Source organism: Micromonospora sp. NPDC005305, from assembly GCF_040607315.1.
In the GTDB taxonomy this organism is placed as follows: domain Bacteria; phylum Actinomycetota; class Actinomycetes; order Mycobacteriales; family Micromonosporaceae; genus Micromonospora.
Genome location: NZ_JBEXGL010000005.1, coordinates 115159 through 170340, shown reverse-complemented (window position 1 = coordinate 170340; position 55182 = coordinate 115159). Strand labels below are relative to the sequence as shown.

Sequence of the window (55182 nt, the reverse complement as noted above, 5' to 3'; positions counted from 1 at the left end):
CCTGACGGTCGTCCCACCGTCACCGGCGCTCGCCGCCACCACCTTCGCCCCCGACGACTACTGCCTCGGCCAGTGCGCCGACATCCTGCCGCCCGGCGAGAACGGCAACGCCACCCTCGCCGCGATCCTCGCCCACCAGGCGCTCGGCACCCGCCCCGCGCACTCCAGCGACCAGCTCGACGAGTACGCGAACCTGGTCTACGGCTACGCCGGGCTCACCGACGAGCAGATCGCCCAGTTCTACAACGACGCCTCGTTCGGCGTGCCCGACGCGCAGGTGGAGAGCACCGTGCGGCCCCGCGCGGACGTCACCATCGTGCGCGACAAGGCGACCGGCGTCCCGCACGTCACCGGCACCACCCGCTCGGGCACCATGTTCGGCGCCGGCTACGCCGGGGCCCAGGACCGGCTCTGGGTGATGGACCTGCTGCGGCACGCCGGCCGCGGCACGCTCACCTCCTTCGCCGGCGGCGCACCGGGCAACCGGGAGCTGGAGCAGAGCATCTGGGCCAACTCGCCCTACACCGAGGCGGACCTGCAGGCCCAGGTCGACGCGCTGCGCCAGAAGGGCGCCCGCGGCCAGCAGCTCTACGACGACGTCACCGACTACATCGCGGGCGTCAACGCCTACATCGACCGGTCCATCAGCGCCGACAACTACCCCGGCGAGTACGTGCTGGCCGGCGCCGGCAAACCGAAGCACTTCGCCATGACCGACCTGATCGCCACGGCCGGCGTCATCGGCGGCCTGTTCGGCGGGGGCGGCGGCTCGGAGATCCAGTCCGCCCTGGTCCGGGTGGCCGCCCGGGCGAAGTTCGGCGCCGCCGAGGGCGACCGGGTCTGGCAGGCGTTCCGGTCCCAGAACGACCCGGAGACCGTGCTCACCCTCCACGACGGGCAGAGCTTCCCGTACGGCGCCACCCCGGCCGGCGCGACCGGCGCCGTGCTCCCCGACGCCGGCAGCGTCGTCGCCGAGCCGCTCGCCTACGACCAGACCGGCGGGGCCGCAGCCGCCCGGGCCGGCGCCGGCAGCGCCAGCACCCAGGGGCTGCTCAGCGGCCTCGCCGGGCTGCGGTCGCGCGGCATGTCCAACGCCGTGGTGGTCTCCGGCCGGCACACCACCACCGGCAACCCGGTCGCCGTGTTCGGCCCGCAGACCGGCTACTTCGCGCCGCAACTGCTCATGCTCCAGGAACTTCAGGGGCCGGGGGTCAGCGCCCGCGGCGCCGCCTTCGCCGGGCTGAACCTGTACGTGCTGCTCGGCCGGGGCCAGGACTACGCGTGGAGCGCCACCTCCGCCAGCCAGGACCTCACCGACACGTACGCGGTGCCACTGTGCACCACCGACGGCAGCGCCCCGACGCTCGCGTCGACCCGCTACCTGTGGCACGGGCAGTGCGTGGCCATGGAGATCATCGAACACCGCAACTCCTGGTCGCCCACGCTGGCCGACTCCACCCCCGCCGGCTCCTACACCCTGCGCGCGCTGCGCACGAGGTACGGGCTGGTCGCCTACCGGGGGCTGGTGAACGGGCAGCCCACCGCCTTCACCAAGCTGCGCTCGACCTACCGGCACGAGGCCGACTCGGCGATCGGCTTCCAGGCGTACAACGACCCGGCCGCGATGGGCTCGGCGGCCGCGTTCCAGCAGTCCGCCGCGAACGTCGGCTACGCGTTCAACTGGTTCTACGTCAACTCGACCGAGGCGGCCTACTTCAACTCCGGATCCAACCCGGTCCGGCCGTCGACGGCCGACCCCAACCTGCCCACCCGCGCCGAGGCGGCTCATGAGTGGGTCGGCTGGAACGCGGACACCAACACCGCCACCTACACGCCGGCCGCCGCCCATCCGCAGTCGGTGAACCAGGACTACTACGTCAGCTGGAACAACAAGCAGGCCCGGGACTTCGGCGCCGCCGACGGCAACTTCAGCTTCGGGGCGGTGCACCGGGCCCAGCTCCTGGACGGACCGGTGCGCGCCGCGATCGCGCAGCGCAAGCTGGGCCGGGCCGACGTCGTGCGGATCATGGCCGACGCCGCGGTCACCGACCTGCGGGGCCAGCAGGTCCTCGGTGACCTGCTCCGGGTGCTCGGCAGCGCGCCGGTCACCGACCCGGCGCTGGCCGACGCGGTGAGCAAGCTGCGGGCCTGGCAGCAGGCCGGCGCCCGCCGGGTGGAGACCGCCGCCGGCTCGAAGGTCTACCAGCACGCCGACGCCATCCGGATCTTCGACGCCTGGTGGCCGCTGCTGGCCGCCGCGGAGTTCCGGCCCGGCCTCGGCCCCGACCTCTACGCCGCGCTGGTCGACGCCATCGAGGTCAACGAGGCGCCGTCGGGCGGCCAGAACGGCGGCCGCGACGGCAGCGCCGTGTGGGCGCTGCAAGGGCAGCCGCACAAGGGCTCCTCCTTCCAGTACGGCTGGTGGGGTTACGTCGACAAGGACATCCGCACCGTGCTCGGGGACCCGGTGGCCGGCGGGCTGGGCCGGCCGTACTGCGGCAACGGCAACCTCGGGGCCTGCCGGCAGAGCCTGCTCGACACCCTCGCGCAGGCCGCCGCCGTGCCGGCCGCCACGGTCTACCCGGGCGACAAGTCGTGCGGGGCGGGCGACCAGTGGTGCGCCGACGCCATCGCGCAGTCCGGACTCGGCGGCATCACCCACCCGGTGATCGCCTGGCAGAACCGCCCCACCTACCAGCAGGTCGTCTCGTTCCCGGCGCGCCGCGGCGACGACGTCACCAACCTGGCCCAGGGGCGCGCCGCGACCGCGTCGAGCACCCAGTTCCTCACCAGCCACACCCCGGACAAGGCGGTCGACGGCAGCCTGGGCAGCCGCTGGGCCAGCAGCTACACCGACAACCAGTGGATCCGGGTCGACCTGGGCTCGGCCCGCACCGTGGGCCGGGTGGTGCTGCGCTGGGAGGCGGCCTACGGCAGCGCGTACCGGATCGAGGTGTCCGCGGACGGCGGCACCTGGCAGCCGGTGTTCAGCACCACCGCCGGCAACGGCGGGACGGACAACGTGACCCTCGCCCCGGTCACCGCCCGCTACGTGCGGGTGTACGGGGTCAAGCGGGCCACCTCGTACGGCTTCTCCCTCTACGAGTTCGAGGTCTACGGCCGGTGACACCGGGCGGCCGGCCGGCGGGACGCGCACCCGCCGGCCGGCCACCGGCATACGATCATGGGATGAGCGGCGGCACCGTACCGATCGGCCCGGCTCTGGTCGTCGCGCTCACCGCGCTCACCCTGGCCGGCGCCGCCGTGCTGCGGCTCACCGGGCTCGGCCGGGCCCGGACCGTGCTCACCGCGGCGGCCCGGGCCACCGTCCAGCTCGGCGCCGTCTCGGTGGTCATCGTCGCGGTGCTCCGCGCCTGGTGGAGCACTGCCGCGTTCGTGCTGCTCATGTACGTCGTCGCGGCCTTCACCGCACGACGGCGGATCGGCGCCGACGGGCCGGCCCGGGTCGCGCCGCTGGCCATCGCGGCCGGGGTGGTGCCCAGCCTGGCCGTGCTCCTGGCGAGCCGGGCCCTGCCGGCGACCCCGCTGGTGGTGCTGCCCACCGCCGGCATCCTGATCGGCGGGGCCATGACCGCCACCAGCCTGGCGGGCCGGCGCACGCTCGACGAGCTGCGCACCCGGCACGGCGAGTACGAGGCCGGCCTGGCCCTGGGGCTTCTCCCCCGCGACGCCGCGCTGGAGATCTGCCGCCCGGCCGCCGGGCAGGCCCTCGTCCCGGCGCTCGACCAGACCCGCACGGTCGGGCTGGTCACCCTGCCCGGCGCGTTCGTCGGGGTGCTGCTCGGCGGCGCCGGGCCGGTCCGCGCCGGAGCCACCCAGCTGCTCATCCTGCTCACCCTGCTGGCCGTGGAGGCGGTGGCCATCGCGGTGGCCGTCGAGCTGCTGGTCCGCGACCGCGCCCGCACCGCGCCCTGACCCGAAGGGCGTAGCGGGGGCGCGAACGGGTAACGGCGGTCGGATGACCTGGGTCCGCAACCTGCGCGTCCGGCCCGACCTGCTCTACGTGGCGAGCGGGTGGAGCACCCTGGTCACCGACGTCCGCGGCCGGATCGCCGGGGCGGACCCGCAGGGCTTCTTCGCCCGCAACACCCGCGTGCTCAGCCGGGAGCGGATCACCGTGGACGGCCGGGAGCCGGTGCCGTTCGCCACCGCCAACGTGCGGGGGCACGCCCAGCTCTCCTACGCCGAGCTGGGCGACGGGGAGGTGCTGCCGTCGCGGGCCGCGTACCTGACCGTCGAGCGGTTCGTCGGCCCCGGGCTGCGCAGCCGGTTCACCGTGGTCAGCTACGCCGCCCGGCCGCTGCGGTTCCGGCTCGGGGTGACGGTCGAGGCGGACTTCGCCGACACCAGCGAGGCCGAGGCGGGCCGCCGGCTCCAGGTAGCCGAGGTGGCGGCCGGGTGGGACCCGGACCCGGCCGAGCTGCTCCTCACCTACCGGCACGAGGGCCTGGACCGGGCGGTGGCGGTCCGGCTGCGCGCCGACGCCCCGGTGGCGTACGCCGACGGCGGGTTCACCGTCGAGCTGGCCGTGCCGGCGGGCGGCAGCGCCGGCGCCGACCTGCTCGTCGAGCCGGTCTTCGACGGGACCCGGCTGCCCGCGCCCCCGGCCACCTTCACCGAGCCTGACGACCCGGCCGCCCGCGCCCGGGCGCGGCTGGACGCCGAGCTGGCCCGGCTGTCCAGCAGCAACTTCGACGTCACCGCGGCCTGGCGGTGCGCCGTGCGCGACCTGGCCGTGCTGCCGCTCGGCGAGCCGGCCGGCCCGACGGCGCCGATCGCCGGTCTCCCCATCTACCAGGAGATCTTCGGCCGGGACACGATGACCGCCTCCTGGCAGGCGCTGCTGGCCGGCCCCACCATGCTGGCCGACAGCCTCCGGCTCAACGCCGCGCACCTGGGCCGGCGGCTGGACGACTGGCGGGACGAGGAACCCGGCAAGCCGCTGCACGAGGCCCGGCAGGGGCCGGTCTCCCTGCTCGGGCTGAACCCCTTCACCGGCTACTACGGCGACTGGTCCACGGCGCCGGACTTCCTGGTGTTCCTCGGCCAGTACCTGGCCTGGACCGGCGACCTGGACACGGTGCGGGAGCTGCTGCCCACGGCGGGCCGGGCGCTGGAGTGGATCGACCGGTACGGCGACCCGGACGGCGACGGCTTCCTCGACTACCACTGCCGCTCCCCCGGCGGGCTGAAGAACCAGGGCTGGAAGGACTCCGATACGGCGATCGTCGACGAGCGGGGCGAGGTGGTGCCGAACCCCATTGCCAGCAGCGAGCTGCAGGGCTACTGGTACGCCGCCCTCCGGCACGCCGCCGTCGTGTTCACCGTCACCGGGCACCCGGCCCGGGGCGCCGCCCTGCTGGCCCGGGCCCGGGCGCTGCGCCGGCGGTTCCACCGGGCGTACTGGCTGCCCGACCGGGGCTGCTACGCGATGGCGCTGGCGCCGGACAAGGGGCCGGTCCGCTCGACCAACTCCAACGACGGTCACCTGCTCGCCACGGGCATCGTGCCCACCCGGGTCGCGGAGCGGGTGGCCGACCGGCTGCTGGCCCCGGACATGTTCAGCGGCTGGGGGGTGCGGACCCTGTCGGCGGAGCACCCGGCCTACAACCCGTTCAGCTACCACCGGGGCAGCGTCTGGCCGGTGGAGGCGGGCACCATCGGTGTGGGGCTGGCCCGGTACGGCTGCTGGCCGCACCTGCACCGGCTGGCCGAGGGCATGTTCGGCGCCGCGGCGCTCTTCGCCGAGCACCGGCTGCCGGAGGTGCTCAGCGGCCTGCCCCGGGACGCGGCCCACCCGCACCCGGGCGTCTACCCGAACTCGTGCTCCCCGCAGGCCTGGTCGGCCAGTGCCGTGGTCGCCCTGGTCCAGGCCCTGCTGGCGCTGCGCCCGGCCGCGCCGCTGCGCGCGGTCCTCGTCGACCCGCACCTGCCCGAGTGGCTGCCCGACCTGCGGCTGGAGGGCGTACGGGTGGGCGGCGCGACGGTCGACCTGACGGTGCGGCGGCGGCGCGGCGGGCGTACCTCGGTGCGGGTGCGGGGCGACCGGCTCGCCGTGATCCGCCGCCCGCCCCGGCAGGCGATCACCCTCGCCCGGCGGGAGGTGTAGTCCGCGCCGGGCGGGGAAACCGGGCGCGCCTGGGGGCGAGAAGGAAGGACCGGCATGGAGAGTCGCGCGAAGTCGATGGGGCATGCAATCCACCCCATCCTGATCGTGTTTCCGCTCGGACTGCTCGCCACCTCGGTGATCTTCGACATCCTGTACCTGATCACCGACCGGACGGGCTTCCAGGTCTCCGCCGCGTACACCATCGCCGCCGGCGTGATCGGCGGCCTGGTCGCGGCGGTGTTCGGCCTGATCGACTGGCGGGCCATCCCGGCCGGCACCCGCGCCAAGCGGGTCGGCGCGACGCACGGCCTCGGCAACGTGGTCGTGCTGGTGCTGTTCGCGGTGAGCTGGCTGCTGCGCCGGGGCGCGGAGAACTGGGAACCGAACGCCGGTGCGCTGGTCTGCAGCTTCGCCGGCATCGTGCTGGCCGGGTTCACCGGCTGGCTGGGCGGCGAACTGGTCGAGCGGCTGGGGATGAGCGTGAGTGACGAGGCCGGCGTGAACGCGCCGAGTTCGCTGTCCCGCCGGCCCCGCGCCCGCGGCGCCTGACCCGCCGCGCGGGCCGGGTGTAGCCGCCGTCGCGCCGGGGAACCCGCCCCGGCCGGGCGGCCGACGGGCGCCGCCGGGCGCCGGAGGAGGGGCGAGCGGATGCAGGCGATCACTCTCGACCGGGACGGGGCGGCGCCGACCGCCCGGGACGACCTGGCGCGGCCCAGTCCCGGCCCGGACGAGGTGCTGGTGCGGGTGCGGGCGTCCTCGGTCAACGGCTTCGACCGCAAGGCGGCGGACGGGGCGCTGCGCGGGGCCATGGACTACCGGTACCCGGTGGTGCTCGGCAAGGACTTCGCCGGCGAGGTCGAGGCGATCGGGGGCACCAGCGACTTTCGGGTCGGCGACCCGGTGTTCGGGGTGCTCATGCGCCCCTACCTGGGCGACGGCACGTGGGCCGAGTACGTGACGGCCGGCGGTCCGGACGGAATCGCCCGCGTACCCGACGGCATCGAGCTCTCCACGGCGGGCGTGCTCGGGCTGGCCGGCGCCACCGCCCTCGACACGCTCGACGCGCTGGCCGTCCGGCCCGGCGACACCGTGCTGGTGGCCGGGGCGACCGGCGGCGTGGGCGCACTGGCCGTGCAGTACGCCCGGCTGGCCGGCGCCCGCGTCGTCGCCACGGCCCGCCCCGGGCCGGCCACCGACTTCGTCCGGGACCTGGGCGCCGCCGAGGTGGTCGACTACACCGGCGACCTGACCGGGCAGGTGCGTGCCCTCGCCCCGGACGGCGTCTCGGCGGTGGTGCATCTGGCCGGCGAGGGCGCGCCGCTGGCGGGGCTGCTCGCCGCGGACGGGCGGCTGGCCTCCACCGTCGGCTTCGGCCCCGACCAGCACCCGGCGGCCGTCTCGATCCTCGGCAACCCGGAGCGGAGGACGCTCGACCGGATCGCCGACGACGTGCTGGCCGGTCGCGTCCGGGTGCCGGTGGCGCGCCGCTACGAGCTGGACGAGGCGCCCCGGGCCCTGACGGAGTTCAGCGGCGCCCTGGGCAAACTGGCGATCAGCATGCCCTGACCGGCCCGCCGTTCGAACATCCGTGCGAATATGGTGCCGTGTCGAGCGAGGCCACCATCCTGCACGCCGACCTGGACGCGTTCTACGCCTCCGTCGAGCAGCGTGACGACCCCCGGCTGCGCGGCCGGCCGGTGATCGTCGGCGGCGGCGTGGTCCTCGCCGCCAGCTACGAGGCCAAGGCGCGCGGGGTGCGCAGCGCGATGGGCGGCCGGCAGGCCCGGCGGCTCTGCCCCGACGCCGTCGTGGTGCCGCCCCGGATGGCGGCCTACACGGCGGCCAGCCGGGCGGTGTTCGAGGTCTTCCGGCGCACCACCCCGCTGGTCGAGGGGCTCAGCATCGACGAGGCGTTCCTCGACGTGGGCGGGCTGCGCCGGCTGGTCGGCCCGCCCGCCGGGATCGCCGCCGAGCTGCGCCGGGAGGTACGCCGGGAGGTCGGCCTGCCGATCACCGTCGGAGTGGCCCGCACCAAGTTCCTCGCCAAGGTGGCCAGCGGGGTGGCCAAGCCGGACGGGCTGCTGGTCGTCGCCCCCGAGGGCGAGCTGGCCTTCCTGCACCCGCTGCCGGTGGAGCGGCTCTGGGGCGTCGGCCCGGTCACCGCCGCGAAGCTGCGCGAGCGGGGCCTGCGCACCGTCGGGCAGGTGGCCCGCCTCGACGAGGCGACCCTGGTGTCGCTGCTCGGCGCGGGCGCCGGCCGGCACCTGCACGCCCTCGCCCACAACCGCGACCCGCGCGCCGTGCAGGTCGGCCGACGGCGCTCCTCGATGGGCGCGCAGCACGCGCTGGGCCGGGAGCCGCACTCCCCCGCCGAACTGGACGCCGTGCTGGCCGGGCTGGTCGACCGGGTCACCGGCCGGCTGCGGGCGGCCCGCCGCACCGGCCGCACGGTCACCCTGCGGCTGCGGTTCGCCGACTACACCCGGGCCACCCGCGCGCACACGCTGGACAAGCCGACCGCGCAGACCGGGCCGCTGCGGGCCACCGCCCGGTCGCTGCTCCGGGCCGCGCTGCCGGAGATCGAGACCCGGGGCGTCACCCTCATCGGCGTCGCCGTCGGCAACCTGGACGACGGGCACGTGCAGCTCACCCTGCCGTTCACCCGCGACCCGGGGCCGGCGCTGGACGCCGCCGTCGACGCGGTGCGGGACCGGTTCGGGTCCCGCGCGCTGACCCGCGGGGTGCTGCTCGGCCGCGAGCCCGGTTTCGAGATGCCCATGCTGCCCGACTGACGGTACGGTCCACCGATGTCCATGTTCCGCACCCCGCAGGTGATCCTGTTCAGCGAGGACGTGCCCCGGGCCGCCGCCTTCTACGCCGGGCTGGGCTTCACCGAGACCTTCCGGGTGCCCGCCGAGGGCACCCCGATCCACGTCGACCTGATGCTGGACGGCTACCGGATCGGCATCGCCTCGGTGGCGTCCACCCGCGACGACCACGGGCTCGACCCGGTGCCGAGCGGGCAGCGGGCCGCCGTGATCCTCTGGACCGACGACACCGCGGCCGCGTACGCGACGCTGACCGCCGCGGGCGCGCCGGCGCTCGCCGCCCCGCACGTCTGGCTGGACCGGCTGCTCATCGCCTGGACGGCCGACCCGGACGGCAACCCGGTCCAACTCGTCCAGCACCTGCCCGCCGACGCCACGTGAGCGCGCGGAGGGCCGACACCTTCGCCGTCCGCAACGCCGACGGACAGGTGCGCCTGTTCGCGCGCCGCCTCCTCCCTCGGTAGGAGGCGGCGCCTCCGACCTGTGGCCGGCATCGGGGCCTCCGGTCGGGCGCGACCGGATCGCCGGCCCACGAGCATCTACAGGCATGACTACCGTGCTGAACCGGGCGGCCCGCTGGCACCGCCCCCTCATGCTCTTCGTCGCGGCGATGGCGGGGCTCACCGTCGTCGCGGCCGTCGGCGTCCTGGCCGACCCGCGGGTGCTCACCGGCGCGCCGATCTGGCTCAAGCCGCTGAAGTTCGCCGTCTCGTTCGTGCTCTACGGCGCCACCCTCGCCTGGATGCTCACCCTGCTGCCGCGCCGCAGCCGGCTCGCCGAGTGGGCGGCCACCCTCATCGTCGCGATGGCTGTGGTGGAGATGGCGATCATCGTCACGCAGGTGCTGCGCGGCACCACCAGCCACTTCAACGGCACCTCCCCGCTGAACGGGGCGCTGTTCTCGGCCATGGGCGCGGCGATCATGGTGCTCTTCGTCGCCCAGTTGGTGATCGGGATCGTGGCGCTGATCGGACGCGCGGCGGACCGGGTCGCCGGCTACGCCGTCCGGCTGGGCCTCGGCCTGTCCCTGCTCGGCATGCTGGTCGCCGTCCCGATGGTGACCCGCACGCCCGATTCCACGGCCGAGGAGATCAGCGGGGCGCACAGCGTCGGCGTGGCCGACGGCGGGCCTGGGCTGCCGCTGGTCGGCTGGAGCACCACCGGCGGTGACCTGCGGATCGGGCACTTCGTCGGGCTGCACGCCCTCCAGGCGCTGCCGCTGCTGGCCCTGCTGCTCAACCGCTTCCTGGCCACCCGGCTGGACGAGCCGACCCGGGCCCGCCTGGTGCTCGTCGCCGGCGCGGCGTACGGCGCGGCCACGCTGCTGCTCACCTGGCAGGCGCTGCGCGGTCAGCCCCTGCTGCGCCCGGACGCGCTCACCCTGGCCGTCGCGGCGGCCCTGGTGGCCGTGACGGCGACCGCCGCCGGTGCGGTCCTGGTCCGCGGGCAGCGCCGCCCAGACGTGGTGGTGGCCGCGTGACCGGGACGCTGTTCACCCTGACGTTCGCGGTCGCCGCGCCGTTCTGGGCGCTGATGATCCTGGCCCCGCGCTGGTCGTGGACGGCCCGGATCGTCGGCTCGCCGCTGATCGTGCTTCCCGTCCTGCTGATCTACGCGATCCTGGTCCTCCCGGCACTCGGCCGGGTGCTGCCGGTGGTCACCGCACCGACCCTGGCCGGCGTCCGGGACCTGATGGGCACCGTGGACGGCGCGGCGGCGGCCTGGGCCCACATGATCGGGTTCGACCTGTTCGTCGGCCGCTGGATGTGGCGGGACGGCCGGGAGCGCGGCATGCCGGCGCTGCTCATGGCGCCGGTGCTGGTCCTGACCATCCTGCTCGGACCGCTCGGCCTGGCCGTCCACCTGGGACTGCGCGCCGGATGGCGCCGGCCGGCCGGGACCCCGCCTCCCGGCCGGGGCCGGCCGGCCGTCACCCCGGTCGCCGGCCGCACCGCCTAGGCTGGCGTCGTGGGCTGGGTGGGTCGCCTCTTCGACGCGAGGGACACCCTCGCGCGGATGCTGCTGCTGGACCTCAGCGGCCTCGGCTACCTGGTGTTCGGCGCGCAGGGACACCACGCGCCGACGACCACGCAGTGGGCGCTGGCGTTGGTCGCGTTCGCCGCCGCACTGCTGTTCCACCGCCGGCCGCTGGTGAACCTCGTGGCGCAGGCTGTGCTGCTGGCGGTCGCGTTCGCGCTGGTCGACGACACGACGATCAACCAGGTTGGCGCCAGCTGGGCGCTGCTGGAGCTGACCATGCGGGCCGAGCGGTCCCGCACCATCTGGCTGGCCGCCGGGCTGCTGGTCGCCGTCGACCTGACCGACTCGATCGGTGACCCGGTGCCTCGGCTGCTGTCCGGCGTCTTCGGGCTGACCGTCGAGGTCGGCATGCCGCTGCTGCTCGGCCTGGTCATCCGCACCACCCGGGAGCTGGCCCGGCAGGCCGAGGAGCGGGCCGCCGCCGAGCAACGGCGGCGGGAGTCGGAGAGCCGGGCCGCCCGCGCCGACGAGCGCAGCGCCATCGCCCGGGAACTGCACGACGTGGTGGCGCACCACGTCGCGTCGATGGTGCTGCGGGTGGGCGTGGCCCGGCACGTGCTGCCGGACCTGGACCCGCGGGTGGGCGAGGTGTTCGACGACGTGCACGGCACCGGGTCGGCGGCGTTGAACGACCTGCGCCGCCTGGTGGCGGTCCTGCGCGACCCCGACGGGGTACGCGACGCCGCGCTGACCGCGATCGAGCCGTCAGCGGTCCCGGCGGCGCTGGACGCGGCGGTGGACCGGGCCCGCCAGGCGGGCGTCACCGTGGAGGCCGACGTCGACCCGGCGGTCGGGGCACTGGACGCCGTGCGGGGCCAGGCGGTCCTGCGCCTGACCCAGGAGGCACTGACCAACGTGGCCAAACACGCCGGCACGGCCGCGCGGGCCCGGCTCACCGTGGCGGTGGTCGACGGAGCCGTCCACTGGGAGGTGTCCGACGACGGGCGGGGGCCGGCGCCCGCGGCGGCGCCGGCCGGCGGCGGCCACGGCCTCATCGGGATGCGGGAACGGGTCGAGGTGCTCGGCGGGCGGCTGGAAGCCGGCCCCACCGGCGCCGGCTGGCGGGTCCGCACCGTGCTGCCGGCCGGGGCACCCGCAGCGGAGGGGCCGCCCCGCTCCCCGGCCCGCCCCCCGGATCCGGCGGCGCCCCGCCCACGGCCCGCCGGGCCGCACGCGCCGGAGCCGGCGTGATCCGCGTCCTGCTGGTCGACGACCAGCACCTCATCCGCGCCGGCCTGCGCATGCTCTGCGACGCCCAGCCCGACCTGGAGGTGGTCGGCGAGGCCGACAACGGCCGCGAGGCGGTCACCCTCGCCGCGCGGCTGCTGCCCGACGTGGTGGTGATGGACCTGCGGATGCCCGGCGTCGACGGCATCACGGCGACCAGCCGGATCCTCGCCGAGCGCCCCGCCACCCGGGTGCTGGTGCTCACCACGTTCGGCGACGACGACCACCTCTATCCCGCGCTGACCGCCGGCGCCTGCGGCTTCCTGCTCAAGGACGCGCCCCCCGCCGACCTGCTCGACGGCGTGCGCCGGGCGGCGGCCGGGGACAGCCCGTTCAGCCCGGAGGTCCTGCGGCGGCTGGTCCAGCGGGCGGTGCACGCGCGCGCCGAGGCGCCCCGACCGGTGCACGGCCTGACCGCCCGCGAGCGGGACGTGCTGGACCTGGTGGCCGAGGGCCTGTCCAACACCGAGATCGCCGACCGGCTGCACATCGGCGTCACCACGGTCAAGACCCACATCACCAGCCTCATGACCAAGACGGACAGCCCCAACCGGGTGCGTCTGGCGCTGTGGACCCGCGGCGCCTGAGCGCCGGCCGCGCTCACTCCTCGATGGCGCCGCCCACGGCGCGCAGGTGCTCCCGGAAGGTCAGCGCCGGGTTCTCCACCCGGCCCGCCAGGTACGCCCCGAACCCGACCTGCGCGCGTAGCGGCTCACCGGCCCGGATCCGGTCGGCCTGCCGCCGCTCGGTGTCCCGGATGGACTCGGCCAGGTCGAACACCTCGCCGGCCCGGGCGGCCGGCACGAACAGCACCCCGTCCTCGTCGGCCAGGGCCACGTCGCCCGGGTCGACCGTCCACGGCCCGACCCGCGCCGACGCCAGCGCCTCGACCGGCCGCGGGTCCAGCCGCTGCGGCCCGGTGGGGGTGGCGCCCAGGCTGAACACCGGCAGCCCGACCGCCCGGATGTCGCCGGTGTCCCGGTGCAGGCCCCAGACCACCAGGCCGGAGAGGCCGGCGGCCTGCGCCTCCAGCACCACGAGGTCGCCGACGCACGCCTCGTCGGTGCGCCCGTCGTTGTCGACCACCAGGACGTCGCCGGGGGCCGCCCGGTCGATCGCCTCGAGGAAGATGTCGACGCTGCCGACGTGCCGGGCCGGCAGCACCCGGCCGGCCAGCCGGCCGCCGGCCAGCACGGGACGGACGCCGGCCGGGGCGCAGCGCACCGGGACGGCGGCCCGCAGGCAGGCGTCGGCCACGTGGGCGGTGGTCAGGGCGGCGAACCGCCGGGACAGCTCTGCGCGGTCGATGCTCATGGGCCGACGCTAGCCAGCGGGCGCGGCCGCGGGAGGGGCCAGTTCCCGGCCCGTGGCTCCGGTTCGCCGGCGGCCACCGGGAGGTTCAGCTCGGGCGGGGTGTGCGCGTCGGCGGGCGGAACGGGTCGGGGCGGGCCCGCCTGCGCCGGGCCATCCGGGTCCGCCGCCGCGCCCGCGGGGTGTGCGGAACCGCCCGGGACAGGTGTGCCCGCGGCGGAGGGCGCGTTTCCGCCTCGCCCGCGCCGGCCGCCGTGCGCACCATCCGGTTGGCGTCGTCCGGGCCGCACCCGGTGGCCCGCAGCAGCTCGCTGTCGGCCGTGCGCAGGTCGGTGACCACGCCGTCGCCGAAGGAGCGGACCCCCTGCGCCCAGGCCCGGCCGGCCAGCTCGGCGCTCTCCCGGACCAGCCGGCGGGTGCCGGTCAGGTCCTCGCCGTCCCGGCACTCGCGGCGCATCGTGCGGACGGCCTCGCCGAGGCGGGTCACGGCGTCGGCCAGGGTGGGCGGGATCGGCTCGCCGTACTGCAGGGCCGTGGCGGAGCGGCGGGCCACCGAGCGGGCGTACAGGATCACCCGCTCCAGGTGTTGCGCGGCGGCCGCCTACCGGTGGAACCGGGCGCGCCGGCGCCAGCGGACCGGCGCCAGGGTGACCACCTCCTCGGCCCCGCTGAGCGCGTCGTTGAGCCGCCCCACGTCGGCGTCGAGCCCCCGCATCCGCTCCAGCGAGCGGGTGGCCGCGTCGGCGTCCCGGGTGGTCAGCGCCCGGGCGACGGCGTCGAGTTCCGTGGTGAGCGCGGTGACGATCGGCTCGGTCGCCCGGTCCAGGACCCGCAGCGGGTTGACCGGCAGCAGCAGCGCCACCACGCCGAGGCCGACCACCCCGCCGACCAGCGCGTCGAAGATCCGGGGTAGCTCCAGGCCTGGTTCGACGGGGGCGAGGGTGGCGATCAGCACGGCCGTACCGCCGGCCTGGCCGACCAGGGCACCCCCGCGCCCGGCGACCAGCAGCGCGGTCGCGATGGCCAGGGTCACCACCAGGCCGGTCTGCCAGGACCCGGAGCCGAGCAGGTCGCGCAGCACGTCGCCGACCACGATGCCGAGCCCCACCCCGACCAGCAGCTCGAAGGTGCGCCGGGCCCGCTGGCCGATGGCGGTGGCAATGGTGCCGACGGCGGCGGCCGGTGCGAAGACGTGCGCGCCGGGCCCGAGCAGGCGCTGGGCGAGCAGCGCGGCGAGCGCCGCGGCCAGCCCGGCCTGGACGGCGATCACGACCGTCACCTCCAGCAGCCGCAGCCGCAGCCGGCCCGCCGCGCGGCCCTCGGCGCGGACGTGGGCCAGCTTCCGCCCGGCTCGCTCGGCGGCCTGGTCGAGAGGCGAGCGGACGGTGTCGGGGCGCTCGTCGGCCATGGCGGCGGTTACCCGGCGCGGCGCGGGCGAATCGTCCGGTTGCGGAGGGCAGGGGCTCCGATCAGCGCCGGAAGGTCCGGTCGAGCAGGTCGAACAGGGCGGCCCAGTGCCGCTCGGTGGCCGCCTCGTCGTACATCGGGGTGTCGGACTGGGTGTAGCCGTGGCGGGCCCCGGCGTAGACCTCCGAACGGTAGGTGACGCCGGCCGCGTCCAGGGCCTTCTCCAGGGTGGCGATCTGCTCGGCGGTCATCGACGGGTCCTGGTCGGCGTGGCCGAAGTACAGCTCGCCGGTCACCGCGCCGACACCCAGGTGCGGGCTGTCCGGGGCGTCGGTCACCACACGCCCGGCGTGGAAGGCGGCGACCGCGGCGATCCGGTCCGGGTGCGCCTCGGCGGCCCGCAGGGCGTTGGTGCCGCCCATGCAGTAGCCGGTGAGGGCCGCGGCGCCGGGCGCGACGCCGGGCTGCGCGGCGAGGAAGTCCAGGTAGGCGGAGGTGTCCCGGGCGATGACGTCCGGGGTCAACGCGCCGATCATCGGGGAGATCTTCTCGAACAGCTCGCCGCGCCGGTTCTCGTCGTGCAGGCCGGAGAGGTCGACCAGCGGGGCGCGGCCGAAGCGGTGGAACAGGTTCGGCACCAGCACGACGTACCCGCGCGCGGCGATCGTCCCGGCCATCTCGGCCATCCTCGGCCGGAGCCCGAACGCGTCCATGAAGACCAGCACCGCCGGGAAGGGTCCGTCCCCGTCGGGTCGGGCGAGAAGGGCGTCCGCCACCCCGTCGCCGGTCGGCACGTCCACAGTCGTCGTCTGCACTCTCCGGACCTCCCTGCGCTGCGCGTTCCGCGGTGCACGCTACCCCCGCCCCCGGGGCCCGGCACGGCGAGCCCTTCCGCCGGATGCGGCGGAAGGGCATCCTGGGTGGATGGGAGAGGTGCTACCGATGCCCGGTTTCGGGGACCTGTTCACCGACCTGCGCGGCGAGGACCGGACGCTGCGGGTCAGCTACCACGCGGACCGGGGCGCCGTGGTGCTGTCGCTGTGGAGCGGCACGGTGTGCCGCGGCTCGTTCCGGATGCCCGCCGCCGACGTGGACCGGCTGGTCGCGCTGCTCACCGCCGTTCGCGGCGCCGGCGACGGGAGCGACCCGGCCGGGCCGGGAACGGCCGCCGTCGAGGGCACGGCCCCGGTCCCGGAGCCGTCCGTCGAGCGCACGGGCGACATCTCGGGTACGGCCCGGCGCGTGGCCCTGCCGACCCAGCCGGCACCCCGGGTCGCCTGACCGGGCAGAAACCGGACGAACGCGCAGACTTTTCCTCTTCCGCGAACTACCTTCCGGGTAGGACTTTCGGAAGGGAGGGACGATGATTCCCGTCTCGTCACACACCAGGCGCCACCGCCATCCCGCCGCGTTGGGGACGGCCCTCCTGGTCGCCGCCGGCCTGGCCGGCGTGGCCGGTCCGGCCGCTGCCGCCCCGGCGGCCCCGGCCCACGCCTCGGCCGCCTCGGCCGCCCCCGCCCCGGCCGTCACGCTCGCCGCCGCCAGCCGGCCGATGCTGCGGCAGGGCTCCCGGGGCGCGGCGGTCACCACACTGCAGAAGCGGCTCACCGCGCTGCACTACGACGTGGGCGGGGTGGACGGCATCTTCGGGCCGTCCACGCACCACGCGGTCGTCGCCTTCCAGAAGCTCAACGGCCTGGTCCGCGACGGCATCGTCGGGCCGCGCACCTGGGCGGCGCTCGACCGTCCGGTCGTCCCGAAGCCGAAGTACACCCACCCCGGCTACTCGCTGGAGGCCAACCTCACCCGCCAGGTGGTCTACCTGGCCAGGAACGGGGTGGTGGTCCGCATCCTGGACGCCTCCAGCGGCAAGGCCAGCACCCCCACGCCGACCGGCAACTGGACGGTGCAGCGGCGCATCAACGGCTGGCGGCAGAGCGATCTCGGCCTGCTGTGGCGGCCGAACTACTTCTACCGGGGCTATGCGGTGCACGGCGCGACCTCCGTGCCCACCCACCCGGCCAGCCACGGCTGCGTCCGGGTGCCCGTCCCGGCGATGGACCGGCTCTGGGCCACCATCGGCGTCGGCACCCCGGTGCACGTCTACCGCTGACGGTCCATGGCGGCCCCGGCGCGCCGGGGCCGCCGGACCGTTTGCGGGGGCGGAGCGCGGGAAGACGGCTTCTCCCAGCCGAGAGGGAGGCGTCGAGGTGGACCAGGACGAGTTCATCGGCGCGGTGGCGAAGCGCTGCGGCATGTCGTCGGAGCAGGCCACGGCCGTCACGAGGGCCACGTTGACCACACTGGCGGAACGGATCGACGGCGGGGAGGCCAGGGACCTGGCCGACCGGCTCCCCGAGGCGCTGCGGGCGTACGCCTTCGGCGGCAGCGAGACCGGCGAACGGTTCGGGCTCGACATCTTCGTGGAGCGGGTCAGCGAGCGCGCCGACGTCGACGTCGACCGGGCGAAGGACGGGGTGACCGCCGTGTTCGACGTGCTCCGCGACGCCGTGGACCCGGCCGGCTACGCGCAGGCGGTCGCCCAGCTTCCCACCGAGTACGGCGAGGTGGCCGACCAGACCGCGCCGTTCGTGCAGCGCAGCCGGTGACGGGCGGGGTACCGCGATGAGCATCGGCGACGAGGATCCGCTGCGCCGGCCACCGGAGGCCGACGCACAGGAGCAGCGGCAGGACGAGACGGTGGTCGGCCCGCCGGACACGATCGCGGACGCGGTGCCGGAGGCGACCGAGGCGGACCTGGCCGAGCAGGGCGTGCTGACGCCGCCGAGCGACGACACCGGCCTGCCCGACGCGGTGCGCGCCGACGTGACGCCGGCCGACGCGGTGGAGCAGAACCAGGAGATCCCGACCCCGGACGAGGACCGCCGGGACTGAGCGCTCAGCGGTCCGGGCTGTCCGCCGCGGCCATGAGGCGCAGCGCGTTCGGGTCGAGGCCGATGCGCACCGGCGTCTGGCCGTAGGGCTCGCCGTCGACCTCGATCCGCGCCGGCCGGTCGGTCTCCAGCCAGAGCTGGCGGACCGCCAGGAACGGCTCGTCGCCGAGGGTGCGGCGGTGCCCGGCCGCCGCGTTGCGCGCCGTCTCGCGCAGCAGCCCGCGCCGGGTCGGCCCACCCACCGGGTACGCGACCAGCAGCCGGTCGTCGGCGTTGGCGTCCGCGGTGATCGGCCGGCCGGCGTGGAAGCCGCCGTTGGCCACGTACACCTGGTGGGTGTCGAAGCCGTGCTCCCGCCCCTCGGCGCGCACGGTGACCCGCAGCGGCCGGTGCCGGGCCAGCAGCCCCAGCGCGGTCAGCGGGTACGCGAGCCGGCCGACCACCCGCTTCAGCCGGGGCGGCGCGGTCAGCATGATGTCGGCCGACAGCCCGATCCCGACGTGGTTGGTGAACCGGGTGTCGCCGATGAGCCCCAGGTCGACGTCGATGACCTTGCCGCCGGTGAGCAGCCCGACGGCGGCGTCGAGGTCGAGCGGGACGCCGACGGTGCGGGCGAAGTTGTTGGTGGTGCCCAGCGGCAGGAGACCCAGCGCCATGTCGCGGTGGGCGAGCAGCCGGGCGGCCGCGCCGATGGTCCCGTCGCCGCCACCGGCGACCAGCAGGTCCGGCCCCAGGTCGGCGGCCTCGGCGAGCACCCGGTCCAGCTCACCGGGCCGGTCCACCGGGTACGTGCCGAGCAGGGTGAAGCCCGCCGCGCGCAGTCGGGAGTGGACGGTCTCGTAGAGCCGGCGCCCCCGGCGGGAGTGCGCGTTGACGACCAGCGCCGCCCGCCGCCGCTCCCGGATCGCCGCCCCCAGCTCCTGCTTGGTCCGCACGGTTCCCGACCCTATCCGCCGATCCGCCGCGCTGGCGGCAGCCGGCGGGTCACGACGTAGGGAAACACCCGATTACCGGCGGTCACCGTCGCCCTAGCGTCGACCCCATGGCACGTCACGCGCTTCCGCCGGCCCGTACCGGCACCCGATCCCGCACCGCCCGCGCCGCCCGGCTCGGGCTGCTGCCCCTGCTCCTGCTGGCCCTGCTCGGGCCGGCCGCCTGCGACGACGCGGGCGACACCCCGACGGCCGGACCGGCCGGCGTGGACGCCGGCGCCGGGGACGACACCACCGGCGGGGACGACGCCGCCGACCCGGCGGGCAGTGTCCGGCCGCCGTGCCCGTTCACCGCGGCCCAGGTGTCCGACCTGCTCGGACAGCCCATGCGGGACGAGGGCAACTGCCTGTTCGGCGACGGCAAGGGGGTGGCCAGCCTCACCGTCACCACGGCCTCCGCGACGGCCGGCCGGGCGACCTTCGACTACCAGCACGAGCAGGCCGGCAAGCGGTACGGGCGGGTGGTCGACCTGGACCGCGGCGACCAGTCGTACCTGGCCGCCAAGGACGTCACCGGTGAGGCGGTGCTGATCAGCGACAAGGGCGCGTACACGCTGACCCTGAGCAGCTTCGGCACCGACGTGGCCCGCTACGAGCAGACGCTGCGCCGCCTGCTCGACGCGATCCCGGCGTGAGGGGGCTTCCGGTGCGTACCCGTCTCCTGCCGGCGCTCGCCCTCGCGGCGGCCCTTCTCGCGCTGCCCGCCGGTTGCGGCGGCGTCGACGACCCGCCGGCAGCCGCCGGCCCGCCGGTCGCCGTGGCGCCGGCGGAGCCCACGCCCGAGGCGACCGGGGCGGCCCCGTCCGCCGCGCTGCCGGACGCCTGCGCCCTGGTGACCCGGGCCGACGCGCAGCGGCTGGCCGGGACGGCCGTGGACGCCGCGGTGCCGGTGCGGGAGTCCTGCACCTACACCGCCCCGGTGACCGGCCCGACCGCCCAGGTCGAGGTGTACGTGGGCGACGGCGCGAAGAAGTACCTCGACATCGAGCGCGAGCTGGGGCACGAGGCGCAGCCGCTGGCCGGGGTGGCCGACGAGGGGCACCTCACCGCGGAGGCGTTCTTCCTCCGGAAGGGCGAGGTCTGGGTGGCGGTGCGGCTCATGCGGCTCAACGACCCGCAGGAGAACCGCGAGCCGCTGCGGAGCCTGGCCCGCACCGTCGCCGGGCGGATGTGAGCCGGCCGGTGCCCGCCCGCCGGTTGCTCGCCGCCGCGGTCGCGGTGCTGCTCGCGCTGACCGGGTGCGGCAGCCTCCGGGCCGGCGGCGGCCCGGCCGGGCCGGGTGGCGAGGCGGAGCTGCGCTACGGGGCCGCGCCCGCGCCCGGCCCCGGGGTCACCCTGCAACCCGACGTGGTGATCGTGGGCGGGGGCGGCCGGTCGGTGCGTTCGGTCAGCGCCGACGGGCTCACCTGGCGGCTGGACGCCGCGGCCCGCAACGCCGACCGGCTCGCCCCCGGGAAGGTCATGTTCGTCACCGGGCGGGGCGTGGGCCGGGTGCTGGACGTGGCCGGGTCCGGCGGGGACCTGCTGGTGACCATCGGGCCGGTGGACATCACCGAGGTCGTCCGGGACGGCACCTTCGCGTCTCCCCACCTGGCCCTCGACGACCCGGTCGTCTACCCGGCCGGCGAGCCGTCGTGGGCCGAGGAGCCGCCGGCGCCGCGGCGCACCCTCGGCCGCAGCCGCCCGCTGCTGGCGCCGAGCGCCCCGGGCACGCAGCCGGCGCCGCAGCGCGGCGGCCGGGGCGCCGCGAAGGCGCACGGCTACCAGCTCTACACCACCTGCTGCACCGACGGCGTCGGCGCGCACTTCGCGTACGACGACGGGGGCGTGCGCCTGGTCGGGACCGTGACGCTCACCTTCACCCGGCCGGACGCCTCCTTCCACCTGGACATCGGCGGCGGCACGGTGACCCGCGCCGAACTGGAGATCAGCGGCGGGTTCGGGATCAAGGTGGACTTCGAGGGCGGCATCTCCGACGGGCGCAACCACCGCAAGGTGTTCCCCGTCCCGATCGACATCTCCTTCCCCATCGGACACGCGGCCGGCATCCCGCTCTCGTTCACGGTGAGCCAGACCCTGGAGGTGACCACCGCGTTCGGCGCGCGCAGCGGCACGGTGCGGGGCTCCGGCGAGTACGCGCTGGCCGGCAAGCTCGGCTTCGGCTGGGCGGACGGCCGCGTCGGCCCGCGGGTCAGCCAGTCGTTCCAGCGCCGCAGCAGCCTGCTCAACTCGCTCACCGGCGTCCCCGTCGGCGTCATGGGCCTGCTGATCCGTCACGGCGTCCGGTTCACGGTCGGCATCAGCGCCTTCCTGTTCACCGCCGGCGTCTACTTCGAGCTGACCACCTCGTACGGTGCCACGCTGGGTTCCGCCCTCGGCGCCGCGTACGCCCAGTGCCGTGGGGTCGGGATCGGGGTGCGGGCGACCTTCGGCGTCGGCTACCGCATCCTGGAACCGGTCGTCCAGGTGATCAACAAGGTCCTCAGCCTCCTCACGCCGTCCCGCGCGCCGGCGATCCCACCCGTCGCGGCGACCGCCGGGCCCAGCTGGAGCAGCGACGTCTACCGCAACGAGGAGGTGGTGCCGAGCGTCCCGATCTGCGGACACGCCCCGCGGTGAACCGCGCCGGCGCTGGGCCGGGTGGCGCCGCTGTGCCAGGATCCCGCCATGGACGCCTCCCTGGTCGGCCGCGACGCGGTCGTCGAGCGGGTGTGGCGTGCCCTGGCCGGCGGGGCGCCGGCCCTCCTCGAAGGCGCCAGCGGCATCGGCAAGACCACGCTGTGGCGGGCCCTGGTGGAGCGCGCCCGGCGGGCCGGCTGGACCGTGCTGACCAGCGCGCCGACCGAGGCCGAGGCGGCCCTGCCGTACGCGGCGCTGGCCGACGTGCTGCGCCCGCTGGCCGACCGGGTGCCGGCCCTGCCCCCGCCGCAGCGGGTCGCCGCCGACGTGGTGCTGCTGACCGGCGACCACGACGAGGCGGTCGACGAGCGGGCCGTGGGCGCGGCCACCCGTACCCTGCTCGACGCCGCGACCGCGGGCGACGCGCGGGTCCTGCTCGCCGTCGACGACGCGCCCTGGCTCGACCCGCCCAGCGAGCGGGCCCTCCGGTTCGCGCTGCGCCGCCTCCCCCGCCGGCCCGCCGTGCTGGTGGCCTGCCGCACCGGGGAGACCGGCCCGTCCCCCGCCCCGCTGGGTCTCGACGACGACCCGACCGGCCCCGCGCTCACCCGGGTCGGCCTGCCCCCGCTCGGGGCGGTCGAGCTGCACCGCATCGTCCGGGCCCGGCTCGGCGGCACGCTCAGCCGCCCGCTGCTCGCCCGGCTGGCCCGGGACGCCGACGGCAACCCGTTGCTCGCCATCGAGCTGGCCCGCGCGGTGCTGCGGCTGCCCCGGCCGCCCGGCCCGGACGAGGACCTGCCCGTGCCGTCCTCGCTGCGCCACCTGCTCGCCGACACCCTGCGCGCGCTGCCCGGCCCGGGCCGCGACGCGGTCCGCCTGGCCGCGCTGCTGACCGTGCCGACCGCCAAGGACCTGTCGGCGGCCGGCGTGCCGGCCGGGGCGCTCGACGCGGCCGAGGACGCCGGGCTGGTCGTCGTCGGCCCGGACCGGGTCGAGTTCGTCCACCCCCGCTACGCGGCGGCGGTGCGCGAGAGCATCCCGCCCGGGGTGCGGCGCCGGCTGCACGGCGTGCTGGCCGACGCGGTGTCCGATCCGGAGGAGCGCGCCCGGCAGCTCGCCCGCTGCGCCGTCGCGCCGGACTCCGGGGTCGCCGCCGACCTGGCCACGGCCGCGGGGCGGCACCGGCAGCGCGGCGCGCCCGCCCTCGCCGCCGAGTGGTACGACCGGGCCGCCGAGCTGACCCCGCCGGAGGCGACGGCCGAGCGGGACCGCCGCCGCCTCGACGCGGTGCAGTGCCGCCTCGACAGCGGCGACTACGCGGCGGCCGGCCGGGCGGCCGAGGCCGCCGCCGCCGAGCTGACCGGCCCGGCGCACGCCGAGGCGCTGCTGCTGCGCGCCCTGGTCGCCTGGTGCGTCGACGACCTGCCCGGCGCGGTCTCCGTGGCCGAGCGGGCGCTGGCCGCCGCCGACCCCGACGGCCGGCTGGCCGGGCGGATCCACGCCCACCTCACCCTGTTCCACGACACGCCGGAGCCCGCCCGCCGGCACGCCGAGGCGGCGATCGCCCGGCTCTCCGACCGGGACGAGCACCGCCCGCTGCTCACCGCCGCGCTGCTGCTGCTCTTCTTCCACGAGGTACGCGCCGGCCGCCCGGCCCGGACCGACCTGCTCGACCGGGCGCTGGCCCTGGAGGCCGGCGAACCGTCCTTCCTGGCCGGGGCGATCCCGGCCATCTGGTGGAAGGCGGTCGACGACCACGACCGGGCGCGGTCCCGGCTGCACCGGATGCTGGACCGGGCCGTGGCCCGCGGCGACGAACCCTGGCAGCACGAGACGCTCACCCACCTGGGCGAGGCGGAGCTGCTGGCCGGCCGCTTCGCCGCCGCGGGCACGCACATCGCCGCCGCGCGGGACCTGGGCGAGCAGCTCGGCACCGGACTGGTCGGCGAGACCTGGCTGGCCGGGATGCTGGACGCGCACCGGGGGCGCCTCGCCGAGGCCGGCGCGGTGGCCGCCGCGGGGCTGCGCCGGGCCGACGAGTTCGACGACGCCTGGTGCCGGCGCATCCACCGGCAGCTCGCCGGCCTGGTCGCGCTCTCCGCCGGCGAGTGGGGCGAGGCCGCGGCGGCGTACGGGGCGCTCGCCGTCGAGCTGGACCTCTCGGGCATCGCCGAGCCGCTGGCGCAGCGCTTCGAGCCGGACTGGATCGAGGCGTGCGTCGGCGCGGGTGACCTGGCGACTGCGGAGCGGGCGTACGCCCGGCTGGCCGAGCGGCACGCGCGGCTGGCCCGACCGTGGACCGCCCTCGGCCTGGCGCGCAGCCGGGTGCTGCTGGACAGCGCCGGCGGCGCGGACCCGGCGCCGGCGCTGGCCGAGCTGGCCGCCGCTCGCGCCGCCGTGCCGGCGGACGTGCTGCCCCTGGACCGGGCCCGCTGCCTGCTGGTCGCCGGCCGGGCGCACCGGCGGGCGCGGCGGCGGCGGGACGCCCGGGAGGCGCTGGAGACGGCCGCCGCCGAGTTCACCGCGCTGGGGGCCGTCGCGTTCGCCGAGCGGGCACAGGCGGAACTGGCCCGGATCGGGCGGCGCACCCCGGCGTCGACCGCGCTGACCGCCACCGAGGAGCGCGTGGCCCGGCTCGCCGCCCGGGGGCAGACGAACCGGGCCATCGCCGACGCGCTGTTCATCAGCCCGAAGACCGTGGAGGCGAACCTGGCCCGGGTCTACCGGAAGCTGGGCATCTCCACCCGGGCCGAGCTGGGTGCGGCCATGGGCCGGCCGGCGGCCCGCTGAGCCCGTCGCTCAGTGCACGGCGACGGCCACCGCGGCCGGCTCGACCTCGGCCAGCCGCGCCGGCCGGACCACGGTGAGCAGCACGACCAGGGCCACCGCCATGCCACCGGCCACCACCGCGGCCATCGCCACGCTGCCGGTGCCGAGCACACCCACCAGCGGTGCGGCGAGCGCGCCGACGCCGAACTGGACGGCGCCCAGCAGCGCGGCGGCGGTGCCGGCCGCCTCCCCGTGCCGGGACAACGCCAGGGCCGGCGCGTTCGGCATGGCGAGCCCCGCCGCGGCGAGCACCACCCAGAGGGAGGCCAGCACGGCCGGCAGCCCTCCGACGCCGGTGGCGGCGAAGCTCACCAGCACGAGCCCGGCCCCGGTGCCGACGGTGAGCGCGGAGACCAGGATCCGCTGCGGGGTGTACCGGCGCAGCAGCCGCACGTTGAGCTGGGTGGCGGTGATGAGCCCGACCGCCCCGGCGCCGAACGCCAGCCCGAACTGCTGCTCGTCCAGCCCGTACCGCTCCTGGAAGACGAACGACGACCCGGCCACGTACGCGAAGAGCGCCGCCATGGCGAGCCCGGCGACCAGCACGAGCCCGACGAACGTCCGGTCCCGCAGCAGCGCGCGGTAGTCCCGGCCGACGGCGGCGAGGCCGCCGTGCCGCCGCCGCTCCGGCGGCAGGGTCTCCCGGAGCCCGACCGCCGCGACCACGACCAGCAGGAGCCCGAAGACGGCGAGGGCCACGAACACCCCCCGCCAGTCCGACCACCGGAGCAGCGCGCTGCCGAGGGTGGGGGCGAGGATCGGCGCCGCGCCCATCACCAGCATGAGCCGGGAGAAGAGCCGGGCGAAGGCGGCGCCGCTGAACAGGTCCCGGACCACGGCCATCGCGACCACCGAGGTGGCCGCGACGCCCAGCCCCTGCAGCACCCGGAGCACGCCCAGCGCCTGGACGGTCGGCGCGACCACGCAGAGCAGCGAGGCCAGGATGTGCAGCGCGATCCCGGCGAGCAGCGGCAGGCGCCGGCCCACCGCGTCGGAGAGCGGCCCGATCAGCAGCTGGCCGAGGGCCAGCCCGGCGAGGGTGCCGGTGAGGGTGAGCTGCACGGCCGCCGAGGTGGTCTCCAGGTCGGCCGTGATGGCCGGCAGCGCGGGCAGGTACATGTCGATGGTCAGCGGCCCGATCGCGATCAGCGAGCCGAGCACCAGCACGAGGCGCAGCTGCTGCCCCCGGCTCATCAGGTCACCGGGTGTCTCGGCGGTCGGGGCGGGAGAGGACTGCGCAGTGGTCACACCTGGCAGCAAATCATCAGGGTCCGACCTCATTCCCTCCTTCGCCGAAGGTGCCCCAGGTCACATCGGCTCGTTGAACCGGCCGCCGCACGTTCCACCGGGAGGAGACACCGTGCCCGACTACCCGCAGCCGGCCGCCGAGGTGGGCCGGATCGAGCCGGCGCCCCGCCGGATCCGCGCCTTCCTGGCCGGCGAGCTGGTGCTGGACACCACCCGCGCCCGGTACGTCTGGGAGCGGCCGCCCTACCCGCAGTACTACGTCCCGCTGGCCGACGTCCGCCGCGACCTGCTGGTCGACGAGCAACGCACCGAGGAGACCCGGCGCGGCACCGCGCGGCTGCACGGCCTGCGGGTGGCTTCCGGCACCTCGTGGCGTCGCCGACCCGGACCGCCTGCCCCTACAAGGGCCGCACCAGCGGGTACTGGTCGGTGCGGGCCGGCGACCGGCTCCATCCGGACCTGGCGTGGTCGTACGGCTTTCCCACGGCGGCCCTGCTGCCGATCGCCGGGCTGGTCGCGTTCTACAACGAGAAGGTCGACCTGGTGGTGGACGGGGAACGCCTCGCCCGGCCGCGGACGCACTTCTCCTGAGCCGGCGCGGCGGGACAGTGTGGAGGCGCCCCGGCTGCGTAGGGTGGGGCCGCAGCCCGTGACCTCGCGGCCGGCGCCGTCGGGGTCCGCGCCGCGACCGCCGACCGCGCACGGGAGGAGCGTCAGCGTGACCGCCACTGACTGGACCACGGACGTCGAGGGCACCGGCCGTTACGCCGAGGTCAACGGCATCAACCTCTACTACGAGACGCACGGCACCGGGCACCCGCTGATCCTGCTGCACGGCGGGCTCGGGTCGGGTGAGATGTTCGGGCCGGTGCTGCCCGCGCTGGCCGCACGGCGCCAGGTCATCGCCGTCGACCTGCAGGGCCACGGCCGCACCGCCGACGTCGACCGCCCGCTCGACCTGCGGACGATGGCCGATGACATCGCCGCGCTCATCGACCACCTGGGGCTGGACCGGCCCGACCTGGTGGGCTATTCGCTCGGTGGCGGGGTGGCGCTGCGCGCCGCCGTGGCCCACCCGGAGAAGCTCGGCCGGCTCGTCGCGGCGTCCGCGCACGTGCGGTCGGACGCGATCTACGCCGAGATGCGCGCGCAGCAGGGCCAGGTGACCGGCGCCGCCGCGGAGTTCATGAAGGACACCCCGATGTACCAGCTCTACCAGCGGGTGGCGCCGCGCCCGGAGGACTTCCCCCGGCTGCTCGACAAGATCGGCGCGCTGATGGCGCAGGACTTCGACCTCACCGAGGAGGTCCGCAACCTGCGGGTGCCGACGCTGATCGTCGCCGCCGACGGCGACATGGCGCCGCCCAGCCACTACGTGGAGGTGTTCAAGCTGCTCGACGGCGGCCTGCGCGACGGCGGCTGGGCGGGCGAGGGCCGGCCCAAGGGTGGGCACGCGCTGGCCATCCTGCCCGGGCTGACCCACTACAGCATCTTCAGCTCGCCGCTGTTCGCCGCGGTCACCCTCGCCTTCCTCGACGAGCCGGCCGGCTGAGGGCGGTCAGCCCTTGCGGCCGGTGGTGGCGATGCCCTCCACGAAGTGCCGCTGGGCCAGGAAGAACAGGATGATCATGGGTACGGTGGCGATCACGCTGCCGGCGAGCACGATCTCCCACTGCTGCTCGCCGCCGTACCCGAACCGGTCGAGGATCACCTTGAGCCCCCGGGGCAGGGTGTAGAGCTGCTCGTTGCGCAGGTAGATCAGCGGCTTGACGAGGTCGGTCCAGCTCGCCTTGAACTCGAAGACGAAGGCCACCAGCAGGGCCGGGCGGATCAGCGGGAAGGCCATCTTCCAGAACAGCTGCGGATAGCTCGCCCCGTCGACCCGGGCCGCCTCGAAATACTCCCGGGGCAGGGAGAGGAAGAACTGCCGCAGCAGGAAGATGTAGAACGCCGACCCGAAGAGGTTGCCGGCCCAGAGCGGCACCTGGGTGTCGATGAGGCCGAGCCGGTTCCAGATCAGGTAGGTCGGGATCATGGTGACGGCGAACGGCAGCATCATGGTGGCGAGCACCAGGCCGAAGAGCAGGTTCCGGCCGGGAAACCGGAAGTACGCGAACCCGAACGCCACCCAGGCGCTGGACAGGGTCGCCGCGGCGGCCGCCGCGACCCCGACCACCACGCTGTTGAACAGCCAGGTGAGCAGCGGCATGGCCTGCCAGGCGTCGGCGTAGTTGTCCGGCGCGAACGGCGTGGGCAGGAAACCGGGGGCGAAGACGTACTCCCGGGGTCGCAGCGAGGCGCTGACCAGCCAGACGAACGGCAGCAGGAAGATCACCGCCGCGCCCACCAGGGCGAGCACGAACAGGACGCGCTGCCAGCGCGGCCGCCGGCCCTCGTCCCGGGCCTCCGGCCGGGGCGCCGCCACCGGCGCCACCACCGTGCTCGCGACGCCGGTGCCCACCGGCTGGCTCGTCGTGGTCACCGGTCCTCCCCCTCGTAGTAGACGAACCGGTTGCTCAGCTTCACCTGCACCGCGGTGATGATCAGGATGATCAGGAAGAGCAGCCACGCCATCGCCGAGGCGAAGCCCATGTGCAGGAACTGGAACGCCGCCCGGAACAGGTGGATCACATAGAACGACGCCGCGTCGCTGTTGAAGGAGCCCTGGGTCTGCCGGTTGCCGAAGTACATCGTGTAGACCTCGGTGAACATCTGCAGCGACGCGATGGTGTTGACGATCAACGTGAAGAAGAGCGAGCCGGAGATCATCGGCAGGGTCACATGGCGGAACCGCGCCCACGCGCCGGCCCCGTCGAGGTCGGCGGCCTCGTACAGGTCGCGGGGCACGTTCTGCAACGCGGCCAGGTAGATGATCACGGTGGAGCCGAGGCTCCACAGGCTCATGAGCACGACCCCGGGCATCACCCAGTCCGGGTCGGTGGTCCAGCTCGGACCGTCGATGCCGAGCAGCGCCAGGCCGCGGTTGATCAGCCCGTCCTGGGTGTTGAGCAGCAGCAGGAAGAGGATGCCGACGGCCACCGCCGGGGTCATCACCGGCAGGTAGAACACGGTACGGAAGAAGCCCTGCCAGCGCCCGACGCGCTTGAGCAGCAGGGCCAGCCCCAGCGAGATCAGCATCACCAGCGGCACGTGCAGCGCCGCGTAGTAGACGGTGTTGCCGAGGCTGCGCGCCACCTGGGGATCCGACACGAGCTGCCGGTAGTTGTCCAGCCCGCTCCAGCGCGGGGCGTTGATGACGTCGTACTCGGTGAAGCTGAGCCAGAGGCTGGCGATCATCGGACCGGCGGTGAACACGAGGAACCCGACGATCCAGGGCGCCAGGAAGACGTACGCCCAGCGGGCCTCCCGCCGGGCCAACGGCGTGCGGCGCCGCCGGCCCGGGACGGGAGGGGTGACGGTGGTGGCCATGGCCGGGGTCAGCCCGCGGCCTTGTCCAGCGCGGCGGTCGCCTCCTGCTGGGCCCGGGCCAGCGCCTCGGCCGGCTGCGCCTGCCCGGAGAGCACCCGGTTCACGGCATCGGTCCACGCCTTGTCGAACTCGGCGCCGGCCGGCGAGGCGGGCATCGCGAACGCGATGTCCTGGGCCTCGCGGATGGTGGCCACCGCGTCGTCGAAGCGCTTGTTGCCGGTCGGCTGGTACAGCTCGTCGAAGATCTTCTTGTCGGCGGCGGTGTTGCCGGTCCAGACGCCGGTGAACGGCAGGTTGGCCGCCTTGCGGGCCTCGGCCCGCGCCTTCGCGGCGGCGAACCAGGTGTCGGTGGCGGTCATCTGCTTGACGAAGGCGCAGGCCGCCTCCGGGTTCTTGGCGCCCTTGGTGACCACCCACGCCTGGCCGTTGGACATGCTCAGCGGCTTGCCCTGCCGGTCCACGAACGGCTTCACGACCAGCTCGGCCTTGGGGCTGTTCTTGGCGGCCTGGTTGAGGAACCACTCCTCCATGGGCCACGCGGCGATCTGGTTCTTGGCCAGGGGGTTCTCGGCGCCGAAGAAGTCGAAGGTGTCCCGGAAGGACTTGAACTTGCCCCAGCCGCCCTGGTCCTGGATGAGCTTCACGCCGGTGGTCAGCGCCTCGACCACCTTCGGGTCGGTCAGGTTGGCCTTGGCGCCGTCCGCCGAGATCATCTCGGCGCCGTTGGCCTTCGCCCACATCGGCAGGAACTCGGGGATCTTCGGGTCGATGCCGATCCGGCTGAGCCGGCCGCCGGAAACCTTGGCCAGCTTCGTGTTGACCGCCGGCAGGCTCGCCCAGTCGGCGACGTTCACGTCGTCGGCCGTGAGGCCGGCCTGCTTCAGCAGCGCCTCGTTGAGGTAGAGCACGCGCACCTGGGAGAACTCGGGGATGCCGTAGACCGTGCCGTCGAGGGTGACCTGGTCCTTGGCGGCCTGCCGGTACTGCCCCAGGTCGATCTGCTGCTTCTCGACGCAGTCGGTCAGCGGCTGGATCGAGCCGCGCTTGGCGTACGTGCCGATCAGCTTGCGGTCCATGTAGACGAGGTCCGGCGGGTTACCCGAGGCCACCGCGGAGAGGAACTGCTGCTCGTCGAAGGCGCCCTCGGTGATCTGCAGCTGGACGTCCGGGTGGTCCTTCTTGAAGGCGTCGACCCGCGTCTTGGCGATCTCGTCCGAGAGGCCGAATCCCATGGTGCTCAGGGCGCCGCTGCCCTTGGTGGCGCCACCGCCGGAGTCACCCCCGCCGCCCACTCCGCCGCAGCCGCTGATCGCCAGGGTCAGCGCCCCGGCCAACGCGGTCGCCCGCAGTCTCCGTGACATCGCCACCTCCCGTAGTCACACGGGCCACCCTGCCCGCGCGACCTGCACTTCTCCGGTTCACCGGAGTTTCAAACCCGGACGGAGAAGTCGTTGATCATTCGGGACCCGCCGGCCTTCCGGTGGCGCGCCGCACGGACCGCTGCTCGACCGCGACCGCGGTGAGCAGGAGCAGGGCGAGCACGCCGAGCGCCGCGGCGGGCGGCAACAGCACACCGAGTGGCAGCAGCAGCGCGACCAGCACGACGACGGCCCGCTGCGCCGGCGGGACCGGCTGCCCGGTGAGCCGCAGGAACAGCAGCCGGCCGCCCAGGAAGACCGCGGTGCCCCCGTACAGGGCGACCGAGGCGGACCAGGTCAGCCGGGCCGGCCCGCCGTGCTCGTCGCCGCCGTGCACCCCGGCGACGAGCCCGAGCACCTGCTCGACGCCGAGCGCCAGGTAGATGACCCCGGTGATCAGCAGCAGGTGGGTCTGGCTGTACGCGTCCGAGGCGATCCGGTCCCGCCGGTCCCCCGTCGCCGTGGCGAGGACGCGGGCGGCAGCGGGCCCGGCCCGGTCGAAGTACAGCCACCAGAGGCAGGCGGTGACCGCGAAGCCGACCAGCGCCACGCCGAGGACCGGCAGCGCGGTCACCGCCGACGCGGCGCCCACCCCGGCGGCGACCAGCGACTCACCGAGCGCGATGATCAGCACGAGGCCGTGCCGCTCGGTGAAGTGGCTCGCGCTGCGCAGCGGCCAGGTGCCCCGCCGCGCGTACGACAGCCGTTGCCCGCCGATCTCGATGACGAACGCCACCACCCACAGCACGGCGTGCGCCGTCCCGCTCAGCAGCGCGCCGAGCAGCAGCGGCACCCAACCGACGGCGCTGACCGCCGCGAAGAACCGGATCCGCTCCCGCAGCCCGGGCACACTGGCCGCCGCCCAGTGGTAGAGCCCCAGGTGGACGACGCGGAGCAGCACGTAGGCGAGCGCGACGAGCAGCGGCCCGTCCAGGCCCGGGCCGGACGTCCAGGCCTGGGGCATGGCCAACGCCGCCACGAACAACGCCGCCATGGCGACCAGGAACCCGGCACGGACCGCGCCGACCTCGGCCCGCGTGTGGTTGCCCAACCAGGTGTACGAGGACCAGGCGATCCACAGCAGCACGAGCAGGATCAGCCCCTGCACCATGGTGGTCGGGGTGGGCCGCTGCCCGATCAGCGACATGATGCGGGTCAGCGCGAAGACGAACACCAGGTCGAAGAAGATCTCGAACGGCGTCACCCGGCGCCCGGCCGGCGCCGCAGCGGGCGGGCGCGGCCATGCGGGAGCGTGCCGTGCCCCGTCCCGCCCCACGCCCGTCGCCCTCCGTCACCCCGACCGACCGATCTTCTCCGCCGACGGTAGGCCGCACGGCGTGCGACGAGTCGCGGTTTCCGGTGATCGCCGGCCGGCACGGGCGGACGCGCCCCGTCACGCCGGGGCCGAGTCACCCCACGCGGCCCGCACGAGGGCCGGCAGCACACGGGCCGCCGGCCCGCGCAGGTTCACCGCGCACACCGCGTCCAGCGGCGTCTCCTCAGGGTTGACCTGGATCACCGTGCCGCCCCGACGGGCGGCGACCTGCGGGATCTCGGCGGCGGGATACACGAGACCGGCCGTGCCGACGGTGAGCAGCACGTCGCAGCGGTACGCCGCCTCGACGGCGGCCTCGAAGGCCCGCTCCGGCAGCGCCTCGCCGAACCACACCACCCCCGGCCGGACGGGTGCGTCGCAGCGACCGCAGCGGGGCGGCGCCAGCCGCCGGCCCTCCCCCGGCTCCTCGCCGGCCCCGGGCACCGGCGCCGGCCCGGCGCACGCCGAACAGCGCGGCGCGAACAGGCTGCCGTGCAGGTGGATCGGGGCGGCGGAGCCGGCGCGCTCGTGCAGGTCGTCGACGTTCTGGGTGACCACCACCGTCTCCGGCACCTGGGCCGCCATGGCGGCTACGGCCCGGTGCCCCGCATTCGGTTCGGCCCGGCGGACGGCGCCTCGCCGCCACTCGTACCAGCCCCAGACCAGTGCGGGATCGGCCCGGAACGCCTCCGGGGTGGCCAGAGCCTGGGGGTCGAATCGTTCCCAGAGGCCGGTGAGCGCGTCCCGGAAGGTGGGCACGCCGCTCTCGGCCGACATGCCGGCGCCGGTGAAGACGACCAGCCGCCGCGCCCCCGCGAGCGCCTTCGCCGCGTCCGTCAGGTCCATCCGCGCCCGCTCCCGTCGACCGGTCACCGCGTGACGGTCAGGTGGACGTCCACCCGGTCGCCCAGCGCGATCCCCTCGGCCCGGCGGACCGCGGTCTTCACCGGCACGACGTAGCGCCCGTCCTTGGGCCAGAGCGACGTCTCCCACCCGGTCCCGCCGATCCGGGCGGTCACCGGGATCATCCCCCAGCCGTACGTGACCGACGCCGAGGCCGCCTCCAACTCCCCGCACAGCTCGTCGGGCACCGTGACGAAGTGCCAGGGCGCGGGCCCCCGCCAGAACCACACCTCGCCGCTGAACTCCAACTCCACCCGATCAGGATAGGCGTCGATCCCGCCCGGCCCGCACCACCCGCACGGCGACCAGCACCGTCCACACCAGCAGGCCCGCACCCACCGGCCGGAGCTGCTGGTGACCGACATCCGCATGCCGCCGGAGCACCGCGACGACGGGCTCCGCGCGGCGGTCACGCTGCGCGCGGAGCGGCCCGACCTGGCGGTGGTGGTGCTCAGCCAGCACGTGCAGAGCGGGTACGCGGCCGCGCTGCTCGACAGCGGCGACGGCCGGCGGGTCGGCTACCTGCTCAAGGACCGGGTCGCGGACGTCGCCGAGTTCGCCGACACCCTGCGCCGGGTGGCGGCCGGCGGCACGGCGGTCGACCCGGACGTGGTGCGGCACCTGCTGCGCCGCCCGCGCGACCCCCTGGCGGCCCTGTCGCCCCGGGAGCGGGAGGTGCTGGCGCTGGTCGCCGAGGGCCACTCCAACGGGGCGATCGCCGCGCGGCTGCACGTCACCGAGGCGGCGGTCGGCAAGCACGTCGGGAACATCCTCACCAAGCTCGACCTGCCGCCCGCCGACGACACCAACCGGCGGGTGCTGGCCGTGCTGGCCTACCTGCGCGCCGGCCGCTAGGTGGCTCAGAGGTTCATCGGCGCCGGGTCGCCGGCCAGCTGGCGGAATCGCACGCGGGGGTCGGGCACCAGCCGCCGGGAGGCCAGGTCCAGCAGGCCGCCCACCCCGGTGATGGTGGCGACCGGCGTGCCGTCCGGGCGGGTGAGGTCCTGCACGATCTGGAACGTCTTCCCCTCGCCCCAGCGGAACTCGCAGGACACGTCCACCTCGTCGCCGCCGCGCAGCTCCCGCAGGTAGCGCAGGGTGACCTCCAGGGCCACCGGACCCACGCCGCCGGCGAGGAGCCGGTCCTGCGGGATGCCGGCCGCGCGCAGGCATTCCCACCGGGCGTGCTCGCCGTACTGGAGGTAGACGGCCTGGTTCAGGTGGCCCTGCGTGTCGAGTTCGTAGCCGCGGACGGTGACGCGGACCCGGAACGGATCTCCCATGTGGTCGAGCCTAACCGGGGGTACGACACCGCCGCGGCGGTCACAGCTGGTGGCGGTCGTCGGCCGGCAGGCCGGGCGCCTCGGGCGGCTCGGCGGTCTCGCCGGGCCGGCCGAGCTGCGCGACGTGGGTCGGGTCGAGGACCCGGGAGAGGAACGAGCGGGTCCGCTCGTGCCGCGGGGCGCCCAGCACCTCGTCCGGCGGGCCCTGCTCGACCACCACGCCACCGTCCATGAACACGACCCGGTCGGCGACGTCCCGGGCGAACGCCATCTCGTGGGTCACCACCATCATGGTCATGCCGTCCTCGGCCAGCTTCCGCATGACGGTGAGGACGTCGCCGACGAGTTCCGGGTCGAGCGCGGAGGTCGGCTCGTCGAAGAGCATCAGCTCAGGGTCCATCGACAGCGACCGGGCGATGGCGACGCGCTGCTGCTGCCCGCCGGAGAGCTGGGCCGGGAACGCGCCGGCCTTGTCGCTCAGGCCCACGCGGTCGAGGTTGGCGCGCGCGACCCGCTCGGCCTCGGCGCGACCGCGCCGGAGCACCCGGCGCTGGGCGATGGTGAGGTTGTCCAGCACGGTGAGGTGCGGGAAGAGGTTGAACGACTGGAAGACCATGCCGATGCCGCGGCGCACCGCGTCGATCTCGACGTCCGGGTCGGTCATCTCGGTGCCGTTCACCCAGATCCGGCCGGCGGTCGGCTCCTCCAGCAGGTTGACGCACCGCAGCAGGGTGGACTTGCCGGACCCGGACGGGCCGATGACGCAGACCACCTCGCCGTGGCCGACCTCGAAGTCGATGCCCTTGAGCACTTCGAGCGGCCCGAAGGACTTGTGCAGGTCGCGGATCTCGACGGCGGGCTGGGACGGGCTGGTCGTCATGGGGTCACCGGGCCTTGGCGTAGCGGAGTTCGAGGCGGCGCACCACCTGGGAGAGCGGCAGGGTGATGACCAGGTAGGTGAGCCCGGCCACCAGCAGCGGGGTGGCGTTCACCCGGTCGTTGAGGGTGTCCCGGCCGAACTTCGTGACCTCGATGGTCTGCGCCGTCACGCCGAGCACGTAGGCGAGCGACGAGTCCTTGGTGAGCAGGATCAGCTCGTTGGTCAGTGGCGGGATCACGATCCGGAAGGCCTGCGGGATGACGATCGTGCGCATCGCGGTGAAGTGCGACATGCCGAGGGTGCGCGCGGCCTCCATCTGCCCCTTCGGCACGGCCTGGATGCCGGCCCGGATGGTCTCGGCCATGTACGCGGCCGCGGTCAGGCCGAGGCCGATCGCGATGGACCCGAACACGCCGCCCGGGATCTCCCGCTCCGGGAAGGCGATGGGGATGCCATAGCCGACCAGGAAGAGCACCAGCAGCGCGGGCAGGCCGCGGAACAGCTCGATGTACGCCGTCGCCACCCACCGGTACGGCGCCACCCGGGACAGCCGCATCAGCGCCAGGATGGTGCCGAAGACCAGGCCGAAGGCGAACGCGCCGAGTGTGTAGAGGATCGTGTTGCGCAGCGCGACGGTGATGACCGTCGGGAACATCGACTCGATGATGTCGACGCGGAAGAACGCCTCCCGCAGCCGGCCCCAGTCCGCCGCGAGGATCACCACGGCGATGACGGCCACGAAGGCCAGGTACTGGAGCCAGAGGGACAGCCGCTCTCGCTGGCGGCGTCGCAGCTTCACGTTCGGCGCTCCTTGAGAGGTGCGGAGGGGTGCCGGGGCGGAGGGCGCGCGGGGCGCGCCCTCCGGCCGGGTGGGTGGCTCAGGCGGTCGGCTTCTTGCCGATCCACTTCTCGTAGATCGTGTTGTAGGTGCCGTCCTGCTTCGCCTTGGCGAGCACCTCGTTGACCTTCTTGAGCAGCTCCGGGTTGCCGTCCTTCTTCACCGAGAAGCCGTACTGCTCACCGGTGTCGAACTCGGCCGCCACCTCGAAGCCGCCCTGGTGCTCCTTGATGTACTCGGTCCAGACGGGCAGGTCGTTGATGGCGGCCTCGATCTGACCGTTGGCCAGCGCCTGCTGCTCGGCGGCGAGGTCCTCGAACTCGACGAGCTGGAGGCCCTTCTCCTCGGCGACCTTCTTGGCGTAGTCGCGGCCGGTGGTCGCGGCCTGGACGCCGAGCTTCTTGCCCCGGAGGTCGTCGAGCGTCTTGTACGCCTTGCCGGTCTTGACCAGCATGGCCTGCGTCGCGTCGAAGTACGGATCGGAGAAGTTCATGACCTTCTGCCGTTCCTCGGTGATCGTCATGCCGGCGGCGGCGGCGTCGCACTTGCCGGTGTTCAGGTCCTGGCCGGACTTGATCCCCTCGAACGGGGTGTCGACGATCTTCTGCTCGACGCCCAGGTCCTTGGCGACCAGGTCCATCAGGTCGACGTCGAAGCCGACCACCTTGCCGCTCGCGTCCTTCGACTGGAACGGCGCGTACGGCAGGTGGGTGCAGACGGTGAGCTTGCCCTTCTCGACGAGCTTGACCCCGCTCGCCTGGGTCTCGCCGTCCTCCTTCTTGGCGCATCCCGCGCTCGCCGCGAGGGCGGCGATCGCCACGACGATGCCAGCCCTGCGGACTGCGCTCTGGAACGTCACGGCAGTGTCCCTCCGTTCGACCCTGGTATGACAGCCAGCCAGGGGTGGTGCAAAGACGGTGTGACAGGGGACGGTACCCGATCGGTGGAGCCCTACCAAGATCACACCGGGCGACCGCACCCAAGCTGTGACCGATTCCGCCGGGCGATCCCGGCAGCCGGGACGCAACCGGACGGACCTTGCGAGCAAGGACTGAATGGTGGTTCACTTCTTGCGTGGCGTACCGGAGCACCGAGCGGGTGAAGGCCCGGCTGAGCGCCTCCCGGCAGCGGATCATCGCGGCCGCACTGGAGATCATGGCCGGCCACGGCTACGCGGGCTGCTCGGTCGCGGCCGTCGCCGAGCGGGCCGGCGTCGCGACCGGCACGGTCTACCGCCACTTCCCCACCAAGGCCGACCTCTTCGCCGAGGTGTTCCGCACCGCCTCGCAGCGCGAGGTGGACGCCGTGGCGCGCGCCGCCGTGCAGCGGGCCACCGTCGCCGCGCAGATGTCGGCCGTCGTCGAGACGTTCGCCGGCCGCGCCCTGCAGTCCCCCCGGCTGGCGTACGCGCTGCTCGCCGAGCCGGTCGACCCGGCCGTCGACGCCGAGCGGCTCACCTTCCGCCGCGCCTACGCCGACCTGATCGCCGGTCACGTGGCGGCGGGGGTGGCGAGCGGCGAACTGCCCGCACAGGACCCCGAGCTGACCGCGACCGCGCTGGTCGGCGCCCTGGCCGAGGCCATGGTCGGCCCGCTGGCCGCCGGGGTCGCCGGCCCGGGCACCATCCCCGACCTGATCCGGTTCATCCACCGCGCGCTGGGAGTATCGCCGTGACGACACACGAGGTGTTCAACCAGGTTCCCCCGCTGGCCGGCCACGACGCGGCGGACGACCCGGCGCTGCTCGACGGGCTGGACCGGGAGGGCGCCGGCTGGGCCGCCGCCGAGGTGCACGAACTCGGCCGGCTCGGTGGCGCCGCGCCGGCGATCGAGCACGGGCGGCTGGCGAACGAGCACCCGCCGGTCCTGCGCACCCACGACCGCTCCGGCCACCGCATCGACGAGGTGGAGTTCCACCCGGCCTGGCACGAGTTGATGGGCACGGCCGTCAGCCACGGGCTGCACGCCGCGCCGTGGGCCGACGACCGGCCGGGCGCCCACGTGGCCCGGGCGGCCAAGTTCTACGTGTGGCGACCCGACGCCGGCCACGGCTGCCCGATCTCGATGACCTACGCGGCCGTGCCCGCGCTGCGGCACGACCCGGACCTGGCCGCGCGGTACGAGCCGCTGCTCACCGCGAGCGTGTACGACTTCGGGCTGCGCGCGCCACTGACCAAGCGGGGCCTGCTGGCTGGCATGTCGATGACGGAGAAGCAGGGCGGGTCGGACGTGCGCGCCAACACCACCGTCGCCCACCCCGACCCGGACGGCACCTACCGGCTCGTCGGGCACAAGTGGTTCACGTCGGCGCCGATGTGCGACGTCTTCCTCACCCTCGCCCAGGCGCCGGGCGGGCTCACCTGCTTCCTCGTCCCGCGCGTCCTGCCGGACGGCACGCGCAACCCGATGCGGCTCATGCGCCTCAAGGACAAGCTCGGCAACCGGTCCAACGCCTCGGCGGAGATCGAGTACGAGCACGCCGTCGCCTGGCGCGTGGGCGACGAGGGCCGGGGCGTGCGCACCATCATCGACATGGTCAACCTGACCCGCCTCGACTGCGTGATCGGCGCGGCGGCCGGGATGCGCCAGGGGCTGATCACCGCCGCCCACCACGCCACCCACCGGCGCACCTTCGGCCGTTACCTGGTCGACCAGCCGCTCATGCGCAACGTGCTCACCGACCTCGCGGTCGAGTCCGAGGCCGCCACCGTCCTCATGATGCGGCTCGCCGGAGCCACCGACCGGTCCGCACGCGGCGACGCCGGGGAGACGGCCTTCAAGCGCCTCGCCCTCGCCGTGGGCAAGTACTGGGTCTGCAAGCGCTGGCCGGCACACGCCGCCGAGGCCCTCGAATGCCTGGGCGGCAACGGCTACGTCGAGGAGTCGGGCATGCCACGGCTGTTCCGCGAGTCACCGCTGAACTCGATCTGGGAGGGCTCCGGCAACGTGGCCGCCCTGGACGTGCTGCGCGCGGTCACCCGGGAGCCCCAGGTCGTGGAGGCGTTCCGCGCCGAGGTGAGCGCCGCCGCCGGGGCGGACCCGCGGCTGGACGCCGCGCTGCGCCAGGTGCAGGCCGACCTGACCGACCACGACGACCTCGAACTGCGGGCCCGCCGGGTCGTCGAGCGGCTCGCCCTGGTCCTGCAGGGCGCGCTGCTGGTGCGCCACGGTCACCCGGCCGTCGCCGACGCCTTCTGCGCCTCCCGGCTCAGCGGCGACCACGGCCAGGCGTTCGGCACCCTGCCGAGCGGTGTCGACTTCGCCGCGATCATCGCCCGGGCCGTGCCCAAGGTGGGCTGACCGGGACCGGGGTTCAGCAGAACCAGCCGTCCTGCACCCAGCCGTTGCGGTTGACGTGGCCGTAGGCGAAGCCGTAGATGTAGCCGCCGCTCCTGGGCCCCTTCACCTGGAAGGTCTGCCCGGCGTACAGGGTGCCCATCCAGGCGCCCAGCGGTTCGGTGCGGACGAACAACGACTCGGCGCACACGGTCTCCCGCACGCCGATGGTGCCGTTGGCGGCCCGCGCCGGCGACGACACGGCCAGCAGGGAGACGGCCGTCGCGGCGGCGACGCCCAGGCGGGCCAGCCGCGCGGACCGCGATGTCGAGGTCACCACGAGTCGTACCCTCCGATGCACTCGATGCGCAGATAGCCCCAGTCGTTGGGGCCGAAGTCGAACGTCGCCGCCCAGCCGTTGTAGACCGGGTGGGCACCGGGGGTGTGACCGATCTTGTTGCCGTACTCCAGCACCCGCTTGAGGCCGTAGGGGCCCGACGCCGAGTCGTAGTTGTCGTAGAAGCTGGCGCTCTGGCAGATGGTGACGGCGTGGCGCGGCACCACGTAGGCCTGGGCGGCGGGCGGCGCCGCCAGCACGATGCCCAGTGCCGTCGCGGCCGCAACCGCCCTGGCGAACATTCGCATATTTATCTCCCTCGTTCGGAGGTGCGGGCAACGTAGCAGATTGCCACGGCGACACACAACGATGTAGGTTTTCGCCAGGATCGGATCGAGGAGTGACGATGGCCCGGTGGCGCGGCGTGACCCGGTTCGTGACGACGGTGGCCGTCCTTGCGGTGACCGCCCTGACCGCCCCGTCCCCCGCCGCCGCCTGGGGCTACGGCGTCAACCGGGTGCAGACGGCGGCCGAGGACTCGTGGGCGCAGACCGGCATGGGACCGGGCTGGGTGCTGCTGAGCTACAAGGCCAACGGGCCGATGGTCGGCTACTTGTTCGCCCGCGACTTCGTCTTCGCCGACGGCGCCGTCAAGTCCAGCTTCGACCACATGGACATCCGCGACACCGGCGACGCCAGCGCCGGCAACACCGAGGGCATCACCCGCTGGCCCTGGGGCTACGCCGGCGGCAGCTTCGACGGGTGCGCCTACGCCTACGGCACGCGCAAGTTCGCCATCGAGCGCACCGGGTTCATGTCGTCGAGCTGCGCCGGCGGCCCCAACGTCGCCGGCTCCAGCAACGCCGACGGCTCCCCGGACCAGCTGCGGTGGTGGCATTCCGAGCAGGTCTTCTGCACCGCCACCGCCGTCGATCCGCTGTGCAGCCCCTACGGCGTGTGGAGCGAGAACAAGGGTGGCGGGCTCAAGGCCACCACCGCCCGCACGACCTGCTCCGCATTCGGCAACATCGGGGCCGCCGCGGCGTACGGGTCCGGACCGGCCGTCGCCGTCCACCCACTCGGCGCGGCCCCCGCCGGCGCGCAGATCGACATCCGCTACGTCAGCAAGGACCGCCAGTGGATCATGGCGAAGTGGCGCGGCAACCGGTTCGCCGGCGGCATCGCCTGGGCGTTCCTACCCCGATCCTGCGTCTGGTGACCCGGCGCCGACGATCCGCAGCGCCATCTCGGCGTACCGGGCGGCGATGTACTCGGGCACCAGATCGCCGCCGTCCCGGTACCACCGGCCCACGTCGACACCGAGGGACAGCAGGGCGGCGGCCGCCATCCGGGGGTCCGGGGTCTCGAACACCCCGGCCGTGACGCCCGCCTCCACGAGCTGCCGGATCGCCTGCTCGATGTGGTGGCGGATCTCGCGGATCTCGGCCAGGTGCGCGGGGCTGAGCGCGGCCAGCTCGTAGTTCACGACCCGGGTGGTGGTGTGGTCGCGGGCGTGGGTCACGACGAAGTCGTGGACCACCCGCCGCAGCGCCGTGGCCGGGTCGGCGGACGACGCGACCGCCTCCCACACCAGCCGCAGCACGTGCTCGTGCCCCGACCGCGAGATCAGGTAGAGCAGTTCCTCCTTGGACCGGTGGTGCACGTAGAGCGCGGCGGGGCTCAACCCGGCCGCGGCCGCGATGTCGCGGGTGGTCGTGCCGTGGAAGCCCCGCTCGGCGAACGCACTGACGGCGGCGTCGAGCAGCCGGGCGCGCGTCGCGTCGGCGCGGGACTGCTCGGCGCTGTCGGTCACCACGTCGTCCTTCCCTCCTGAGCCTCGGCCGGCATTGATACCACAAATCGGCCGGGGCGGACCTGTTGACGACGCCCGCCGGGCTGTCGCACACTCCCTCAGACACATTCTAAGCAAGCGCTTAGTAAGTTCAGAGGAGGTGGCCGTGTCGGAGGCCCCGTCGAGCAGGTTCGCCGGCCGGACGGCGATCGTCACCGGTGCCAGCCGCGGCATCGGCCTGGCCGTCGCCGAGCGGCTGGTCGCCGAGGGCGCCCGGGTGGTGGTCACGGGCCGCAGGCAGGAGGGGTTGGACGAGGCGGTGGCCCGGCTGGGCGCCGGGCGCGCGGTCGGCGTCGCCGGCCACGCCGACGATCCCGACCACCAGGCCGAGGTGGTGGCCCGGGCCGTCGACGCCTTCGGCGGCGCGGACCTCCTGGTCAACAACACCGGAATCAACCCGGCGTACGGGCCGCTGGTCGAGCTGGACCTGGCCGCCGCCCGCAAGGTCTTCGAGGTGAACTGCCTCGCCGCGCTGTCCTGGGTGCAGCAGGTCCACCGGGCCTGGATGGGCGAGCACGGGGGCGCGATCGTCAACGTCTCCTCGGTGGCCGGCGTCCGGCCGGCGGCCGGCATCGGCTTCTACGGCGCCAGCAAGGCGATGCTGACCCACCTCACCCAGCAGCTCGCCGTCGAGCTGGGCCCGGACATCCGGGTGAACGCGGTCGCCCCGGCCGTGGTGAAGACGAGATTCGCCACCGCCCTCTACGAGGGTCGCGAGGAGGAGGTCGCGGCCGCGTACCCGCTCCGGCGGCTCGGCGTCCCCACCGACGTCGGCAGTGTCGTCGCGTTCCTGCTCTCCGAGGACGCCGCCTGGATCACCGGCCAGCTGCTCGTCGTCGACGGCGGCCTCACCCTCACCGGGGGTGTCTGATGCCGGTGCGGGACAGGGGCGTCGTCGTCACCGGCGCCGGGCACGGCATCGGCCGCGCGCTGGCCACCCGGCTCGCCGCCGAGGGCGCGCGGGTCGTGGTCAACGACCTCGACGCCGAGGCGGCCCTGCGGGTGGCCGAGGCGATCGGCGGGTTCGCCGCTCCCGGCGACGCCGCCGGCGAGCAGGGCGTCGCCGCGCTGGTCGAGACCGCCCGACGCCACCTGGGCGACATCGACGCCTGGTTCGGCAACGCCGGGATCGACCGCGGGCGCGGGCTCGACGCCCCCGAGGCCGAGTGGGAGGCGAGCCACGAGGTGAACGTCATGGCGCACGTCCGCGCCGCGCGACTGCTGATCCCCGGCTGGGTCGAGCGCGGCGCGGGCCGCTTCGTGGTGACCGCGTCCGCGGCCGGGCTGCTCACGACGCTCGGGAACCCGGCGTACGCGGTCAGCAAGCACGCCTGCGTCGCGTTCGCCGAGTGGCTGTCGGCCACCTACCGGCATCGCGGGATCGTGGTGCAGGCCATCTGCCCCCAGGGCGTACGGACCCGGATGCTCGACAACACCGGACCCCTGCGGGACCTGATCAGCCGTGACGGCGCGCTCGCCCCGAAGGACGTGGCCGAGGCGGCGTGGCAGGCCCTGCACGACGACCGGTTCCTGGTCCTGCCGCATCCCCGGGTGGCCGACTACTACCGGCACCGGGCCACCGACACCGACCGCTGGCTGCACGGTATGAACACGCTCCAGCGGCAGCTCGAGGACCAGGGAGGTCTCCGATGAGGGCATGGCGCGTGACGGCGCTCGGCGAGCCGGTCGACGTGCTGCGGCTCGTCGACGTGACGGACCCGGCCCCGGGCCCCGGGCAGCTCGTGGTCCGGGTGCTGGCCAGCCCGGCCAACTTCCCGGACGTGCTCATGTGCCGCGGCGAGTACCAGGTCAAGCCGGACCTCCCGTTCACCCCGGGGGTCGAGCTGTGCGGCGAGGTCGTCGCCCTCGGCGCGGGGGTGGACGGGTTCGCCGTCGGCGACCGGGTGCTCGGCGGCGCCACGCTGCCGTACGGCGGGTTCGCCGAGTTCGCGCTGCTGGACGCGGCGACCACGTTCCCCGCGCCCGCGGCGCTCGACGACGCCGAGGCGGCCGCCCTCTACATCGGCTACCAGACCGGCTGGTTCGGCCTGCACCGGCGGGCCGGGCTGCGCGCCGGCGAGACGCTGCTCGTGCACGCCGCGGCCGGCGGCGTCGGCAGCGCGGCGGTCCAGCTCGGCAGGGCGGCCGGCGCCCGGGTCATCGGCGTGGTGGGTGGCCCGGAGAAGGCGGAGGTGGCCCGCGCCCTCGGCGCCGACGTGGTGGTGGACCGGCGCGCCGAGGACTTCGTCGAGGTGGTGAAGGCCGAGACCGGCAGCCGGGGCGCCGACGTCGTCTACGACCCGGTGGGCGGGGACACCTACCAGCGTTCGACGAAGTGCGTCGCCTTCGAGGGCCGGATCCTCGTGGTCGGCTTCGCCGGCGGCCGGATCCAGTCCGCCGCGCTCAACCACGCCCTGGTGAAGAACTACTCGATCGTCGGCCTGCACTGGGGTCTCTACCAGCGCCACGACCCGGCCGCCGTCGTCGAGTGCCACCGTGCCCTCACCGCGCTGGCCGCACAGGGCGCCGTTCGGCCCCTGGTCAGCGAGCGCCTCCCGCTCGCCGAGGTGGCCGACGGGGTGCAGCGGCTCGCCGACGGCTCCACCGTCGGCCGGGTGGTGTACGTCCCCTGACCCTCCACCTGCCCCATCCGTACCCAACGAGGAGTTGACCCGCCATGACCATCACCCGCACCGCCGTCGTCACCGGAGCGGCCCGCGGTATCGGGGCCGGCGTCGCGAAGCGGCTGGCCCGCGACGGCTTCGCCGTCGCCGTCGTCGACCTGGACGAGGCGGCCGGCGCGCCGGTCGCCGACGAGATCCGGGCCGCCGGCGGCCGGGCCGTGGCGGTCGGCGCCGACGTCGCCGACGAGGAGGCGGTGGGTGCGGCCGTGGACCGGATCGCCGGGGAGTTGGGCGAGCCCACGGTCCTGGTCAACAACGCCGGCATCACCCGGGACAACCTGCTGTTCAAGATGACCGCCGACGACTGGGACGCGGTGGTGAACGTGCACCTGCGGGGCTCGTTCCTGATGACCCGTGCCGTGCAGGGCTACATGACCAGCGCGGGTTGGGGGCGGATCGTCAACCTGTCCAGCACCTCCGCGCTGGGCAACCGGGGTCAGGCCAACTACGCGGCCGCGAAGGCCGGGCTGCAGGGCTTCACCAAGACCCTCGCCCTCGAACTCGGCAAGTTCGGGGTGACGGCGAACGCGATCGCCCCGGGGTTCATCGAGACCGAGATGACCGCCGCCACGGCGGCCCGGCTCGGCGTGCCGTTCGAGGAGTTCAAGCGGGCCGCCGCGGCGCAGATCCCGGTCGCCCGCACCGGCACGCCGGAGGACATCGCGCACGCCGTGTCGTTCTTCGTGAGCGAGGCCGCCGGCTTCGTGTCCGGCCAGGTGCTGTACGTGGCCGGCGGGCCGAAGGCCTGAGTGGAGGGAGAGACGATGAAGGTCTTCCAGGGCATCGAGGAGCTCCAGCGGGCGGTCGGCACCCACCTCGGGCACTCCGGCTGGCACCGGATCACGCAGCAGCAGATCGACGCGTTCGCCGAGGCCACCGGTGACCACCAGTGGATCCACGTCGACCCGGTGCGGGCGGCGCGCAGCCCGTTCGGCGGCACCATCGCCCACGGCTACCTGACGCTGTCACTGGTGCCGATGCTGGTCTGGCAGGTCTACCGGGTCGACGGGGTGAGCATGGGCGTGAACTACGGCGCCAACAAGCTCCGCTTCCCCGCCCCGGTGCCCGTCGACTCGGAGGTGCGGGCCGGGGTGGAGCTGCTGTCGCTGGCGCCGGGCGGCGGTGGCTACCAGCTGACCGCGAAGGTGACCGTCGAGGTGGCCGGCGCCGCGAAGCCGGCCTGCGTCGTCGAGACCGTCAGCGTCCTGGTCCCGTGACCGGCCGGCAGGACCCGCCCGGCCTCGACCTGGCGCGGCTCGGCGACTGGTTCGCGGCCGAGGTGCCCGGGGCGGCGGGGCTGTCGACCGCCCGGCTGGTCACCGGCGGCAAGTCCAACCTCACCTACGAGGTGGGCGACGGGCGGACGACGTGGATCGTGCGGCGGCCCCCGCTGGGGCACGTGCTGTCGACCGCGCACGACATGGCCCGGGAATACCGGGTCATGTCGGCGCTGCGCGCCACCGACGTGCCGGTGCCGGAGACGTACGCGCTCTGCGCGGACGCCGACGTGCTGGGCGCGCCGTTCTACGTCATGGAGCGGGTTGCCGGCACGGCGTACCGGCACGCGGCCGAGCTGGAACCGCTCGGCCCGGAACGCACGAGGGGCATCGCCTCCCGGTTGGTCGACACCCTGGCCACCCTGCACGCGGTCGACCCGGCGGCCGTGGGATTGGCCGACTTCGGCCGGCCCGCGGGGTTCCTGGCCCGGCAGGTGCGGCGGTGGCGCAAGCAGCTCGACGCGTCGCACAGCCGGGACCTGCCGGCCGCCGACGAGCTGTACGCCCGCCTGGCCTCCGGCGTGCCGGCCGATTCGGCGCCGGGCATCGTGCACGGCGACTACCGCCTCGACAACGTGCTCGTCGACGACCGGGACCGCCCCGCCGCGGTGATCGACTGGGAGATGGCCACCCTCGGCGACCCGCTCACCGACCTCGCGCTGCTGGTGCTCTACCAGCGTCTCGGCCGGCTCGTCGGGACGGCGGTGGCCGAGGCGTCGTCCGCGCCCGGCTTCCTGACCGAGGACGAGATCCTCGAACGGTACGCGGCGGCGAGCGGCCGGGAACTCCCGTCCCTCGGTTTCCACCTCGGCCTGGCGGCCTTCAAGCTGGCCGCGATCCTCGAGGGCATCCACTTCCGCCACCTGCGGGGCCAGACCGTCGGCGCCGGCTTCGGGCAGCTCGGCGAGGTCACCGAACTCCTCCTCGATGCCGGCCTGACCTACCTGAAGGAGCACTGATGGACTTTTCCCTGGACCCGCGGACCGAGGGGCTGCGCGACAACCTCCTGGACTTCATGGACCGCCACATCCACCCGGCCGAGCCGGTCTTCCACGAGCAGCTCGGTCAGCTCGGCGACCGCTGGGCCTGGGACTCGGTGCCCGTGCTCGCGGAGCTGCGCGCCGCCGCGCGGAAGCGCGGGCTGTGGAACCTGTTCCTGCCGGGCGAACTCGGCGCCGGCCTGACCAACCTCCAGTACGCCCCGCTCGCGGAGATCACCGGGCGGAGCCACCTGGCGCCCGCCGTGCTGAACTGCGCCGCCCCGGACACCGGCAACATGGAGGTGCTGGCCATGTTCGGCACCGGCGAGCAGCGCAAGCAGTGGCTGGAGCCGCTGCTCGACGGTGCGATCCGCTCGTCGTTCGCCATGACCGAGCCCGACGTGGCCTCGTCGGACGCCACGAACATCGCCACCCGGATCGAGCGGGACGGCGACCACTACGTGATCAACGGCCGGAAGTGGTGGATCACCGGCGCCATGAACCCGAACGCCCGGATCCTCATCGTCATGGGCAAGACCGATCCGCAGGCCGAGCGGCACCGCCAGCAGTCCATGGTGCTGGTCCCGCGGGAGACCCCGGGCCTGGAGATCATCCGCGGCATGGAGGTGTTCGGGTACGACGACCACGACCACGGCGGGCACGCCGAGCTGGCGTTCCACGACGTCCGCGTGCCGGCGGAGAACCTGATCGGCGCCGAGGGCGATGGCTTCGCGATCGCGCAGGCCCGGCTCGGCCCCGGCCGCATCCACCACTGCATGCGCTCGCTCGGCCTGGCCGAGCGGGCCGTCGAGCTGATGTGCGCCCGCGCCGAGCAGCGGGTCGCGTTCGGCCGGCCGCTGGCCGAGCAGGGCGTGGTCCGGGAGTGGATCGCCGAGTCGCGGGTGCGGATCGAGCAGTTGCGCCTGCTGGTGCTCAAGACCGCCTGGCTGATGGACACGGTCGGCAACAAGGGCGCGCACACCGAGATCCAGGCCATCAAGATCGCCACCCCGGCCGCCGTGCAGTGGATCCTGGACAAGGCGATCCAGGTGCACGGCGCCGCCGGCCTGTCCCAGGACTTCCCGCTGGCACGGGCCTACGCCGGCATCCGCACCCTGCGGTTCGCCGACGGGCCCGACGAGGTGCACCGCAACGCCCTGGCCCGTCACGAGCTGCGGCGCCAGGCCGCCGCGCGGCAGCGGAACGACGCGGGCCGCCCGACGGCCTAGGGTGGTGGGCATGGCAGGCTCCACCCCCTCCGCCGCCCGGAATCCGCTCACCGTGCTCGCCCTCGACGAACTCCGGCAGCGCAGCAGCGTGAAGTGGCGGATGCACCCGCCGGACGTGCTCCCCCTCTGGGTCGCCGAGCAGGACGTGCCCCTCGCTCCCCCGGTGGCGGACGCGCTGCGCCGGGTGATCGACCTGGGTGACACCGGATACCCGCATGGGACGGCGTACGCGGAGGCGCTCGGGGAGTTCGCCGCCGACCGCTGGGGCTGGCACGGCTTCCGGGTCGACCACACCACCGTCGTCCCCGACGTGATGATGGGCATCGTCGAGGTGCTCCGGCTGGTGACCGACCCCGGCGACGCCGTGGTGGTCTGCTCCCCCGTCTACCCGCCCTTCTACGCCTTCGTCAGCCACGCCGGCCGGCAGGTGGTCGAGGCGCCGCTCGGACCGGACCTGCGGCTGGACCCCGCCGCCCTGGACGAGGCGTTCCGCCGGGCCCGGGCACTCGGCCGCCGGCCCGCCTTCCTGCTGTGCAACCCGCACAACCCGACCGGCGTGGTCCACCGCCGGGACGAGCTCGACGCCGTGGCCGACCTGGCCGCCCGGCACGGCGTACGGGTGGTCTCCGACGAGATCCACGCCCCGCTGGTGCTTCCCGGGGCGCGCTTCACGCCCTACCTCACGGTGGCCGGCGCCGAGGACGCCTTCGCGCTGACCTCCGCCTCGAAGGCGTGGAACCTCGCGGGCCTCAAGGCGGCGCTCGCGGTCGCCGGGCCGCGGGCCGCCGCCGACCTGCGCCGCATGCCGGAAGAGGTCGGCCACGGTCCCAGCCACCTGGGCGTCCTGGCGCACACCGCCGCGTTCCGTGCCGGCGGGCCGTGGCTCGACCTCCTCCTCGACGGCCTCGACGCCAACCGCACCCTGTTGGAGACCCTGCTGGCGAAGCACCTCCCGGCCGTCACCCATCACCGTCCCGAGGGCACGTACCTTGCCTGGCTGGACTGCACGGCGCTGGGCATCGCCACCGAGCAGCCGCCCGGCGAGCCCGGGGTGGCCAGCGACCTCGCGGGTCCCGCGAAGATGTTCCTCGACCGGGCGCGGGTCGCCCTCAGCTCGGGGCACGTCTTCGGCACGGGCGGCGCCGGCTTCGTACGCCTCAACTTCGCCACCTCCCCGGCGATCCTCACCGAGGCGGTCACCCGGATGGGCCGGGCCGTCGAGGCGCTCGACCCGCCGGCCCGCGACGTGCCGGCGGGTCGACCCGCCGGTGGCTCGGCTCACGGGTGTTCCACCGTTTCGGGTTGATCCACCTCGGGTATCTGCGGCCTGCCGGCCGGCGCGAGTCCGAGGTGACCCGCCGCCCGCGCCCCATTCTGGAGGGAAGGGCAGGGCTACTCGGTGGTGAATTCGTCCGTGAGGCCGACGATGTCGAGGACCGCGACGGTGATCCGGGACGGCCTGCGCAGCACCAGGATGCATCCGGCGGAGGCGGCTCGCCCGCGGACGGTCAGCAGCGCGTTGACCCCGGCGGCGCAGAAGAAGCTCACCGCGCCCAGGTCGAGCACCAGCACCGGCGGCGCGTGCCCGGACAGCAGCCGGTCGACGAGGCCGACGAGCGGGTCGACGGTCGCCATGTCGACCGGGCCCCCGACCTCCACGACGACCGCCGGGCCTTCCCGGGCCAGCGCCAGGGACAGGGTCGGCCGGTGGGTGGTCTGCGGCGGCGCCGGATGCTGGGCGTGATCGACGGACATGAGCTGCTCCTCGCCTGAGGGTGGCGGACCGGGTTGAGGCCCGGCTCGCTCGTCGGCGACCGGGCACTGGTCCTGGGCTCATGTCCGAACCCACCTCGACCCTAGCCGCGTCCCGCCCGATTGGCACCCTGCCGGTCGGGGAAACATCTGCTCCCCAACACAGGAAGGCAGTGGTCGTTGCTCCCGCAGGGGGCCGGCACACGGAGTTCAGGAGGTGGCGGTGCGGTCCGATGCAACTGACCGGCATCTGGCCTCGGCCTACGGCCGGCTGTTGACGCTGCTCGCCGATTCGCCCCACGTCGACGTGTTCCTGGACCAGATGGTCCGGGTCGCCACGGAGGTCGTCGCCCCCGCCGAGGCCTGCGGGTTGACGGTGCGCCGGGACGACGGCGCGTTCACCGTCGCGAGCAGCGGCGACCTCGCCGCGCAGGGCGACGAGATCCAGTACGGGGCCGACGAGGGGCCCTGCCTCGAGGCCCTGCGCCAGGGGCAGGTCGTGGAGGTGCACGACCTGCGCGAGGACGACCGCTGGTGCGGCTACCGGGAACACGCGCTGCGGCTCGGCATCCTCAGCTCGCTGTCAATGCCCGTGACGGTCGACGGCGAGACCGTCGGCGCGTTGAACCTCTACGCCACCCGGGCGGGGGCGTTCACCGACGCGGCACGCCGGCAGGCCCTGGCGTTCACGGACCAGGGGTCGGCGGCGCTGGGCGTCATCCTCCGCCAGGCCGACCAGGCCCTCCTGCATCGGCAGCTCGCCGACGCGATGGTGTCCCGCAGCGTCATCGACCAGGCCCTCGGGGTGGTCATGGGCCAGCAGCGCTGCACCGCCGCGGAGGCCTTCACCCTGCTCCGGCAGGCGTCGCAGCACCGCAACCGCAAGCTGCGTGACGTGGCCGCCGAGATCATCACCCAGGTCAGCGGCGAGTCACCCCAGCCGGCTCCCGCATTCGTGCCACCGCGTCAGCCGTCGTGAGGGTGGCGACGGCCGCGGACGGATGCCGCGGCCGTCGCCGGTCGGTGTTCAGCGGTTGCGCAGCGGGGCGAGCGCGGTGCTCCAGGCCACGACCTGGTCCAGGGTGGTGGTGAGCGCGTCGTGCTGGAACTGGCTGGGCTTGAAGACGCTGAAGTTCTCGAAGTCGGTGAAGAGCGACAGCGCCACCTGGGACCGGACGTCGGCCATCTGCAGCTCGCCGGCGATCAGCCGCAGGTGCTCCACGGCCCGGGTGCCGCCCGCGGAGCCGTAGCTGACGAACCCGACGGCCTTGTTGTTCCACTCGGCGTAGAGGAAGTCGATGGCGTTCTTCAGGGCGCCCGAGGTGGAGTGGTTGTACTCCGGCGTGACCATCACGAACCCGTCGAACGACGCGATGGTGCTGGCCCAGCGCAGCGTGTGCGGCTGCGTGTACTGGCCCATCGCCGGCGGGTACGCCTCGTCCAGGTGCGGCAGCTGGTGGTCGAGCAGGTCGACGAGCTCGAACTGCGCGTCGCCGCGCTGCTTGGCGACGTCGAACACCCAGCGGGCGACGGCCTCGCCGTTGCGACCCGGGCGGGTACTGCCGAGGATGATTCCGATCCTGGTCATGTCGTGATGCCCTTCCAAAGTCCTTGCCTGGTCAAGTAGAAGCTAGTCATTTGTTGCTTCGTCAAGCAACCTCCGGCGGCGTGGCGGTCGTCACGGCGTGGAGCTGTCGTTGCTCGGTCAAGCAAGTAGGATGGGTGCATGTCCGCCGCACCGGAACCACTGCGCCCCCTCGACGCCGAGGAGGAGGCGCTGGTCCGCTCGCTGGGCCGGATCATGCACGTGCTGCCCCGCGCCATCGACGCCGACATGGTGGGCGACCGTCAGCTGCCGCTCACCGAGTACACGGCCCTCATGCACCTCTCCGAGGCGCCGGAGCGGCGGATGCGGATGAGCGAACTGGCCGCGGCGTGCCAGCTCTCCCTGAGCGGGATGACCCGCACCATCGGCCGGCTGGAGACGCAGGGGCTGGCCGAGCGGGTCAAGTGTTCCGAGGACGCGCGCGGGTGGAACGCCGTCCTCACCGACGCCGGTCTCGCCCGGCTCCAGGAATCCTGGCCGAGTCATCTGGCCAGCGTGCGGCGGCGGTTCCTCGACCACTTCGAGGGCATCGACCTCGTCCGGCTGGCCCGCGCGTTCCAGCGCGTCGGCACGGCCGACTGAGCCCTCCCGCGGGGGCGGTCCGGCCACCCGCGCGACGGCGGGCGGCCGGACCAGGCCCCGGTCAGCTCAACAGCTCCCGGACCCGCGGGACGACCCGCGTGCCGTAGAGCTCGATGCCGGTCATGAGGGCCGCGTGCGAGAGCCCGCCCATGCCGTACTTCATCTCGAAGCGGTTCGCGCCGAGCAGGTCGAGGTTCGCGGCGATCTTCCGGGCCACGGTCTCCGGCGAGCCGACGTACAGGGCGCCGTGCGGCCCGACCTCGCGCAGGAAGGACTCCCGGGTCGGCACGGCGAAGCCGCGGGTCCGGGCGACCCGGCGGAACACCTCCTGGTAGCGGGGGAAGAACTCCTCGCGGGCCTGCTCGTCGGTCGCGGCGACGTGCCCGGGCGAGTGCACGCCGATGGGCAGGGGATCCTTGCCGAGCTGCGTGAGCGCCTGGTGGAACAGCCGGGAGAAGGGGGCGAAGCGGGCCGGCGACCCGCCGATGATCGCGAGCATCAGGCCGTAGTCGTACCGGGCGGCCCGGATCACCGACTGCGGGTTGCCGCCCACGCCGATCCAGGCCGGGAAGGGTCCGGACTCGGTGTGCGGCACCACGTCCTGCTCGCGCAGCGGCGCCCGCATGATGCCCTTCCAGGTCACCGGCCCACCCTTGCGCAGCTCGGCGAAGAGCTGCGCCTTCTCCTCGAAGAGCTGCTCGTAGTCGGCCAGGTCGTAGCCGAACAGGGGGAACGACTCGGTGCTGGACCCGCGGCCGAGGATCACCTCGGCCCGGCCGCCGGAGACCGCGTCGAGGGTGGAGTAGCGCTGGAAGACCCGTACCGGGTCGTCGGAGCTGAGCACCGTGACGGCCGACCCCAGCCGGATCCGGGTGGTGCGGGCCGCGATCGCCCCCAGCACCACGTCGGCGGCCGAGAGCGGGAAGTCGCCGGTGTGGTGCTCACCGATGCCGAAGAAGTCCACGCCGACCTGGTCCGCGAGGACGCCCTGCTCGACGATGTCGCGGATCGTGCGGGCGTGCGAGAGCGGCCGGTCGTCGGCGTCGTGGGTGACGTCGCCGAAGGTGTCCAGGCCGAGCACGAGGGGAAAGGCGGCCGGGCGTACCGGATCCGACGGTGCTGTGGTCACGATGAGCCTCTGTCTGTGGGCGTTTCCTTGACCGGTCAAACATATCTCGCATGCTTGACTGGTCAAGGAAGTCTCGATCACACACCTACCGGCTGACCGTCACCGGTCCCCCGGGACCACCAGGCCCGACTCGTACGCCACGACGACGGCCTGGGTGCGGTCACGCAGGCCGAGCTTGGCGAGCACCCGGCTGACGTGGGACTTCACCGTCTCCTCCCCCACGACGAGCCGGGCGGCGATCTCGGGGTTCGACAGTCCCTCGGCGATCAGCCGCAGCACCTCGGTCTCCCGGGCGGTGAGCGCGCGAAGCGCCGCATCCGGTTCCCGGCGGCGTACGCGCATCCTGGCGAACTCGGCGACGAGCCGCCGGGTCACCGTCGGGGCGAGCAGCGCCTCCCCCGCGGCGACCACGCGGACCGCGTCGAACAGGCGCTCGGCGGTCGCGTCCTTGAGGAGGAAACCGCTGGCGCCGGCGCCGAGCGCGTCGTACACGTGCTCGTCGAGGTCGAACGTCGTCAGCATCAGCACCCGGGGCGGCTCCGGGTCGGCGAGGAGCCGCCGGGTGGCCTCGATGCCGTCCATCCCGGGCATGCGGATGTCCATGAGGACCACGTCGGGGCGCACCTGCCGGCAGATCCGCACGGCCTGCCCGCCGTCCGCGGCCGAGCCGACGACCGCGAAGTCGGGCTGCGTCGCCAGCAGGACCTCGAAGGCGGCACGCACGACGTCCTGGTCGTCGACCACGACGATGCGGGTGGCCGTCACGGGGTGCCTCCCCCGGTCGGCAGGACGGCCTCGACGAGGAACCCGGCGCCCGGTGCGGCACCGGCGCTGACCTGGCCACCGACCATGGCCGCCCGTTCCCGCATCCCGGCCAGCCCGTGCCCGTGGCCGCCGGCCGGGGCGGGGCCCGGGCCGTTGTCGTAGACCCGCACGCTCAGGCCGTCGCCGCGGTAGTGCAGCTCGACGTCGACGGCCGCGCCGGGGGCGTGGCGGCGGGCGTTCGTGAGCGCCTCCTGCACGATGCGGTACGCCGTCAGCTCGACGCCGGGATCGAGCGGCTCGACGGAGCCGCTGACGATCAGGCGTACGCCACCGCCGACGGCCGCGTCGCGCACCTCGTCGAGGAGGGCGTTGAGCTGGCGGAGCCCGGGTTGGGGGCGACGGGTCGGCTCGGCGTCCACGTCCTCCCGGAGCACGCCCAGCAGGCGCCGCATCTCCGTCAGCGCGACGCGGGCGGTGTCCCCGATGGCGGTCAGCCGGCGGGCGCCGTCCGGTGGCAGGCCCGGTGTCGCGAGGCGGGCCGCCTCGGCCTGCAGGGCGATCATGGTGATGTGGTGCGCCACCACGTCGTGGAGTTCCCGGGCGATCCGGGCCCGTTCGCCGCGGGCCGCGTACTCCATGAGCGTCGCCGCCGACGACTGCTCGTCGGCCCGGTGGCGGCGCCGCTCGTCCCGCAGCCGCAGCGCCGCCCCGGTGGCCGTCGCCAGCGCCGCGAGGGCCAGCAGGAGCAGGGCGACGGGCCGCCCGCCGGGCCGGTCGCCCGACAGCGGCGCCGCCGCGTACGCGGCGAACGGCAGGACCAGGGCGCCGGCGGTGCTCAGTGGACGCCGGCGGCCGGTGACCCCGTAGAGCAGCGCCAGCGCGGTCGCTCCGGCGGCGGTGACCGGATAGGAGACCAGCAGGCCGGACAGCGCCGCCGCGGCGGACAGGAGGGCCGCCGTCGCCGGCCAGAGGCGGGCCAGGGCGACGGGGGCGACCACGGCGAGCGCGAGGAGAACCGCGATCGCGGTCGGCCGGTGGTGGTACGCGCCCGCCATCGCCTCGATCACCGCCACGGCGCCGAGAGCGGCCGTCGTCGAGGCCGGCCCGATCCCCTTCACGCCGCCATTCTCACCGGCCGCGACACCGGTGTCGTCCCCCCGTCGGCGACCGGGCCTCCCCCGCACGAGGGAGGCGGCCACCGGCGGAAGACCCCTCTGCGCCGTGACGCGCGAGCCGGTCACCGCCGCCTAACGTCCCTGCCATGGAACCCACGATCGAGGTACGCGCGCTCCGCAAGCGCTACCGCACCGCCGTCGCGGTGGACGGGCTGTCGTTCACCGTCCGGGCCGGCGAGGTGACCGGCTTCGTCGGGCCGAACGGGGCCGGGAAGTCGACGACCATGCGGCTGGTCCTCGGGCTCGACACGCCGGACGAGGGTGTGGCCCTGGTCAACGGCCGCCCCTACCGGTCGCTGCGGACGCCGCTGACCCAGGTCGGCGCGCTCCTCGACGCCTCGGCCCTGCACCCGGGCCGGCGCGCCCGCGACCACCTGCTCTGGCTGGCCCACAGCAACGGCATCGGCCGGCGCCGGGTGGCCGAGGTGCTCGACCAGGTGGGCCTGGCCTCGGCCGCCCGCCGCCGGACCGGGGGCTTCTCGCTGGGCATGCGGCAGCGACTGGGCATCGCCGCCGCCCTGCTCGGCGACCCGCCGGTGCTGATGTTCGACGAGCCGGTCAACGGTCTCGACCCGGACGGCATCGTGTGGATCCGGGGCCTCATGCGGTCCCTGGCCGCCGAGGGACGGGCGGTCCTGGTCTCCAGTCACCTCATGAGCGAGCTGGAGGACACCGCCGACCACCTGGTCGCGGTCGGTCGCGGCCGCCTGATCGCCGACACGAGCGTGGCCGCGCTGCTGGCCGCGGCGTCCAAGGACCGCGTCGAGGTCACCACCACGCAGCGGGCCGAGGCCACGACCGTTTTGGCCAACGGCGGCGCGACCGTCACCGTGGCCGGTCCGGACACGGTCGTCGTCGACGGGCTGGCCGGCGACCGGGTGGCGGCGCTGCTGACCGGGGCCGCCGTCCCGTTCTCGGAGCTGCGGCGGCACCGGGCCTCCCTGGAGG

Annotated in this window: 59 protein-coding genes and 2 pseudogenes (2 of these 61 cut by a window edge); 37 read left to right on the top strand and 24 right to left on the bottom strand. The window is 74.6% G+C overall.

Annotated features, from left to right (window positions below; translation table 11 throughout):
* The 11 genes from ABZS80_RS11040 to ABZS80_RS10990 all read left to right on the top strand — a co-directional run.
* On the top strand, positions 1-3127 hold the 3' portion of the coding sequence (locus ABZS80_RS11040; RefSeq protein ID WP_355055563.1) for a penicillin acylase family protein. Its footprint begins 68 nt before the window's first position; only the last 3127 of its 3195 coding nucleotides appear in the window; the start codon falls outside the window, past its left edge; the stop codon is at positions 3125-3127.
* Positions 3128-3189: 62 nt separating this feature from the next.
* On the top strand, positions 3190-3936 hold the full coding sequence (locus ABZS80_RS11035) for an ABC transporter permease (protein WP_355055562.1): 747 nt from the start codon (positions 3190-3192) through the stop codon (positions 3934-3936).
* A 43-nt stretch (positions 3937-3979) separates the two neighbouring features.
* A complete protein-coding gene (locus ABZS80_RS11030; protein WP_355055561.1) occupies positions 3980-6130 on the top strand; it encodes a glycogen debranching N-terminal domain-containing protein in 2151 nt (716 codons plus the stop codon).
* 54 nt (positions 6131-6184) lie between these two features.
* Positions 6185-6679 (top strand): DUF2231 domain-containing protein, encoded by a 495-nt coding sequence (locus tag ABZS80_RS11025; protein ID WP_355055560.1) that lies wholly within the window; start codon positions 6185-6187, stop codon positions 6677-6679.
* 99 nt (positions 6680-6778) lie between these two features.
* Positions 6779-7696 (top strand): NADP-dependent oxidoreductase, encoded by a 918-nt coding sequence (locus ABZS80_RS11020; protein ID WP_355055559.1) that lies wholly within the window; start codon positions 6779-6781, stop codon positions 7694-7696.
* 38 nt (positions 7697-7734) lie between these two features.
* Positions 7735-8922 (top strand): DNA polymerase IV, encoded by a 1188-nt coding sequence (dinB, locus tag ABZS80_RS11015; RefSeq protein ID WP_355055558.1) that lies wholly within the window; start codon positions 7735-7737, stop codon positions 8920-8922.
* A gap of 15 nt (positions 8923-8937) precedes the next feature.
* Positions 8938-9339: a VOC family protein gene (locus ABZS80_RS11010; RefSeq protein ID WP_355055557.1), complete on the top strand. Its 402-nt coding sequence runs from the start codon at positions 8938-8940 to the stop codon at positions 9337-9339.
* Between the two features lie 166 nt (positions 9340-9505).
* Complete coding sequence (locus ABZS80_RS11005; protein ID WP_355055556.1) at positions 9506-10438, top strand: hypothetical protein; 933 nt, start codon at positions 9506-9508, stop codon at positions 10436-10438.
* Positions 10435-10917 carry an ABA4-like family protein gene (locus ABZS80_RS11000; RefSeq protein ID WP_355055555.1) on the top strand — a complete coding sequence of 161 codons (483 nt, stop codon included), beginning with the start codon at positions 10435-10437 and terminating at the stop codon, positions 10915-10917. The genes ABZS80_RS11005 and ABZS80_RS11000 overlap by 4 nt, the downstream gene beginning before the upstream one ends.
* 9 nt (positions 10918-10926) lie before the next feature.
* A complete protein-coding gene (locus ABZS80_RS10995; RefSeq protein ID WP_355055554.1) occupies positions 10927-12189 on the top strand; it encodes a histidine kinase in 1263 nt (420 codons plus the stop codon).
* Entirely contained in the window at positions 12186-12812 is a 627-nt protein-coding gene (locus ABZS80_RS10990; protein WP_355055553.1) for a response regulator transcription factor, read from the top strand. Before ABZS80_RS10995 ends, ABZS80_RS10990 begins: the two co-directional genes overlap by 4 nt.
* Before the next feature lie 13 nt (positions 12813-12825).
* Here ABZS80_RS10990 and ABZS80_RS10985 read toward each other — a convergent pair whose 3' ends face one another.
* The 4 genes from ABZS80_RS10985 to ABZS80_RS10970 form a co-directional block, all read right to left on the bottom strand.
* Positions 12826-13539 carry an RraA family protein gene (locus ABZS80_RS10985; protein ID WP_355055552.1) on the bottom strand — a complete coding sequence of 238 codons (714 nt, stop codon included), beginning with the start codon at positions 13537-13539 and terminating at the stop codon, positions 12826-12828.
* An 85-nt stretch (positions 13540-13624) separates the two neighbouring features.
* A complete protein-coding gene (locus ABZS80_RS10980; protein WP_355055551.1) occupies positions 13625-14110 on the bottom strand; it encodes a hypothetical protein in 486 nt (161 codons plus the stop codon).
* A gap of 27 nt (positions 14111-14137) precedes the next feature.
* A complete protein-coding gene (locus ABZS80_RS10975; protein WP_355055550.1) occupies positions 14138-14944 on the bottom strand; it encodes an FUSC family protein in 807 nt (268 codons plus the stop codon).
* Positions 14945-15005: 61 nt separating this feature from the next.
* Positions 15006-15758 carry a dienelactone hydrolase family protein gene (locus ABZS80_RS10970; protein WP_355055549.1) on the bottom strand — a complete coding sequence of 251 codons (753 nt, stop codon included), beginning with the start codon at positions 15756-15758 and terminating at the stop codon, positions 15006-15008.
* A 127-nt stretch (positions 15759-15885) separates the two neighbouring features.
* Here ABZS80_RS10970 and ABZS80_RS10965 point away from each other — a divergent pair, with 127 nt between their 5' ends.
* The 4 genes from ABZS80_RS10965 to ABZS80_RS10950 all read left to right on the top strand — a co-directional run bounded on the left by ABZS80_RS10965 (position 15886) and on the right by ABZS80_RS10950 (position 17838).
* Positions 15886-16224: a hypothetical protein gene (locus ABZS80_RS10965; protein ID WP_355055548.1), complete on the top strand. Its 339-nt coding sequence runs from the start codon at positions 15886-15888 to the stop codon at positions 16222-16224.
* A gap of 130 nt (positions 16225-16354) precedes the next feature.
* Positions 16355-17056: a L,D-transpeptidase family protein gene (locus ABZS80_RS10960; RefSeq protein WP_355055547.1), complete on the top strand. Its 702-nt coding sequence runs from the start codon at positions 16355-16357 to the stop codon at positions 17054-17056.
* A gap of 97 nt (positions 17057-17153) precedes the next feature.
* The gene (locus tag ABZS80_RS10955; protein ID WP_355055546.1) at positions 17154-17552 is read left to right on the top strand and encodes a DUF2267 domain-containing protein; all 399 of its coding nucleotides are present in this window, start codon (positions 17154-17156) and stop codon (positions 17550-17552) included.
* Positions 17553-17568: 16 nt separating this feature from the next.
* Positions 17569-17838 (top strand): hypothetical protein, encoded by a 270-nt coding sequence (locus ABZS80_RS10950; protein WP_355055545.1) that lies wholly within the window; start codon positions 17569-17571, stop codon positions 17836-17838.
* Between the two features lie 4 nt (positions 17839-17842).
* On the opposite strand, the gene ABZS80_RS10945 is transcribed toward ABZS80_RS10950, so the two are convergent.
* Positions 17843-18772 carry a YegS/Rv2252/BmrU family lipid kinase gene (locus tag ABZS80_RS10945; protein WP_355055544.1) on the bottom strand — a complete coding sequence of 310 codons (930 nt, stop codon included), beginning with the start codon at positions 18770-18772 and terminating at the stop codon, positions 17843-17845.
* A gap of 107 nt (positions 18773-18879) precedes the next feature.
* Between ABZS80_RS10945 and ABZS80_RS10940 the strand changes: the two genes are divergently transcribed.
* The 4 genes from ABZS80_RS10940 to ABZS80_RS10925 are packed head-to-tail and all read left to right on the top strand — an operon-like array spanning position 18880 to position 24238.
* A complete protein-coding gene (locus ABZS80_RS10940; RefSeq protein WP_355055543.1) occupies positions 18880-19464 on the top strand; it encodes a hypothetical protein in 585 nt (194 codons plus the stop codon).
* 11 nt (positions 19465-19475) lie between these two features.
* Positions 19476-20003, top strand: coding sequence for a hypothetical protein (locus ABZS80_RS10935; protein WP_355055542.1), 528 nt, complete (start codon positions 19476-19478; stop codon positions 20001-20003).
* Positions 20000-21448 carry a hypothetical protein gene (locus ABZS80_RS10930; protein WP_355055541.1) on the top strand — a complete coding sequence of 483 codons (1449 nt, stop codon included), beginning with the start codon at positions 20000-20002 and terminating at the stop codon, positions 21446-21448. Before ABZS80_RS10935 ends, ABZS80_RS10930 begins: the two co-directional genes overlap by 4 nt.
* A 48-nt stretch (positions 21449-21496) precedes the next feature.
* Positions 21497-24238: an AAA family ATPase gene (locus tag ABZS80_RS10925; protein WP_355055540.1), complete on the top strand. Its 2742-nt coding sequence runs from the start codon at positions 21497-21499 to the stop codon at positions 24236-24238.
* Positions 24239-24247: 9 nt separating this feature from the next.
* Here ABZS80_RS10925 and ABZS80_RS10920 read toward each other — a convergent pair whose 3' ends face one another.
* The gene (locus ABZS80_RS10920; protein WP_355055539.1) at positions 24248-25471 is read right to left on the bottom strand and encodes a multidrug effflux MFS transporter; all 1224 of its coding nucleotides are present in this window, start codon (positions 25469-25471) and stop codon (positions 24248-24250) included.
* On the opposite strand from ABZS80_RS10920, the pseudogene ABZS80_RS10915 reads away from it, so the two are divergent.
* The 3 genes and pseudogenes from ABZS80_RS10915 to ABZS80_RS10905 all read left to right on the top strand — a co-directional run.
* Positions 25371-25823: pseudogene (locus ABZS80_RS10915) on the top strand (DUF427 domain-containing protein); the annotation flags it as partial. The gene ABZS80_RS10920 and the pseudogene ABZS80_RS10915 overlap by 101 nt on opposite strands.
* 71 nt (positions 25824-25894) lie before the next feature.
* Entirely contained in the window at positions 25895-26116 is a 222-nt protein-coding gene (locus ABZS80_RS10910; protein WP_355055736.1) for a DUF427 domain-containing protein, read from the top strand.
* Positions 26117-26306: 190 nt separating this feature from the next.
* Positions 26307-27077 (top strand): alpha/beta fold hydrolase, encoded by a 771-nt coding sequence (locus ABZS80_RS10905; RefSeq protein ID WP_355055735.1) that lies wholly within the window; start codon positions 26307-26309, stop codon positions 27075-27077.
* 6 nt (positions 27078-27083) lie between these two features.
* On the opposite strand, the gene ABZS80_RS10900 is transcribed toward ABZS80_RS10905, so the two are convergent.
* The 6 genes from ABZS80_RS10900 to ABZS80_RS10875 form a co-directional block, all read right to left on the bottom strand.
* A complete protein-coding gene (locus ABZS80_RS10900; RefSeq protein ID WP_355055538.1) occupies positions 27084-28007 on the bottom strand; it encodes a carbohydrate ABC transporter permease in 924 nt (307 codons plus the stop codon).
* Positions 28004-28954: a sugar ABC transporter permease gene (locus tag ABZS80_RS10895; protein WP_355055537.1), complete on the bottom strand. Its 951-nt coding sequence runs from the start codon at positions 28952-28954 to the stop codon at positions 28004-28006. The genes ABZS80_RS10900 and ABZS80_RS10895 overlap by 4 nt, the downstream gene beginning before the upstream one ends.
* A gap of 8 nt (positions 28955-28962) precedes the next feature.
* Positions 28963-30315, bottom strand: a complete 1353-nt coding sequence (locus tag ABZS80_RS10890; protein ID WP_355055536.1) for an extracellular solute-binding protein — start codon at positions 30313-30315, stop codon at positions 28963-28965.
* 94 nt (positions 30316-30409) lie between these two features.
* Complete coding sequence (locus ABZS80_RS10885) at positions 30410-31576, bottom strand: low temperature requirement protein A (protein WP_355055535.1); 1167 nt, start codon at positions 31574-31576, stop codon at positions 30410-30412.
* Positions 31577-31765: 189 nt separating this feature from the next.
* Complete coding sequence (locus tag ABZS80_RS10880; RefSeq protein ID WP_355055734.1) at positions 31766-32533, bottom strand: NAD-dependent deacylase; 768 nt, start codon at positions 32531-32533, stop codon at positions 31766-31768.
* Between the two features lie 23 nt (positions 32534-32556).
* Positions 32557-32844 (bottom strand): DUF1905 domain-containing protein, encoded by a 288-nt coding sequence (locus ABZS80_RS10875; RefSeq protein WP_355055534.1) that lies wholly within the window; start codon positions 32842-32844, stop codon positions 32557-32559.
* A gap of 76 nt (positions 32845-32920) precedes the next feature.
* Here ABZS80_RS10875 and ABZS80_RS10870 point away from each other — a divergent pair.
* A pseudogene (locus ABZS80_RS10870) lies at positions 32921-33445 on the top strand (response regulator transcription factor); the annotation flags it as partial.
* A 5-nt stretch (positions 33446-33450) separates the two neighbouring features.
* Here ABZS80_RS10870 and ABZS80_RS10865 read toward each other — a convergent pair.
* The 4 genes from ABZS80_RS10865 to ABZS80_RS10850 form a co-directional block, all read right to left on the bottom strand.
* Complete coding sequence (locus ABZS80_RS10865) at positions 33451-33873, bottom strand: acyl-CoA thioesterase (protein WP_355055533.1); 423 nt, start codon at positions 33871-33873, stop codon at positions 33451-33453.
* 40 nt (positions 33874-33913) lie between these two features.
* A complete protein-coding gene (locus ABZS80_RS10860; protein ID WP_355055532.1) occupies positions 33914-34753 on the bottom strand; it encodes an amino acid ABC transporter ATP-binding protein in 840 nt (279 codons plus the stop codon).
* Positions 34754-34757: 4 nt separating this feature from the next.
* On the bottom strand, positions 34758-35552 hold the full coding sequence (locus ABZS80_RS10855; RefSeq protein ID WP_355055531.1) for an amino acid ABC transporter permease: 795 nt from the start codon (positions 35550-35552) through the stop codon (positions 34758-34760).
* A 79-nt stretch (positions 35553-35631) separates the two neighbouring features.
* The gene (locus ABZS80_RS10850; RefSeq protein ID WP_355055530.1) at positions 35632-36450 is read right to left on the bottom strand and encodes a basic amino acid ABC transporter substrate-binding protein; all 819 of its coding nucleotides are present in this window, start codon (positions 36448-36450) and stop codon (positions 35632-35634) included.
* A 215-nt stretch (positions 36451-36665) separates the two neighbouring features.
* Here ABZS80_RS10850 and ABZS80_RS10845 point away from each other — a divergent pair, with 215 nt between their 5' ends.
* Entirely contained in the window at positions 36666-37265 is a 600-nt protein-coding gene (locus ABZS80_RS10845) for a TetR/AcrR family transcriptional regulator (RefSeq protein WP_355055529.1), read from the top strand.
* Positions 37262-38890, top strand: coding sequence for an isovaleryl-CoA dehydrogenase (locus tag ABZS80_RS10840; RefSeq protein ID WP_355055528.1), 1629 nt, complete (start codon positions 37262-37264; stop codon positions 38888-38890). The genes ABZS80_RS10845 and ABZS80_RS10840 overlap by 4 nt, the downstream gene beginning before the upstream one ends.
* Positions 38891-38903: 13 nt before the next feature.
* Here the strand turns inward: ABZS80_RS10840 and ABZS80_RS10835 are convergent, their stop codons facing one another.
* Together ABZS80_RS10835 and ABZS80_RS10830 are read right to left on the bottom strand one after the other, a co-directional pair.
* Positions 38904-39206, bottom strand: a complete 303-nt coding sequence (locus ABZS80_RS10835) for a hypothetical protein (RefSeq protein ID WP_355055527.1) — start codon at positions 39204-39206, stop codon at positions 38904-38906.
* Positions 39200-39511 carry a hypothetical protein gene (locus ABZS80_RS10830; protein ID WP_225853636.1) on the bottom strand — a complete coding sequence of 104 codons (312 nt, stop codon included), beginning with the start codon at positions 39509-39511 and terminating at the stop codon, positions 39200-39202. The genes ABZS80_RS10835 and ABZS80_RS10830 overlap by 7 nt, the downstream gene beginning before the upstream one ends.
* A 98-nt stretch (positions 39512-39609) precedes the next feature.
* On the opposite strand from ABZS80_RS10830, the gene ABZS80_RS10825 reads away from it, so the two are divergent.
* Positions 39610-40422, top strand: a complete 813-nt coding sequence (locus tag ABZS80_RS10825) for a hypothetical protein (RefSeq protein ID WP_355055526.1) — start codon at positions 39610-39612, stop codon at positions 40420-40422.
* Here the strand turns inward: ABZS80_RS10825 and ABZS80_RS10820 are convergent.
* Positions 40399-41016 carry a TetR family transcriptional regulator gene (locus tag ABZS80_RS10820; RefSeq protein ID WP_355055525.1) on the bottom strand — a complete coding sequence of 206 codons (618 nt, stop codon included), beginning with the start codon at positions 41014-41016 and terminating at the stop codon, positions 40399-40401. The two genes, ABZS80_RS10825 and ABZS80_RS10820, sit on opposite strands and share 24 nt — an antisense overlap.
* Positions 41017-41161: 145 nt before the next feature.
* Between ABZS80_RS10820 and ABZS80_RS10815 the strand changes: the two genes are divergently transcribed.
* The 8 genes from ABZS80_RS10815 to ABZS80_RS10780 are packed head-to-tail and all read left to right on the top strand — an operon-like array spanning position 41162 to position 48531.
* Positions 41162-41926 carry an SDR family oxidoreductase gene (locus ABZS80_RS10815; protein ID WP_355055524.1) on the top strand — a complete coding sequence of 255 codons (765 nt, stop codon included), beginning with the start codon at positions 41162-41164 and terminating at the stop codon, positions 41924-41926.
* Positions 41926-42708 carry an SDR family oxidoreductase gene (locus ABZS80_RS10810; RefSeq protein WP_355055523.1) on the top strand — a complete coding sequence of 261 codons (783 nt, stop codon included), beginning with the start codon at positions 41926-41928 and terminating at the stop codon, positions 42706-42708. The genes ABZS80_RS10815 and ABZS80_RS10810 overlap by 1 nt, the downstream gene beginning before the upstream one ends.
* On the top strand, positions 42705-43688 hold the full coding sequence (locus tag ABZS80_RS10805) for an NADPH:quinone oxidoreductase family protein (protein ID WP_355055522.1): 984 nt from the start codon (positions 42705-42707) through the stop codon (positions 43686-43688). The genes ABZS80_RS10810 and ABZS80_RS10805 overlap by 4 nt, the downstream gene beginning before the upstream one ends.
* Before the next feature lie 44 nt (positions 43689-43732).
* Positions 43733-44488 (top strand): 3-oxoacyl-ACP reductase FabG, encoded by a 756-nt coding sequence (fabG, locus tag ABZS80_RS10800; protein ID WP_355055521.1) that lies wholly within the window; start codon positions 43733-43735, stop codon positions 44486-44488.
* Positions 44489-44503: 15 nt separating this feature from the next.
* On the top strand, positions 44504-44956 hold the full coding sequence (locus ABZS80_RS10795) for a MaoC family dehydratase (RefSeq protein ID WP_355055520.1): 453 nt from the start codon (positions 44504-44506) through the stop codon (positions 44954-44956).
* Complete coding sequence (locus tag ABZS80_RS10790) at positions 44953-45975, top strand: phosphotransferase family protein (protein ID WP_355055519.1); 1023 nt, start codon at positions 44953-44955, stop codon at positions 45973-45975. The genes ABZS80_RS10795 and ABZS80_RS10790 overlap by 4 nt, the downstream gene beginning before the upstream one ends.
* Positions 45975-47225 (top strand): acyl-CoA dehydrogenase family protein, encoded by a 1251-nt coding sequence (locus ABZS80_RS10785; protein ID WP_355055518.1) that lies wholly within the window; start codon positions 45975-45977, stop codon positions 47223-47225. Before ABZS80_RS10790 ends, ABZS80_RS10785 begins: the two co-directional genes overlap by 1 nt.
* A gap of 10 nt (positions 47226-47235) precedes the next feature.
* Positions 47236-48531, top strand: a complete 1296-nt coding sequence (locus ABZS80_RS10780) for a MalY/PatB family protein (RefSeq protein ID WP_355055517.1) — start codon at positions 47236-47238, stop codon at positions 48529-48531.
* An 86-nt stretch (positions 48532-48617) separates the two neighbouring features.
* Here the strand turns inward: ABZS80_RS10780 and ABZS80_RS10775 are convergent, their stop codons facing one another.
* Positions 48618-48980, bottom strand: coding sequence for an STAS domain-containing protein (locus tag ABZS80_RS10775; RefSeq protein WP_355055516.1), 363 nt, complete (start codon positions 48978-48980; stop codon positions 48618-48620).
* A 220-nt stretch (positions 48981-49200) separates the two neighbouring features.
* On the opposite strand from ABZS80_RS10775, the gene ABZS80_RS10770 reads away from it, so the two are divergent.
* Positions 49201-49956 carry a GAF and ANTAR domain-containing protein gene (locus tag ABZS80_RS10770; protein ID WP_355055515.1) on the top strand — a complete coding sequence of 252 codons (756 nt, stop codon included), beginning with the start codon at positions 49201-49203 and terminating at the stop codon, positions 49954-49956.
* A gap of 48 nt (positions 49957-50004) precedes the next feature.
* On the opposite strand, the gene ABZS80_RS10765 is transcribed toward ABZS80_RS10770, so the two are convergent.
* Entirely contained in the window at positions 50005-50565 is a 561-nt protein-coding gene (locus ABZS80_RS10765) for an NAD(P)H-dependent oxidoreductase (protein WP_151461434.1), read from the bottom strand.
* A 138-nt stretch (positions 50566-50703) separates the two neighbouring features.
* Between ABZS80_RS10765 and ABZS80_RS10760 the strand changes: the two genes are divergently transcribed.
* Entirely contained in the window at positions 50704-51165 is a 462-nt protein-coding gene (locus tag ABZS80_RS10760) for a MarR family winged helix-turn-helix transcriptional regulator (RefSeq protein WP_151461433.1), read from the top strand.
* A 61-nt stretch (positions 51166-51226) separates the two neighbouring features.
* Here ABZS80_RS10760 and ABZS80_RS10755 read toward each other — a convergent pair whose 3' ends face one another.
* The 3 genes from ABZS80_RS10755 to ABZS80_RS10745 form a co-directional block, all read right to left on the bottom strand.
* A complete protein-coding gene (locus ABZS80_RS10755) occupies positions 51227-52294 on the bottom strand; it encodes an LLM class flavin-dependent oxidoreductase (RefSeq protein ID WP_355055514.1) in 1068 nt (355 codons plus the stop codon).
* Positions 52295-52393: 99 nt separating this feature from the next.
* Complete coding sequence (locus ABZS80_RS10750; protein ID WP_151461431.1) at positions 52394-53059, bottom strand: response regulator transcription factor; 666 nt, start codon at positions 53057-53059, stop codon at positions 52394-52396.
* Positions 53056-54177: a sensor histidine kinase gene (locus ABZS80_RS10745; RefSeq protein ID WP_355055513.1), complete on the bottom strand. Its 1122-nt coding sequence runs from the start codon at positions 54175-54177 to the stop codon at positions 53056-53058. Before ABZS80_RS10745 ends, ABZS80_RS10750 begins: the two co-directional genes overlap by 4 nt.
* 143 nt (positions 54178-54320) lie before the next feature.
* On the opposite strand from ABZS80_RS10745, the gene ABZS80_RS10740 reads away from it, so the two are divergent.
* Positions 54321-55182, top strand: partial view of an ATP-binding cassette domain-containing protein gene (locus tag ABZS80_RS10740; RefSeq protein ID WP_151461430.1) — the 5' portion only. Its footprint extends 83 nt past the window's final position; the window shows 862 of its 945 coding nt (coding positions 1-862); its start codon is at positions 54321-54323; its stop codon lies beyond the right edge, outside the window.

What these genes read in the sequence shown, in the direction of transcription:
- ABZS80_RS11035 (WP_355055562.1), top strand. Translation starts at nt 3,190, where the DNA reads ATGAGCGGCGGCACCGTACCGATCGGCCCGGCTCTGGTCGTCGCGCTC.
- ABZS80_RS11030 (WP_355055561.1), top strand. Translation starts at nt 3,980, where the DNA reads ATGACCTGGGTCCGCAACCTGCGCGTCCGGCCCGACCTGCTCTACGTG.
- ABZS80_RS11025 (WP_355055560.1), top strand. Translation starts at nt 6,185, where the DNA reads ATGGAGAGTCGCGCGAAGTCGATGGGGCATGCAATCCACCCCATCCTG.
- ABZS80_RS11020 (WP_355055559.1), top strand. Translation starts at nt 6,779, where the DNA reads ATGCAGGCGATCACTCTCGACCGGGACGGGGCGGCGCCGACCGCCCGG.
- ABZS80_RS11010 (WP_355055557.1), top strand. Translation starts at nt 8,938, where the DNA reads ATGTCCATGTTCCGCACCCCGCAGGTGATCCTGTTCAGCGAGGACGTG.
- ABZS80_RS11005 (WP_355055556.1), top strand. Translation starts at nt 9,506, where the DNA reads ATGACTACCGTGCTGAACCGGGCGGCCCGCTGGCACCGCCCCCTCATG.
- ABZS80_RS10985 (WP_355055552.1), bottom strand. Translation starts at nt 13,539, where the DNA reads ATGAGCATCGACCGCGCAGAGCTGTCCCGGCGGTTCGCCGCCCTGACC.
- ABZS80_RS10975 (WP_355055550.1), bottom strand. Translation starts at nt 14,944, where the DNA reads ATGGCCGACGAGCGCCCCGACACCGTCCGCTCGCCTCTCGACCAGGCC.
- ABZS80_RS10965 (WP_355055548.1), top strand. Translation starts at nt 15,886, where the DNA reads ATGCCCGGTTTCGGGGACCTGTTCACCGACCTGCGCGGCGAGGACCGG.
- ABZS80_RS10950 (WP_355055545.1), top strand. Translation starts at nt 17,569, where the DNA reads ATGAGCATCGGCGACGAGGATCCGCTGCGCCGGCCACCGGAGGCCGAC.
- ABZS80_RS10940 (WP_355055543.1), top strand. Translation starts at nt 18,880, where the DNA reads ATGGCACGTCACGCGCTTCCGCCGGCCCGTACCGGCACCCGATCCCGC.
- ABZS80_RS10925 (WP_355055540.1), top strand. Translation starts at nt 21,497, where the DNA reads ATGGACGCCTCCCTGGTCGGCCGCGACGCGGTCGTCGAGCGGGTGTGG.
- ABZS80_RS10920 (WP_355055539.1), bottom strand. Translation starts at nt 25,471, where the DNA reads ATGAGCCGGGGGCAGCAGCTGCGCCTCGTGCTGGTGCTCGGCTCGCTG.
- ABZS80_RS10895 (WP_355055537.1), bottom strand. Translation starts at nt 28,954, where the DNA reads ATGGCCACCACCGTCACCCCTCCCGTCCCGGGCCGGCGGCGCCGCACG.
- ABZS80_RS10890 (WP_355055536.1), bottom strand. Translation starts at nt 30,315, where the DNA reads ATGTCACGGAGACTGCGGGCGACCGCGTTGGCCGGGGCGCTGACCCTG.
- ABZS80_RS10880 (WP_355055734.1), bottom strand. Translation starts at nt 32,533, where the DNA reads ATGGACCTGACGGACGCGGCGAAGGCGCTCGCGGGGGCGCGGCGGCTG.
- ABZS80_RS10865 (WP_355055533.1), bottom strand. Translation starts at nt 33,873, where the DNA reads ATGGGAGATCCGTTCCGGGTCCGCGTCACCGTCCGCGGCTACGAACTC.
- ABZS80_RS10860 (WP_355055532.1), bottom strand. Translation starts at nt 34,753, where the DNA reads ATGACGACCAGCCCGTCCCAGCCCGCCGTCGAGATCCGCGACCTGCAC.
- ABZS80_RS10830 (WP_225853636.1), bottom strand. Translation starts at nt 39,511, where the DNA reads ATGCGAATGTTCGCCAGGGCGGTTGCGGCCGCGACGGCACTGGGCATC.
- ABZS80_RS10825 (WP_355055526.1), top strand. Translation starts at nt 39,610, where the DNA reads ATGGCCCGGTGGCGCGGCGTGACCCGGTTCGTGACGACGGTGGCCGTC.
- ABZS80_RS10810 (WP_355055523.1), top strand. Translation starts at nt 41,926, where the DNA reads ATGCCGGTGCGGGACAGGGGCGTCGTCGTCACCGGCGCCGGGCACGGC.
- ABZS80_RS10805 (WP_355055522.1), top strand. Translation starts at nt 42,705, where the DNA reads ATGAGGGCATGGCGCGTGACGGCGCTCGGCGAGCCGGTCGACGTGCTG.
- fabG (WP_355055521.1), top strand. Translation starts at nt 43,733, where the DNA reads ATGACCATCACCCGCACCGCCGTCGTCACCGGAGCGGCCCGCGGTATC.
- ABZS80_RS10795 (WP_355055520.1), top strand. Translation starts at nt 44,504, where the DNA reads ATGAAGGTCTTCCAGGGCATCGAGGAGCTCCAGCGGGCGGTCGGCACC.
- ABZS80_RS10785 (WP_355055518.1), top strand. Translation starts at nt 45,975, where the DNA reads ATGGACTTTTCCCTGGACCCGCGGACCGAGGGGCTGCGCGACAACCTC.
- ABZS80_RS10780 (WP_355055517.1), top strand. Translation starts at nt 47,236, where the DNA reads ATGGCAGGCTCCACCCCCTCCGCCGCCCGGAATCCGCTCACCGTGCTC.
- ABZS80_RS10775 (WP_355055516.1), bottom strand. Translation starts at nt 48,980, where the DNA reads ATGTCCGTCGATCACGCCCAGCATCCGGCGCCGCCGCAGACCACCCAC.
- ABZS80_RS10765 (WP_151461434.1), bottom strand. Translation starts at nt 50,565, where the DNA reads ATGACCAGGATCGGAATCATCCTCGGCAGTACCCGCCCGGGTCGCAAC.
- ABZS80_RS10760 (WP_151461433.1), top strand. Translation starts at nt 50,704, where the DNA reads ATGTCCGCCGCACCGGAACCACTGCGCCCCCTCGACGCCGAGGAGGAG.